The sequence below is a fragment of the Providencia sp. wls1943 genome (assembly GCF_009706275.1).
Classification (GTDB): domain Bacteria; phylum Pseudomonadota; class Gammaproteobacteria; order Enterobacterales; family Enterobacteriaceae; genus Providencia; species Providencia zhijiangensis.
The window spans coordinates 1-57,671 of the sequence record NZ_WLTU01000016.1 but is presented as its reverse complement, the minus strand read 5'-3'; the positions used below and the strand labels follow the sequence as shown (position 1 = coordinate 57,671).

Here is a 57,671-nt window from a genome sequence, read left to right as displayed (position 1 = left end):
GACCAAGTGAACATGATCCGTGGTTCCGCTTATGGTGGGGTATTGAATAACTTTCGAGGCTCATTACGGTATTATGGCTCAAGCTATACGTTCCCTTTGACTAACCCAACTCACCAGCAAGATTTTCCATCGGGCAATTACACAGCATGGAATACCCAATTATATTTAACTCCCATTTCTGCGGCGGGTGGTGTAGTGGTTAACCGAGGAACCCACTTTGCGACATTGGTAATGTACCAAGTTGGTTCTAACATCGTGGGGGGCGGTAATGTCAATACATCGACCTTTACATGGAATTTGTATGCTAACAATGATGTTGTGGTACCTATTGGTGGCTGTGATGTTTCTTCGCGTAATGTGGTCGTCAACTTACCGGAATATCCGGGAAGTGCTCAGCCGGTACCCTTATCTATCTATTGCGCTTCGAGCCAAAATATCTCCTATTATTTAACGGGAACAACGGATACGAGCAGCAATATTTTTGCTAATACCCTGTCTGGCGCTAATGCTGCAAAAGGGGTCGGGATCCAAATGGTTCGCAATGGTAATGCGATCCCTGCAAACCAAAACGTTCAGTTAGGTCGAGTAGGAACTTCGTCGACGAGTTTAGGGCTAAGCGCGCGATACTCAAGAACCCAAGGTCAGGTGACCGCAGGGAAAGTGCAGTCAGTGATTGGCGTGACGTTCATGTATGATTAGTGAATGAATTAGATAGATGAAAAGGCTCAAGAAGAAATATCTTGAGCCTTTTTGCGTTAAATAAAGATTCATATGCTTAGCAGAAATTTGGATGATCTGTATGTAGCGCTGGGTATTGTATCATTTTCCCATCACTGGGAACTCAACCTATTAATATTATTGTAGAATATGGTCATCATTATCGTTTTGGTAATATTGACTGTTATTTTACAAACCCTGAATACAGACCACAGACCACCCGCAAAAAATCCTTCAAAAAAGAATAAATACCAAATAATAAATTATAAATAAATTTTAATAGTCATTAATGCGTATTATTAACTGATGAAAATAATTTGCAAACGAGATTGGTTATCAATATACTTTTTTCGACCAGTTAAAAATACTCAATATACTAGTTTTAGCATCACTTCACCTTGGAGAAGATAGCAACATGTTGAAAAAATTGTATTTTTTACGTAATAAAACACGTTTAATTACGTTGGCCTCATCGCTTATTGTTACCTGCGCACTGCCTGCCATGGCAAAAGATTCCCTAACGTTATATACCACTCGTGAGCCGGGGCTGATCCAGCCACTGCTGGATGCCTTTACCAAAGAAACTGCCATTGACGTCAACACCGTCTATGTTAAAGACGGCATGTTAGAGCGCGTCAAAGCGGAAGGTAAAAATTCCCCTGCAGACTTATTAATGACGGTGGACGCGGGTAACCTCATCGATTTAGTAGAAGCAGGCGTTACCCAGCCTGTTGAATCGAAAACATTAACTGATGCAATCCCTGCTTCATTACGCGATAAAGATAACCAATGGTTTGGTTTATCGATGCGCGCTCGCGTGCTGTATGCGGAAAAAGATTTACCGTTAACTAGTATTACTTATGAAGATTTAGCCGACCCTAAATGGAAAGACAAAATTTGTATCCGTGCAGGTCAGCACCCGTATAACACAGCGTTAGTGGCAGCAATGATTGCTCACGACGGTGAAGCGAAAACGGAAGCGTGGTTACGCGGTGTGAAAGCTAACTTAGCCCGTAAAGCAACTGGCGGAGACCGTGATGTTGCGCGTGATATTCTTGGCGGTATCTGCGATGTTGGTTTAGCGAACTCTTATTATGTGGGTCACATGAAAAATGCCAAAGAGGGCACAGACGCACGTAAATGGGGGGATGCTATTAAAGTGGTTCAGCCAACCTTTACCAATGGTGGAACGCACGTCAACATCACTGGTGCAGCCGTTGCGCGCCATGCTCCTCATAAAGCAGAAGCGGTTAAGTTGATGGAATATCTGGTTTCTGTTCCTGCTCAGCAACTGTACGCGCAAGCAAACTATGAATACCCAATTCGCAAAGGCGTTCCACTGGATGCCACCATCAATAACGCGATTGGTGAAATCAATGTGGATACTCTTCCACTTACTGAAATTGTGAAATACCGTAAACAAGCGAGTCAGTTGGTAGATAAAGTTGGATTCGATCAATAAAACTGGCTTAACCTCAACGCGCGGCGCTTTCGGGCTGCCGCGCGTTGGTTTCTCGCCATTAACCCTTTCTGTGGTGGTCATTACGCTTGGCGTTCTGACCCCTTTGTTGTTTTTATTAGGTCTGGCTGCAAGCTCAGGATTCAGCCATTGGGAACATTTGATGCGTTATGTGCTTCCCGATGCCACCTTAAATACCTTAATTTTACTGCTGGGTGTTGGTGCAATGGTGATGACCATTGGGGCGGGGTGTGCATGGTTGGTGACCGCATTTGATTTCCCAGGTCGAAAGCTGTTTAGCTGGGCGCTGTTACTACCCCTAGCGATGCCAACCTACATTGTGGCGTTTGCATGGTTAGATTTATTGCATCCTATTGGACCGATTCAAGAATTTATTCGTAGCGTTTTAGGGTACGACTCACCGCGCCAATTCCGCCTGCCTGATCTCCGTTCGATGACGGGCGCCATTTTACTGCTTGGTCTGGTGCTTTACCCCTATGTTTACTTGACCATGCGAGCCATGTTTATGAGCCAGCCAGCCCACTTGCTGGAAGCGGCTCGAACCCTTGGGCTCAGCTCGACGGGGACATTTTTCCGAGTAGCGCTACCGATGGCGCGCCCTGCCTTAGTGGTGGGAACCAGCCTTGCACTGCTGGAAACGCTCAATGATATCGGCGCATCGGAATTTTTAGGTGTGAATACATTGACCGTGACGGTGTACACCACATGGGTGACTCGCTCTGATCTACCTGCTGCGGCGCAAATTGCCTGCTCGATGTTAACCGTGATTATCTTGCTATTAGCATTAGAATATTACGGTCGAAAAAATCAGCGTTACAGTACTGGGCGGCAAATGCGTGGGATTTTGCCATCGCGTTTGACGGGATGGCGAGCCGTATTAGCCACGTGTGTCACCGCGCTACCCGTCGTGTTAGGCTTTTTAGCGCCAGCGCTATTTTTGGGGTGGGAAAGTCTTAAACGCATCAGTGACAGCATGACAATCTCAAGCAGCCTGTTGCAGTCATTACAAAACTCATTATTGTTGGCGGCGGGGGTCACCATCGTTGTGACGTTGGTGAGCATTGTGGTGGCGTGGTATGCCAGAGCGAGTGCCATTTCTGGTTCATCTCAAGAATGGCGACGAACCTTGATGAAAATTGCGTCACTGGGCTATGCAGTGCCCGGAACGGTATTGGCGATTGGTTTGTTAACACCGGGTATGGCGCTGGATAATTTTCTTGCTGAGCTATTGGATTTTCGAGGATTACCGCTGTTATCAACGGGAATTTTATTGGTTATCTGCTGCTCAATTCGATTTATGGCGATCTCCATTGGGGCGATTGATGCTGGACTAACTCGCATTCCGCCGAGTATGGAACAAGCCTCAAGGCTGCTAGGGGAAAGCGAGTTGCGAACGTTCTTTCGTGTTCACCTTCCGCTATTACGTCCGGCGCTTGTCACCAGTGCGCTATTGGTATTTGCGGATGCAATGAAAGAGCTGCCGACCACATTACTTTTACGCCCGGTGAATTTTGAAACATTGGCAACTTCATTGTATGCGGAAGCGGCTCGTGGCACTTATGAGGAAGGGGCAATTGCGGCATTATTGATCGTATTGGCGGGAACATTACCTGTGATTTTATTGGCGCGTAGCCAACTCACATCGTCTCAGTCAAAGCAGTCTTCTTAATTAAAATCATTATGTTAAGGAACGTATTCGGTGTCAGATTCAACCTTAGTTCTTGACAATGTCCATGTTTCTTATGGCAACAAACATCAACGTAACCATGTGCTTAATGGCTTTTCTTTGCATATCGATGCTGGGGAAATTGGTTGTTTACTTGGGGCTTCAGGATGCGGAAAAACCACTGCATTGAGAGCGATTGCTGGGTTTGAACAGGTAGAGCAAGGAACCATCTACGTGGGGGGCCGCTGTGTTGCTGGTCCAAATCTTCACCTGCCACCTGAACAGCGTAATGTCGGCATGGTTTTCCAAGATTATGCCTTGTTTCCTCATTTAACGGCGGCACAGAACGTGGCATTTGGGCTCAGAAAACAGCCTAAAGAGCAGCAACAGGCTCGCGTTCAACAGTTATTAAAGTTGGTTGAATTGAGTGGCTTAGCGGAACGCTATCCTCACGAAATGTCGGGGGGGCAGCAGCAGCGTATTGCATTAGCGAGAGCATTAGCGCCACAACCTGCGGTGTTGTTGCTGGATGAACCGCTTTCGAGCCTTGATCCGGATAGCCGAAAACGTTTAGGGCAAGAAGTGCGGGATATTTTACGCGCAGCGGGGCAAACTGCGTTGTTGGTGACCCACAGTGAAGACGAAGCTCAATTAATGGCAAATAAAATCAGCTACTTAAAAGAGGGGTGTTTACTCGAGGAGTAGTTGAGGATCGTGAAAACCCAATGCCGTATGAACGGCATTGGGTACTCGATTATTTAAAGCAGGTTTGAGCCCAGCGGGCTAACCCAGCGGTAACTGAGCCAAAGTCATCGCCACGAACAATAGGGATGTTCGGAAGCTGTTCTTGAATCGCTTGATGTAATATAGGCGAGCGGGCGCTACCTCCCGTGACAAAAATAGCATTCGGTTGAACGCCGCCTTGTACAACGGCTTCTTTCACCAACTCAATCATTTTACTTTTTGGTGATTCAATCGCATCAATCAATTGTTCACGTCCAATATTCACTTCAAGCAGCTCTTTTGATAATGCAATTTTCGCTAAATAATTTTGCTCGTCAGAGAGCGCGATTTTCGCCTCTTCCGCTTTGCGTACAATGCTGTAGCCTAGCGTTTGGTGATAAACCTCGAGCAAACGTGCGAGCAAAGCTGGCTCTTGAGCATCTTGCTGTAAGCGGGTTAATGCATTGAGGTTAGCGCGAGAATAAAATTCTTTTTGCGCTTCCACATTGTTAATGGCAATCGGGTTCCAAAACTGCAACAGAGGCATTTTAATCCCTGATTGGTATTGGCTTTCCATACCAAATAGCTGCATTAACTGTTTTAAGGCAACGAAAATATCCAGATCGTTTCCGCCAACACGTTGACCGGTGTGTGCTAATAAAGAGCTTGTACGGTCTTGGCTGTCTTTGTAACTAGGCCCCATTTGGATCAGTGAGCAGTCGGTGGTTCCCCCTCCAATATCCACCACTAAAATGGTCTGGTCTTTCGTGAGGGTAGATTCATACTCTAACCCTGCGGCAACCGGCTCAAACTGGAACGCAATATTCTTAAATCCAGCACGTTTAGCGGCTTTTAATAAGATAGCTTCCGCTTGCTGGTTCGCCAGTTCACCACCACGTCCATGGAAGTTAATTGGGCGACCAATCACCGTATCAGTGATGGTTTGTTGAGTACTTGCTTCGGCTGTATGCTTGATATTTGCCATCATGGCGCACACTAAATCTTCGAAGAAACTGACTTGGGTTTCGTGTAAACCTGATGCACCTAAAAAAGACTTAGGTGATTTTACATAGTAGACATCACGCGGGTCGCTTAAATATAAGTCCAGCGCAGCTTGCCCGAAAACAATATCTTCTGGCTCGAGTTCAATGCCTTCATCCTGATTAAACGCAATAGAGCGTCGGAGGATTTGCTGACCTACTGAGTCTGTCGGAGAAATATTCAGATGGCGAAATAAGTGCTCTGAAACTGATTCTCTTGTTGGCGCACACAAGGTTGATGGAATATAAAAATTGCTGCCTTCAAGGGGTAACAATTGCGGTTTGCCATCTTTCATGATTGCGACGGAGCAGTTAGATGTTCCGTAGTCAAAACCAATAAACATTTCGCCTCCAAAATCTAGGGTGCTTTGAAAAAAGTGGAAAACTGTATATCAACCTTGCGGGAAATGCTATTGGAACCGTATTTTTATTTTGTGTGGGAAACCTAATTTGGCGCAAGGATAAGGGCGACATCATTTTGTAGGATAAACAGAACTATTTATTGTGAAATACCCTATCGAGGATCAAATGAGTCAAGCCAAAATTGAATTGATGTCTGAAATTACGTGCCCAGAATGTGGGTGTTCGAAAATGGAAGAGATGCCAACCAATGCTTGCCAGTGGTTTTATGAATGCACGTGTTGCGGTGTATTATTAAAGCCATTAGAAGGGGATTGCTGCGTTTTTTGTTCTTATGGCACGGTGAAATGCCCACCAATCCAAGAAGCAGAATTAACAGGCAAGCCTTCATGTTGCTGTAAATAAGACTCAGAGAAAAATCATTAATTTCGTAGGAAATAGATAATATTCAATTAAGTATAATTATCTATTCTGACAATTTTTGCGCCACAAGTAATTAAATTCTTCGAGCGGAAATTCCATTTCGTCTCTATCCAATAGCGGAATGGAAACCATATTCCTACCATCTTCATTCAGGTACGTTTTCACCATAAAACGTTTGTAGGTATAGCTATTTTTTGCATCAAATACCAGAACTTGACCACAAACATAACCTAACATACCGCGATCAGAGGTCTCTCTGATGACATGGTATTTCACATCTTTAAATTCGACGGTTTTAGGGAAACTCAACAAGTCTTCCACAGCCCGCTCGGATTTCTTGATAACATCTAAATCAGGTGTGTAGTTAGCCATTACTCCTGCAAGAAATGATCCTCCTGCGATAAGAATAATCACTAAGATAGAAAGCATCTTATTCGTCATGATATTTTTTCTAGATTATTATATTTAATAAATAAACTTATTATTATTTTTTATCAATTATGGATACCGCGAGGTAATAAAGGTTCAGGGGCCTTTATTATTTTTATTCACTGTTTCCCACTATTTTCCATTAATTTAGCCATATGAATGGCTTCAATAATTTGAGCGCGATTGACTCTAGGATTATTACTATCAAGTAGGTTTTGCCAGATATTAATCGCCGTTGTGTAATTGGCATTGATAAAGGCATCTGAGGCTAATAACATCAATGCGGTGACTTCATTCTTATCTAGACTTAATGCTTTGTCTATCATTTTCTGTGTGTCATTTGTAACCACTTGTCCGGCTTGGTAATACATCACCGTGGCGATTGCGGCATAAAGTTGGGCATTCTCTCCGCGATATTTGAGTGCGTAGCCATAGGCAATTAAAGCATTTTCATAGCTATTTTGATAAAGATAGTATTCACCTAAAACAGCCCAAAGTTCACTGTTTTCAGGGGATTGGCGGATATCTGCTTGTAAACGTTGTAGATCCTGCGTTTCACGCTCCAATGGTGTAAATGGCAAGGTAGGGTCATTTTGTCTTTGATATAAATCAAGTGTTGAGTGGAATCGTGGTAATAAAAAATATCCCGCTATCATAATGCAGATTATGATGATAATAAGGATGTTACTTATCTTATTCCAATGAGGATACTGAAGTATTTTTTCATTATTAATAGCCGGTAATAATTGAATGTCAGAGTGAGTCCGGTTGTATTTTTCTATTAACGGAATAGAGGGATCTAATAAAATAACGCGCTGATTAATTCTATTTTTTACTTTTAATATTTTCCATAAAATAAAGATAATACAAAGAACTGCAAATACGGGAAGTAGCCATAATAGTAGGGTGCTAAGCGTTAATGGGGGATTATATAAAACAAAGTCACCATAGCGCTCGGTCATATAGTGTTTAATTTGAGATTCACTTTTCCCTTCAGAGACCATTTTAAAAACTTGATGGCGCATACTGACAGCAGTCGGTGCGTTAGATTCCAATAAGTTTTGGTTTTGGCATTGTGGGCAACGTAGCTGAGAGGCAATCTGCAAAGATAATTCTTGCTCCTCATTGGAGTTAAATGCCCATGTATCCACAATTTGGGCGTGCGCATCCAAGGCGCACAGTAGCAGGAGCAACATAACGATTTTTTTAATCATGCTTCCGCCCCCTAAACCAGCTCATTAGCGCACCTAAGCACATTACAAATCCACCACTCCAGATCCATTGAATGCCTTCTTGTACATAAAAACGTATTGCATAGCGTTCAGTACCCGTTTTTTCTCCCAGCACCACATACCAAGAACGCAGCCACCCCCAGTGGATCCCCGGCTCTATCATGAGTTGCTGGCGAGCCAGATATAGGCGACGCTCAGTGACAAGAATAAAGCCATTTTGACCTGCGTTTTGGCTGACGTGGATCAGCGCTTTTTCAGTGGTGTAGTTGGATTCAGCTGCCAGTTGTAATTGCTGAAATTGGAATTGATATCCGCCAACTGAGATAGATTGCCCGACGGCGATATTTTGGCTGATTTCTGCTTTCTGTGTTGAGGAAAGGGCAATCCCCATGGCGAACAGAACAACCCCTGCGTGAGCAACAATAGCTGGAAGTTTTCGCTGCATAATCATCAACAGCCGTTGAAGTGGCGTGTGATTTTCGTTCTTTGTAATATCGCGATATTTGAATGTGGCAAGCGCCACTATCACCAGCATAAACAGGCCAAATGGTAATAACGTTTGATTGAAATAGGGGGCGCCCACTGAAATCTTACCTAACCCTAATAGCCCATAGAGCATCGGGTATAACGTACCAGTCAGTACGATACATAAAACCGCGGTAAACAAAATCAATGTTAGTAATAAATAGATTTCTTGTGATGTTTTGCGCCGAGGTTCTTGAGGGGGGAATTTGGCCTTCCAACCATAAATAAACAGCGCACCAAGGCTTAAAACGCTAAAGAGTAAAAATAGCGGGACGGCACGCACGTTATCTAAGGCAAATGCATGAACGGACACTAAGATCCCAGAGCGGACAATCAGTGTACCGAGCAGCGCTAAAATTAATGTGATAATCGCCAGCAACAGACTCCAGTGGCGATACAGCCCTGTTCGACGTGTGATAGATAAACTGTGCAGCAATGCCGTGGCTGAAAGCCAAGGAAGTAAAGAGGCGTTTTCAACCGGATCCCAAAACCACCATCCTCCCCAGCCCAATTCACTGTATGCCCACCAAGAACCGAGGATGATACCGCTTGTGAGTATGCACCAACTTGGAACCGCAAAGCGCCAACACAATTGAGCTATAGGTTGACTGGAATCTTCGGGAAGTAGAGTGGGCGTCGCCATTAATGACGCGAGCACTAACGCGGCGACTAGCATCAATCCGCTGTAACCAAGGTAAAGTAGTGGCGGATGTAAAATTAGCCCCCAATGTTGCAGCATCGGATTGAGATCACGACCTTCAATAGCAGGTGGAAACAGGCGTTCAAACGGGTTGGAATAGAACACAACAAACAGCAATAACGCTGTGCAAATAGCCGCCAGTACACATAATGTTAAAGGAAAAAATGGGCTATTTTGGCGGCGATAACGCCATGCAAATAAGGTACTCCAGCCGGAGAAAAATAGCACCCACAGAAGCAGTGAACCTTCGTGTCCTCCCCAGACTGCTGCAATTTTGATAACAAGAGGGGACAAACTGTGGCTATGTTGAGCCACATAACTAACGGAAAAATCACTGAAAACAAAGCTGGCGGTTAAACAGAGAAACGCAGTTAATAAAAAAGTGAATTGCAAAGACGTCCAGAGCACGCCCTGAGACATTTGCCTCGGGACGTGCCTGAAAACGCCGATAAACCCCAATAGGGTATGATAGCCGGTGATACACAGCGCCAGTAGCAAGCTGATAAACCCTATTTCGGGAAGGAAAATTTCCAAGTATCACCTTTAGTTTAAGTCGGTTATGCGACTGTCAGTTGTCCAGCGTACAGAACAAAGAAACGCAGGAAAAATACGCCAATTAAGCTTGCGCCACTGACCACGATAACCCGAAAAGCTTGGCTACCTTGTTGTTGCCATTTTTTCAATGCAAGAGGAATAACAAAACCAATCCCCACGACGCCAAGCCAGAACCACCACGTCCAGAAACCACCGCCTAATGCGGCAATTAACGAACGCAGTTTGCCATCATCCCCAAGCGCGAGTCCCACAAAGAAGGCGGCCAGCAAAAATATCTCTAACCAGACAACAAAGCTTTCTACACGGTGTAAAAAGGCCGTTTCAGGGTTATGAACATTTTTGCGATAGCGCAGGGCGATTGCCAGTAAACTCACCGCCAGTCCCGACGAGATCCCCGAAAAGAGGAATAAAGCCGGTAATATTGGGTTGTTTAAGAATGGATAGGATTTGAGTGCCGATAATAAGAACCCTGTATACGCCCCGAGCAATATAGCTAAGATTAGCATAGCAATATCTAATCCGCGCATGACGCGACTCAGCCAACCTAAAGCACGAGGGATTATCGTCAGTTTAGGTAGCCATTTTTGTTGCAGTTGGACGAGCTCCTGCTCATAAATTTTAGCTAGCCAAACCACTAATACCGCCATGTAAACTTGGAACAGCATCACCCCCATGGACATCACAGAAGTTGGGCTGTAGTGAAACATCAATTTCCAGAACGTCCATGGACGGGTTAAGTGGAAAATGAGGATCAGCAGACCGAGAATAATGGTGGTTGGCGCTAAAATTAGCGTGGTACGCATGATAGTGCTATTGCTGGTGGCAGCATTGGGGATATATTGGCGCATCAATACGGCCAGAACCACTAACCCCGCAGAGATACCAATCAAAAACAGGTAAACGGCGATAGGCCAGTCCCAGACTAACGACTCAAAATGAAAAGCTGAAGTGGTTGTCATTGGCTAACCTCCCCATATTTAAAGGGAACTCGGTACATTTTGGGTTTCGTTCCCAGTGCAATTTTGAATCGATAGGTCGGTTTTTCATGGAGCATTAGCGACACCGCACTGTTTGGATCATCTAAATTACCAAACACCAACGCTTTGGTTGGGCACGCTTCAACACAAGCGGGTTGCTTCCCTTTTTTGAGATTGGTTTTACGGCAAAAGTCGCATTTATCGGCGGTTTTGCTAATAGGATGAATAAATCTGACGCGGTAAGGGCAGGCGGCAATACAGTATTGACAGCCAACGCACAGATCAGGGTTTACATCCACAATCCCCGTGGTTTTATCGATGAATGAAGCTCCTGTTGGACACACATCGACACAAGGGGCATGTTCGCAATGTTGGCAAGAGTGGCGGAAGAATCGATATTTGACGTCAGGAAATTGACCAATGGGTTCACTACGAATAATCGTTAGGCGTGATACGCCTTCTGGAACTTGGTTGACTTCCCGACATGCATCCATACAGGCGGTACAGCCGATACACAGTGTTTCATCGTGGATCATGCCATATCGCACCCCGTCAACTTTCATGGTATTGGCGAGGGTATGCCCCGCCACACCGCCTACCGCCGCCAGTGCGCCTGAATAGATTATGAATTGACGACGAGAACAACTCATGGCTGCTCCTTAAGAACATTCACCACAGCAGGGTTAAAGTTCGGGTTATCTCGCTGATCTGAGTGGCAATCCACACAGATTTTGACCTTACCTTTATCGCTCAGCACTTTCATGGTGTCTTGCTTAGGGTGGAGGTCATGACAACTCGCACAAGCCACTTTGGTCACGTGAACATCGTGGGGCCAAAACGCTTTTTGCAGTTGTTCAGGTAAGTGGCAAGACAAACAGACGCTATTTTGTTGTTCCACACTGTACATCGGATCATTAAACCGCATGACGTCTTTGACGCCTTCACGGTGATTGGGGCCCGGTTTGCCGTGGCAATTGGTGCACGTCACCGGCAAATTATTATTCGGGTTAATGACCTCAGCATGAGTGCCATGCATCCCTTCTTTATCGGGTTTATGGCAATCAAGGCAAGCATTGTCTGGATTACGCTGCTGCGTAACTTGCCAACGACCGTCTTTGTTAGCTTCTTCAGCCATTTGTGGTGTTGCCGACGCGGATATCGCCCATAACAAGCCTGACGCCAGCACCCCAGCAGTTAATAACGAACGTAGTACGCTCATATTCACTCCATTGGTTATCGCACCCCAGCGAACTGGGGTGAGTGGTTATTTGGCTAACAGGTCGTTTTTACGAGCTTGTGCATCCCATTCAGGTACCACAGTCTTTAAAAACTCTTGTTTTTCGGCATTAATTTTCTGCATATCCAAGCCGATGGCTTGCTGCGCCTTATCTTTGGTGGAGATATCTGGGATAGCAATTTCATGAGTAATGCCTTTGGAGCCCAGTAAGCGCGCCAGTTTTGCACGGGCATCAGCGGCTTTATCCATTGCACCACCCAGCATACGTAACCCTTCATCTGGGGCATGCATATGGATACCGTGTGACGCGATAGCTAAATCCCAACGCCACTGCGCATGACGGATATCGGCAAGGATATCTTTCATTTCAGCATCGGTTGCACCCGCATCCCAAGCTGCTTTAGCTTCAAAGTGAGCGCGTACTAGCTGATCTTCCACTTTGATTTTCATCTCTTGGATAGCTTTTTTACGCTCAGCAACAATGCCTTGAAGTTGCTCTTTGCTTTGGGTATGACAGCTACTACAGGTTTGTTCAAAGTTATCGAATGGATTACCGATTTTATGGCTGGTATACAGTTCCCCTTTTTCGTTTTGCAGTTTTGGCATGTGGCAGTCAATACAAGTCACATTGTTTTTGCCATGGATACCTGCGCTCCAAGTTTCATACTCAGGGTGTTGGGCTTTGAGCATTGGGGCTTTAGATAGAGAGTTTGTCCAGTCAGAGAAGGCAATGTTGTCGTAGTACACTTCCATGTCTTCGACTTTGGTGCCGTTATCCCAAGGGAATTTCACGGCTTTAGTTTCGCCAGAGAAATAGTATTCAACGTGGCATTGACCGCACACCATAGATTGTTGGTCGAAGCGGCTCGCTTTATCGAATGGTTTACCGATAGCTTCCATGGCACGTTCTGCGTATGGGCGAGAAAGAGTGAGTTCAGCCTTGCCTTTGGCAAACTCAGGAGAGTCTGTTTTGTGGCAATCTGCACAGCCCAATACGTTGACAACTTCAGGGCCGCCTTTTGCCCATTTGCCTTTGAAGTAGCCATCTTCACCATGTTCCTGAATTAATCGAGCAACGTCAGGGCTTTTACAGCTCCAACATGCCATAGGAAGAGGACCATCTTCAGCATTTTTTGGTGCACCTGTTCGCAGTGTTTCACGAACATCGATAATCGCGTAGGCGTGACCACGAGGTTTGTTGTAGTCACGGGAGAATGGATACCCAGCCCATAAGATGACGAGGCGAGGATCTTCAGCCAGTGCATCTTCTCGTTGTGATTGTTCTGAAGTCGCGCGCCATGAATGGTATTGATCAGGGTGCGCCGCTTCAAAGGTTTCGTTTCGAGCGTTAATAGTTGATGTGGAATCTTTTGTTGGAGTTTGTGCCTGTACAGAGGTAAACAGAAATATCCCTGCAAGCACACTCAGTAGGTACAGTGCATTATTTCTTATCTTTGCCATAAGGGCCTCGAGTGTTTTTAAGCCAGCCATCCCATTAGCTGTATTTATTTTTATATTTGATAACAATCGCACTATTGCTATCAGACAATTGCCAACTTATATAATTAGCAAAAAACCACACAAAAAATATTGTCTTTGATCAATAATTAAAATGAGTTTACTTTTTAATCGATGAAAAATAATAAAAATGGGGGAAATTGAATAAATAAAAAAATATTAAATTTTATTTTTTAAGGAATATATTGATTTAACTCTCAAATAATAATGATTATTATTTACCAGTCATTATTTTTTATTATCTTAATGATATTTATAGTGAATTATTCTTTTACCAATATGATGGATAAATAAGTTGGTTAATTTTTGAATTAAAACGTGCGTAAAATCAAAAAAAGTAAATATAGTTTTTTGTAAAAGTGCTCATCATATACTACTTTAGTGGTATATATTTTCATTAATTATAAATTTGGCTATTAAAAATAAGGTTTAAATTCGCAAATCATATTTATGAAATGTTAATGAATAATTATAAAACGACCTTAAACCCGCATTTCTCGATATTTGAACTTTGTCTTCGATGTGAAACGTCAAAGAATGACTATTTTCTTCATAATAACGCCAAAAATGAGTTTACCTACTAGGTAGTATGTATTTTTGATGGTTAGCTAATTAATATTCACAATAAATAATCATATAAAAAGTGCGGTTTATCAGTCTCTTTTAGCAGTTTTTGGTTGGGCAATGTAAAGGAAATAAACATGGTTGATATCACCCGTCGGGGAGTTTTAACGGGGGCTTGGCGTAATGCTGCACCCGTAATTCGACCACCATGGAGTGGTAGCGAAGCACGTTTTATTGAACAGTGCACTCGTTGTAACCAGTGTATCACGAGTTGTGAAACGGCAATTTTGCAACCGGGTCCTGGTGGCTATCCCATGGTCGATTTTCAGCGTGGTGAATGCACATTCTGTTATGCATGTGCAGAGGCCTGTCCTGAGCCTATATTCCTTCCTCAAAATACCCAGCCTTGGAATATCAAGATTGCCATTGGGCAACACTGTCTGGCGTACAAATCGATTGAATGTCGTCGTTGTGAAGACAGTTGTGAGCCTCAAGTGATCGCCTTTCGTCCATCACTGGCCGGTATTTACCAGCCAAACATTGATATGCAGGGTTGTACAGGTTGTGGCGCATGTGTCGCGGGATGTCCTGTATCAGCCATTACCATGGAGCATGAAGATGCACAATAACTGGCAAGTTTGCAGTTTGATTGTTCAAGTCAAAAGTGAACGCATTCCAGCTGTGACAGATGAATTACACCAAGAACCCAACTGCGAAGTGGCTATTTCCTCCCCTGAAAATGGCAAGTTGATTGTGGTTGTGGAAGGGGAAGACAGCAAAACGCTTTTAGATACTATCGATTTCATCCGTGATATCGACGGTGTATTGGATGTTTCACTGGTTTATCACCAGCAGGATGAGCAATGTGAGGAAAATGTATGAAACTCAGTCGTCGTAGCTTTATGAAAGCCAATGCGATAGCGGCCGCTGCTGCGGCGGCAGGCGTTGGCGTACCAAGTATTGCGAAAGCAGTGGTTGGTCAGCAAGAAAGCATTAAATGGGATAAGGCACCGTGCCGTTTCTGCGGTACAGGTTGTGGAGTCTTAGTCGGAACACAAAATGGCCGCATTGTTGCGAGCCAAGGTGACCCTGAAGCCCCTGTAAACCGTGGTCTGAACTGCATTAAAGGCTATTTCCTACCAAAAATCATGTACGGAAAAGACCGTTTAACTCAACCACTTCTGCGTATGAAAGACGGTGAGTACGATAAAAACGGTGAATTTACCCCAATTACATGGGAAAAAGCCTTTGATGTGATGGAAGAGAAAGTCAAAACCACCCTCAAAGAGAAAGGCCCTGAAGCTATCGGAATGTTTGGTTCCGGTCAGTGGACGGTGTGGGAAGGTTATGCTGCATCCAAATTATTTAAAGGTGGCTTCCGTTCAAATAACTTAGACCCGAATGCGCGTCACTGTATGGCATCAGCGGTTGTGGGCTTTATGCGTACCTTTGGTATGGATGAACCGATGGGTTGTTACGATGATATCGAACATGCCGATGCTTTCGTGCTGTGGGGTTCGAACATGGCGGAAATGCACCCAATTTTATGGTCGCGTATCACCAACCGTCGTCTCTCTAACCCTGATGTTCGTGTAGCGGTGCTATCTACATTTAAACACCGTAGCTTCGAATTAGCGGATAACGGCATTGTTTTTACGCCGCAATCAGACTTAGTGATCCTTAACTACATCGCGAACTACATTATTCAAAACAATGCGGTGAATCAGGACTTCCTCGATAAACACGTTAACTTACGTCGTGGGGCTACTGATATTGGTTATGGTTTACGTCCAACGCATCCTTTAGAGCAGAAGGCCAAAAACCCAGGTTCAGATGCGTCTGAGCCAATGACATTCGATGATTACAAAGCGTTTGTTGCGGAATATACCCTCGACAAAACTGCTGAAATGACGGGTGTTCCGAAAGATCAGTTAGAGGCATTAGCTAAGCTGTATGCAGATCCTAATGTAAAAGTCGTTTCCTACTGGACAATGGGCTTCAATCAGCACACTCGTGGCGTCTGGGCGAATAACTTGGCGTATAACCTGCACTTATTGACCGGTAAAATTTCTCAACCAGGTTGTGGACCGTTTTCCTTAACGGGTCAACCATCAGCTTGTGGTACTGCGCGTGAAGTGGGAACGTTTTCTCATCGTTTACCGGCAGATATGGTGGTTACCAACGAAAAACACCGTGAAAAAGTGGAGAATGTTTGGAAATTACCTGCGGGAACTATCCCAGAAAAAGTGGGATTACACGCTGTTGCTCAAGACCGTGCATTAAAAGATGGCAAGCTCAATTTTTATTGGGTGATGTGCAATAACAATATGCAAGCGGGCCCAAATATTAATGAAGAGCGTATGCCGGGCTGGCGTGATCCACGTAACTTTATCGTGGTTTCAGACCCATACCCAACCGTCAGCGCACTGTCTGCCGACCTGATTTTACCGACAGCAATGTGGGTAGAAAAAGAAGGGGCGTACGGTAATGCAGAGCGTCGTACACAATTCTGGCGTCAACAAGTACCAGCACCGGGCGAAGCAAAATCTGACTTAATGCAGATGGTGCTGTTCTCTCGTCGCTTCAAGGCAGAAGACGTTTGGCCGGAAGAATTATTAGCGAAAAAACCAGAATATCGCGGAAAAACGTTATACGACATTCTGTTTGCTAACGAGGCTGTGACCAAATTCCCACTGACAGAACTGGCCGATGGCCAGCTGAATGATGAATCCCGTGAACTCGGCTTCTACCTGCAAAAAGGGTTATTTGAAGAGTATGCAGGCTTCGGTCGTGGTCATGGTCATGACTTAGCGGATTTTGATGCTTACCACAAAGCTCGCGGTATCCGTTGGCCAGTCGTGGATGGTAAAGAGACCCAATGGCGTTACAGCGAAGGTAATGACCCTTATGTTAAAGCTGGACAGGGTTATCAATTCTACGGTAAGCCAGATGGTAAAGCGGTGATTTTTGCTCTGCCATTTGAACCAGCCGCAGAAGCGCCAGATGCAGAATACGATTTGTGGTTATCCACAGGACGTGTCCTTGAGCATTGGCATACCGGCAGTATGACTCGCCGTGTCCCTGAGTTGCACCGTGCATTCCCTGAGTCCGTGGTGTTTATGAACCCGCTGGATGCAAAAGCCAAAGACTTACGTCGTGGAGACAAAGTAAAAGTGCTTTCTCGCCGTGGTGAAGTGCTCTCAACTGTGGAGACTCGCGGTCGTAACCGTCCACCAAAAGGTTTGATTTATATGGCATTCTTTGATGCGTCTCAGTTAGTGAATAACCTCACTCTGGATGCAACGGATCCGCTATCGAAAGAGACGGATTACAAGAAATGTGCAGTTAAATTGGAAAAGGTGTAATTGCGTATGTCCCAGAAACCGAGTTCCCAGAATAGTCGCCGCCGTTTTTTGCGTGATGTTGCTCGCGCAGCGGGTGGACTGGCGGCTGTTGGTGTGGTACTGGGGCTTCAGCAACAAACCTCCCGAGCGAGCGGAGTGCATCTTCGCCCGCCGGGTGCCTTAGACGAAAGTGCTTTTGCAAGTGCCTGTGTGCGCTGTGGTCAATGTGTGCAAGCGTGTCCTTACGACATGTTGAAACTCGCTACATTGGCGTCTGGCATGGCAGCCGGTACACCGTATTTTATTGCTCGTGAAAATCCGTGCGAAATGTGTGAAGACATTCCTTGTGCCAAAGTGTGCCCAAGTGGTGCGTTGGATAAGGATATTGCTTCAATCAATGATGCTCGTATGGGGCTAGCAGTGTTACTCGACCAAGAGAACTGCTTGAATTTTCAAGGGTTACGATGCGATGTGTGCTACCGAGTTTGCCCTGTGATTGACGAAGCTATCACTCTGGAACTTGAACAAAACCATCGAACCGGTAAACACGCACGGTTTTTACCTACCGTAAACAGTAACTATTGCACTGGATGCGGTAAGTGCGAACAAGCGTGCGTACTCGAAGAGTCAGCTATCAAGGTATTACCACGCTCGCTGGCGAAAGGGGAATTAGGTCACCATTACCGTTTTGGTTGGCTGGAGGGAAACAATGGCAAATCGTAAGCACGATGCCGGACGTGAGGCTCTGGCGAAAAAAGGGTGGTGGGGAAGCCATAAATGGTTGGTATTAAGACGTACCAGTCAGCTGTTAGTGTTAGCGATGTTTTTAAGTGGTCCATGGTTTGGCGTGTGGATCTTACATGGCAATTACAGTAGCAGCTTATTGTTAGATACCATCCCATTGACGGATCCGCTGATTACTCTTGAAAGCTTAGCAAGTGGTTACTTACCGGGGATCTCCGCGTTAATCGGTGCAGGAATTGTTTTCGGGGTGTATGCCCTGTTAGGAAAACGGGTTTTCTGTAGTTGGGTGTGCCCTGTGAATCCGGTCACGGATGCGGCGGCATGGCTACGTCGAAAATTCGAATTCAATCAATCCGCCACGATCCCACGTTACATCCGCTATGTTTTGCTGGGGGTGATTTTGTTGGGCTCGGCATTAACGGGAACGTTGCTCTGGGAATGGATTAACCCTGTTTCTCTGATGGGACGTAGTTTGATTTTTGGTTTTGGTAGCGGCGCTTTAGTTTTAATTGCACTGTTTTTATTCGATTTATTGGTCGTGGAACATGGTTGGTGTGGTCACTTATGCCCACTCGGCGCACTGTATGGTGTTGCGGGGTGTAAAGGGGCTTTAGTCGTGACCGCCCATAAAAAAGAGCAGTGTAACCGCTGTATGGATTGTTTCCACGTTTGTCCTGAGCAGCAAGTTTTGCGCGTTCCGGTTCTTGATAAACAAGCCCCAGCACAGGTCACGGCGAAAGATTGCACGACATGTGGTCGCTGTATTGATGTCTGTTCTGAGGACGTTTTTAAAATAACACTAAAATGGAGTTCGGGAGCTAAATCATGAAAAACCCTGTCCTGAAAAGAACGTTAAGCCGTTGGATAGCGGGTATGGCCGTTGTCGTGAGCAGTTTTGCATGGTCGGCGAATGGCGTCGATCTGGCTCAATCACCAGAAGTGTCAGGTACACCAGAAAGTGGCATTCATATTCCTAAAGAGCAGGAAAAAATGGCACTGAACTACGTTAACCAGCCACCGATGATCCCTCACAGTGTTGAAGGGTATCAAATTACCACGAATACAAACCGTTGTTTGCAGTGCCATGGTGTGGAAAATTATCGTACCACTGGCGCACCACGTATTAGCCCAACACACTTTATGGATGCGACCGGTAAAGTATTAGGTGAAGTGGCACCAAATCGTTATTTCTGCCTACAGTGTCATGTTCCTCAATCTGATACTGCGCCGATTATCGATAATACCTTTACCCCATCTAAAGGCTTCGGGAAATAAGGGGCGGATATGACTAATAAAAGTGATAAACCGGGGATTATTCGCCGAGTTTGGCAGTGGTGGTGGCGCCCAAGCCGTTTAGCGTTGGGTACGTTGTTGATTATCGGTTTTGTCGGCGGTGTTATTTTCTGGGGCGGTTTTAATACCGGAATGGAAAAAGCCAACACAGAAGAGTTCTGTATTAGCTGCCATGAAATGCGTGAAAACGTCTACGAAGAGTATATGGATACCATTCACTATACTAACCGTAGTGGGGTGAGAGCGACATGCCCTGATTGCCACGTACCTCATGAGTTTGTGCCAAAAATGGTGAGAAAAATCAAAGCCAGTAAAGAGCTCTACGGTAAGATTTTTGGCGTGATTGATACACCACAGAAATTTGAAGCACATCGTCTCGAAATGGCGCAGAACGAGTGGCGACGGATGAAGGATAATAATTCCCAAGAGTGCCGTAACTGCCACAACTTCGACTATATGGATTTTACCGCTCAAAAAAGTGTCGCTGCAAAAATGCATGACCAAGCGTTAAAAGACGGAAAAACCTGTATTGATTGCCATAAAGGTATTGCGCATAAGTTACCAGATATGCGAGAAGTGGAACCTGGCTTCTAAGAAATAGGCTAGTTGGTCATTTGGCTAACTAGCCTAAGTTGTATTTGTGATAAATCAATAAAATTACGTGGTTTTTGTGTATTGTAGCTAATATTAGAGCACAGCATTTTTGCGAGACAAATCGGGGCTATTAAACTATGTGGAAAAAGCTTCACCAATTAGCGATTCCAATGAACCTATATCGATTATGTGGGCGGCTTGCTCCATGGTTTATTGTGTTAAGTGTGATCTTTCTGGCTGTCGGCTGGGTTTGGGGCTTTGGTTTTGCACCAACCGACAAAACACAGAGTGATAGCTACCGGATCATGTATATTCACGTCCCCGCGGCCATGTGGTCGATGGGGATTTATGCCACTATGGCTATCACGGCGTTCATCGGTCTTGTGTGGCAGATGAAAATTTCTGAGTTAGCCATTGCCGCAATGGCACCCGTCGGCGCTGTATTCACCTTTATCGCGCTTGTCACCGGCGCCACATGGGGTAAACCGATGTGGGGAGCTTGGTGGGTATGGGATGCGCGCCTGACATCTGAATTGATCCTGTTATTCTTATATGTTGGGGTCATTGCCCTGTGGCACGCTTTTGATGACCGCCGTACAGCAGGAAAAGCGGCTGCCATTTTAGTGTTAATTGGGGTAATCAATTTGCCGATTATTCACTACTCCGTTGAGTGGTGGCAAACCTTGCATCAACCCTCAACACGTATGCAAGAAAGCATTAACCCAGCGATGCGTACACCATTACGTTTAGCTATTCTGGGGTATTTATTCCTGTTTATTTCGTTGACACTAATTCGTCTACGTAACCAATTGTTAATGTTAGAGCGTAACCGACCTTGGGTACTGGAACTGATGACTAAGCGAGGAAATCGTCATGAGAGGAAATCATAATGAGAGGAAATCATAATGAATAGTGCATTTGCCTCTTGGAGTGACTTCATCGCCATGGGTGGATATGGATTTTATGTTTGGTTAGCGGTTGCGCTAACCCTTTTGCCATTAGCGGCACTGTGCATCCATACCTATATTCAACGAAAAATGATTTTTAGCGCGATTGTTCAGCAGCAAGCGCGAGAAGCAAGACAAAAAGCCGCTAGAGCGCGCAGGGAGGGGATGTGAATATTCGTCGCCGTAACCGACTGTGGTTGGTTTCATCCATTATTTTAGGTGTTGGACTGACTTTTTCATTGGTGTTATACGCCTTAAGTTCCAGTATCGACCTGTTTTATACCCCCGGTGAAGTGATTTACGGGAAGCGAGAAACGCAAAAAGTGCCTGAAGTTGGGCAGCGTTTACGCGTGGGTGGCATGGTAATGCCGGGCTCTGTTGTGCGCGACCCAGACTCGCTGAAAGTGACTTTTACCGTTTACGATGCGGAAGCTGAGATTGACGTAAGCTATGACGGTATCTTGCCTGACTTATTCAAAGAGGGGCAAGGCGTGGTGGTGCAAGGGGAATTAGAACCGAATAACCATGTGATGGCGAAAGAAGTGTTAGCCAAACATGATGAAAACTACACACCGCCAGAAATTGAGCAAGCGATGCAAGAAAACCATAAACGTCCTGCTGCAATGTATAAGGACAATGCATCATGATCCCTGAGATTGGTAATATCCTGCTGTGTTTAGCATTAGGGGTTTCGGTATTACTCTCTTTTTATCCACTCTGGGGTGTGGCGCGTAATGATGCCCGCCTGATGGCGGCTTCTAGACCATTAGCTTGGTTGCTTTTCCTGTTTATCGCAGGGGCATTTTTAGTCTTAATTAATGCCTTTGTGGTGAATGATTTCTCCGTCACTTACGTGGCCAATAACTCCAACACGCAATTACCGATTTGGTACCGTGTGGCGGCAACATGGGGCGCTCATGAAGGGTCTCTGTTGCTGTGGGTGCTGTTAATGAGTGGCTGGACATTTGCGGTGGCATTATTCAGTTACCGTATGCCGCTGGATATTGTGGCGCGCGTGCTGGCGGTAATGGGCATGGTGAGCGTCGGCTTTTTGCTGTTTATCATTTTTACCTCAAACCCATTCTCTCGCACCTTGCCCGCTTTCCCGATTGAAGGCCGTGACTTAAACCCACTGCTGCAAGATCCGGGGCTGATTTTCCACCCGCCATTACTGTACATGGGTTATGTGGGCTTCTCGGTGGCCTTCGCCTTCGCGATTGCCGCATTACTCAGTGGTCGCTTAGATAGCTCCTTTACCCGTTTTGCACGTCCTTGGACGTTGGCAGCATGGTTCTTCTTAACGCTGGGAATTATGTTAGGGTCGGCGTGGGCATATTACGAATTAGGCTGGGGTGGCTGGTGGTTCTGGGATCCGGTCGAAAACGCCTCGTTTATGCCGTGGTTAGTGGGAACTGCGTTGATTCACTCATTATCGGTCACTGAGCAGCGCGCCACCTTCAAAGCATGGTCGCTATTATTGTCGATATTTGCCTTCTCGTTGTGCTTATTGGGCACCTTCTTAGTCCGTTCAGGCGTCTTGGTTTCGGTGCACGCTTTTGCTTCTGACCCAGCTCGTGGGCTATTCATTCTTGCCTTTATGGTGTTGGTTATCGGTGGCTCGCTATTGGTGTTTGCGATACGCGGTCATAAAGTACGTTCTAAGGTGAACAACGCATTATGGTCTCGGGAATCCCTGCTATTAGGGAATAACGTAATTCTGACAGCCGCCATGTTGGTGGTGTTGTTAGGTACATTGCTGCCACTTATTCATAAACAAATTGGTTTGGGAACGATTTCAATTGGTGAACCGTTCTTCAACACCATGTTTATTGCCTTGATGGTGCCGTTTGCGCTGTTACTGGGTATTGGACCGCTAGTGCGTTGGGGACGTGATCGTCCTGCGGCTATCCGCAAATTGCTGCTAATAGCGTTAGTACTGACATTGATTCTCTCTTTCTTGCTGCCTTGGCTAATGCAAGACAGAGTCGAAGCACTGACGGTACTGGGCTTAATGATGGCGTGCTGGATTGTTATTTTGGCCTTCGCTGAAATGAAGGTACGCATCAGCAAAAAAATCAAACTGACTTCAAGCTATTGGGGAATGGTGCTGGCACATATTGGTTTAGCGGTGACTATCGTGGGGATCGCCTTTAGCCAGAATTACAGTATTGAACGTGATGTGAAAATGAAGCCGGATGATAGCATTGCTATTCGTGGATATACCTTTGTATTTAATGGGGTGCATGAAGCGGATGGGCCAAATTATCAAGGGGTGATTGGTACTATCACCGTGAAAGAGAATGACAAGGTGATCACCACGCTGCATCCAGAAAAACGTTTTTATAGCACTAGCCGTGCAGTGATGACGGAAGCGGCTATTGATGGCGGTGTTACTCGTGATTTATACGCGGCGTTAGGGGAGGAGATCTCTACGAATGTCTGGACACTGCGTTTGTACTATAAACCGTTTGTCCGCTGGATTTGGGCGGGTGGGTTATTTATGGCAGTAGGCGCGTTATGTTGCCTGTTTGATTCGCGTTATCGTCGTCGCAAGCTACAAGGGGAAGCTGTATGAATCGCAAAGTCTTTTTAATTCCTTTTGTTATCTTTGCGGCGATTGCTGCCGTGCTGTTATGGCAATTGGTACGTAATGCGGAAGGGGATGACCCCCGCTTGCTAGAGTCCGCCTTGGTTGGCAAGCCAGTGCCGGTTTTCCGTTTGGAATCCTTGGAAAACCCGGGGCAGGAATATGACACCAAAGTATTGATTCAAGGGCAGCCTATTTTATTGAATGTCTGGGCGACATGGTGCCCGACTTGCCGTGCTGAGCACCAATATTTGAATCAGTTAGCGTCTCAAGGGATCCGCGTTGTGGGGATGAACTATAAAGATGATCGCCAAAAAGCGATCGGCTGGCTGCGCGAATTGGGTAATCCATACGCATTAAGTTTATTTGACGGGCAGGGGATGCTGGGGCTTGATCTCGGTGTGTATGGCGCGCCTGAAACCTTTTTAATTGATGGGCAAGGGATTATTCGTTATCGCCATGCCGGTGCGGTTGATGAACGCGTTTGGCAAAACGAGCTGAAGCCGTTGTGGGATCGTTATAGCAAGGAGGCAAATCAATGAAATATGTGATTGCCTTGATGATGTGGGCGCTCAGCGCAGGTGTAAGCTTGGCTTCCACGGAAGTTTTCACATTTGAAAATGAGCAGCAAGAGCAGCAATTTCGTAAATTGACGGAAGAGCTACGTTGCCCAAAATGCCAAAATAACAGTATTGCTGATTCCAACTCCATGATAGCCCTCGACTTGCGCCAGAAAGTGTATGAGCTGATGCAAGAGGGGAAAAGCCGCGATGAAATCGTCGATTATATGGTGGCGAGATATGGTTATTTCGTGACGTATAACCCGCCATTAACGCCGCTAACCGTGGTGTTATGGGGAATGCCATTTGTGGCTATCGCGGTTGGGGGATGGTTGATTTACGCCCGTTCTAAAAAACGTGTCAGAGCCAGCCAAGTCGCTCAAGAGGATGATGACGAGCTGCTGCCAGAAGCGAGTCGTGTGAGTGCTTGGGTGTATGTCCCCGGCATCGTGATTGCGTTGGGTGTGGCAGGGGCTGCGTATTATGAAGTGGGTAGCTACAGCAAAGTGAAAGATTGGAATGTGGCTTACCAGCAAGCGCCAGCATTGTTAGATAGAGCGCTGAATGCCAATGAGCTTCCTCTGAATAATGAAGAGATGGAGAACTTGGCTTTAGGCTTACGTACTCGCCTTCAAGACGATCCGCAAAATATTGATGGCTGGGTGATGCTCGGTCGCATTGGGATGGTATTAGGGAACGCCACCATGGCAACCGATGCTTATGGGCGTGCTTACCGCTTATCCCCTGACGATGATGCGGTCGCATTAGGCTATGCGGAGGTATTAACCCGTTCATCAGACCCAAGTGATAACCAAGAAGGTAATGAGCTACTCAAAAAGCTGATTGCTAAGAACCGAACTAACGTTAAAGCGCTCAGCATATTTGCCTTTAATGCGTTCGAACAGGGGCGTTATCCTGAAGCCATTTCGGCTTGGCAGATGATGTTAAAGCTACTGCCTGAGAATGATCAGCGCCGAGAGATTATTGAGCGCAGTGTCGAGCAATCGCTGATGATGCTGCATGAGAAGAAAGAGGCACCAGAAGGTAAATAACGGTTTTCGGGGCATCTGGCATTAATGTGATTGAATAAAGGGAGCTTAGGCTCCCTTTATTTTTGATATAAGGATGCAATGTAGTATTGGCGTTCTTTTAAAACTAAATGGTTTTTTAAAATTATATTATTTAGATGTTCTATTATAAAAAAGCGTCTGTATTTTATTGATTTATTATGATTGTTATTTAAATCTATTTATTATCAAAGCATTAAGTAATTTACTAGAGTGACTGATATAAATGATTCTATATATAAATAGATGTTTATATATCTATGTTTTTCATTTCTTAAATAAATGTTGACAGCATGCTATTTTGTTAATTAATTTTAATGCGTAGTTTGTTGAAACTTTATCTTAAATAACACATGAGGTGATCTTTATGGAATTTGTCATTCTTAATGAACGTGTTTCTGCTATTAATGAAGAAAATGCGATGTACAACGAAGATGAATCTATCGAATTAGAATAATAAGTTATATTGAATAGCCGCTAATTGCGGCTTTTCTTAATAGAGGCTAAATATGGATTTTTCGCTACTAAAACCATTAATTAAATGCTCACATCATATTTTAATATCTGATGATGGCGATATTTGCATAGGGGAAATACCTCAAAAGGGTTGTATTATTAAAAGTCCGGAAGGGTGGGTACTATCGTTATTACCCAAACTTGATGGAGAGCATACTATTCCCAGAATAGTAAAGGAATTGAAATCTTTAGGATTTAACGTTGATAAAGAATGTATTGTTGAGTTTATTAATAAGCTTAATCAGTTAGGCGTCATTGAAATTTCAGATACTTATTCGGATATTCTTAGTCAACAAGAAATAAATTTATATGATAGGCAGTTATTACAATTTTCGTTAATTGATAGTCAAAAAGTAGGTGGTTTAAAGTATCAAGAAAAACTCAAAAATAGCCGAGTTTTGATTCTAGGTATGGGAGGATGGGGTACGTGGTGCGCAATGCAGTTAGCTATGTTAGGTATAGGCACATTGAGGTTGGTAGACGGTGATGTGGTTGAGCTTTCTAACTTAAATAGACAAGTTCTTTATACTTTTGATGATATTGGAAGCGCAAAAGTTGAAGCTGCTGAAATAGGTATTAAACGGCATAATAGATATACCAAGGTTGAGAAGTACAATGAGTTTGCAACGATAGATAGAGATCGGTTGATGGAAGTTTTAGATGGCGTAGATGTCATTTTAATTGCATGGGCTAGTTTAGGTTATTTTAGAAAAAATACAGTTGAAGGTGTTATTCATGATATCGCCTATGAAAAAGAAATACCGGTAATTGAATTGGGGGGAGATCCTTTAGACATTTCAGTTGGACCTATTTATTTAAATGATGGGTACAATTCAGGCTATCATGCGGTAAAAAATAATATTAGAAATAAATTCTATAGCCAGAATCATGAAGTTGAAAAATTTCAATTAGCAAGAATGAAACACCAGTTTTTAAATGGCAAGAGAAAAGTAAACGCTTGGCAAAGTACGCCATCTCTTGCGGTCATGTCAGGATTAGTAACAGACCAAATTGTTAAGTTAATTACTGGCTATGATGATGTGGTATTGAAAAATAGGAAAATATTCTTTTCGCTAAGAGACTTTAAAATGACTGAGGAGCTTTTGTGAGGGAAATTCATAAGTTAACTAATAGTTTTAATAACAAAGGATATGTTCAGTTTCCTATGGAACAATACTTTTCAGAGTTAGATAAATTTTATGATGATTTTCTTGATATTAATGATGCTGAATGGTCATTTATTATAAAAAATAAATTTGCTCCAGTGGATTACTATAAAAATAAGCACTCTAAGCTTGAGATAGAACAAGAAAGAGAAAAAGCACGACAAGAATATCACCAAGGGAATTTTTGCTATTCATTTAGGCGAATAACTGATAACCAACAAAGAAAGTCAGTGTCATCTTTTTTAGCGATCAAGACCTTTTTAGATAGCACAGAATTCAAATCCTTTCTGTCTGAAATAACGAAAAAAAGTATCAATACATTATCGCTATGTTATTTAAGCTGGTTTGATTTAGGGGATTTCCTAACCACACACTGCGACTCAGGTTCCTGCATTAATATTGTCATTAACTTTACGAAAGGTTGGGAACATAACCATGGTGGCTTGACTTTTATTTTGGATAAACAAAAAGAAAACATCATAGAAGCATTAGTACCAACGTATTTGAGTACATTAATTATTGATACGGGAGAAAAAAGCATTCCCCATTTTGTCTCAATGGTGAGTTCGGTAGGTGTTAGAGGCTCTAAAAGAATGGCGGTGGTTGCTCGATATGACGCATAAAAATACGGTCATTATATTTGCAGCGATAATATCTATACTGTGGGGGATGGGGTTTCCGATCTCGAAAATCGGTATTGGAATTGTTGGGGCATGGGTATTCCGATTCTATTCCGCATTGATAGCTTTGCTGGTGCTGTTATTTGTATTTTTCTTTATATACAAAAAGAAATTTATAGTGAGTCATTTTATTCGTTGCATTCCTCTTGGCATTTTAAATATGTTCCTCGTGCCAATATTAAACAACATTGCGCTCCAATTTACGGACTCCGTTAAGGCATCGGTATTGGTCTATACCATGCCAGCGATAACGTCTTGCTTTGTGATGATAAGCCAGCGGAAGATAATCTTGAACTCGTTGGTTGTCTCGGTACTTTGTGGGCTTGGAATTCTGTTTTTTACCTCATTTGATGCGATGAGCTATGGTGAAGTGATTATATTGTTGAGTGCATTTGCATGGGCGCTAGGAACCTTTCTATCAGGACACATTGCCGTCAGCGTTGATGTTTTTTCAAAGGTGCTTTATCAAAATATCACTTCATTTTTGATTATATTGATTTTTACGATGTTTCTATCTGTCAATTTAGATCTGACAAGCTATGGATTGAGTTACCATAGATTGATGACGGAATTGCTGATTCCCGTGATTTTTATCGGTGTAGCAAATGGGGTATTAGTTTACATTTTATGGTTTTACATGATTGATAATGGCGGGGCTGAACTATCGTCTTATTCGATTCTTATTTCACCGATGATGAGTGTGCTTATTTCGTATTACTACTTAGGTGAAGCAATAAACGTGAATATGTTGATTGGAATGGTTTTGATTTTTACTAGTGTCGCTTTAGTCTTTTTGAAGAAGAAAAACTAACGGGTACATTTTACCAATATTAATTAACTCTGTATTGCTTAACCCAAGTTAGTTAGTTTTTTTGTCAGGCTTGCGAGCTGCATTTTGCCTTAACAATAATGCCAAAAAACAATAACAATAAGCCTCTTATTAAGATACAATCTGCGCTCATCTATAGGCTATGAAACACCGGAAAACCGTTGCATTTACGTCACGCGATTCGACAATTTGCCGCTTACCTTGCCTTACTCGCTGTAGCGATGCTGTTCGTTGCGCCATTGATTTCAAAATCAATGTCACATATGAACGACTGCTCAATGGGGCATGGGGAAATGGCGGAGCATTCGATGCTGCAGCATCACGAAATGCCATTGTCTGAACATTGCGAAGATGGCGGTGCGATGAATCATATGCTGATGACGGGAGTCGGGCAATCACCGATGGAAGACATCGCGTGTGGTTACTGCCAACTACTTGTTCACTTCCCATTTTTGATTTTATTTGTTGCTGCGGTGCTCCGCCAATTAGCAACCCTCGCTATCTTTGTTCCTTTCGAACGTTGTATTCAATTACGAATTTTCCGTCCTTGGTCATTACAGCTAGCTCGCGCACCACCCACAACCTATTGATTCTTATTTCTTTATTTAACGTAATTTAAAACTGTATTTTGTCTTCAATGGGCAAAACCGCTTCGCTTATCCTGAAATTGAGCTTCATTTTCAGGAGGCTAGGCTATTTTTCAAAAGAAGCTGAGTGGTCATTAACTCCTTGAGCCAATCGCAGTAAGAAACAGATAAAAATAGGCTAAAAATGAACTCAATTAATTTTAAATTTGCACCTGTGACTGCGCTGGTGATTTCAGCTATCGCGTCAACATCCACTTTCGCTAAAGAAGAAAATCAAAGTTTAATTACCGATAGTTCGGTCATGATTGTCACGGCTCCTGTGGACTCACCGTTAACGATTTCGACATCGCCGAAAACCCCAAGACAGCCAGTACCCGCGAGTGATGGCTCTGATTACTTGAAAACGATACCCGGTTTCTCCCAAATCCGTAACGGTGGTACGAATGGTGACCCTGTTTTTCGCGGCATGTTTGGTTCCCGTCTTAAGATCATGACGAATGACAGTGAAATGTTGGGAGCGTGTCCTTCCCGTATGGATGCGCCGACGTCTTATATTTCTCCGGAAAACTTTGATTTGCTCACCATGGTGAAAGGGCCACAAACCGTATTATGGGGGCCTGGAAATTCAGCGGGTACTGTGCGTTTTGAGCGTGAAAAACCTGTCTTTACGGAGGGCGGTATTCAAGGGAATGCGAGTGCATTGACAGCATCAAATCGGCGTTGGGATGCGAATGCGGATGTGAGTTTAGGAAATGAGAAAGGTTATGTACGCCTGACGGGCAATAAATCTCGTTCTAATGACTATAAAGATGGTAACGGAGACAAAGTACCGTCTAAATGGGATAAATGGAATGCGGACGTTGCAGTAGGCTGGACGCCAGATGAATATACATTACTCGAGCTCTCCGCAGGGAAAGGTGATGGTGAAGCGCGATATGCAGGACGAGGAATGGATGGCTCTCAATTCAAGCGTGAAAGCTTAGGATTACGTTTCGAGAAAAGCAATATCGGTGAGGTATTCGATAAAATCGAAGGGAATGTTTATTACAACTACGCCGACCATATTATGGATAACTACTCATTACGTAGCCCAACGAGTGGAATGGGATCTGCTGGCGGACATATGGGCGGCGGTCATGGCGGACACGGCATGATGATGAATATGCCAATGAAAATGCGTGTTGACCGCGAGACGATGGGCGGCCGGGTCATGGGAACGTGGTTATGGAGTGATTATGAACTGCGCGCTGGGGCAGACATGCAGATCAATAAACACCGTAAAAACAGCAATAATAGCTGGAAAAAAGATGCCGAATTCCAAGATTATGGGGTATTCAGTGAGGTGACTTGGACGGCGAGTGAGCAAGGTAAAGTGATTGGCGGCGGGCGTTTAGACCGCGTATTAGTCGATAACTACACTGATGTAGGCTCTTCAGGCCGAAATACAGTTATGCCAGCTGGTTTCGTTCGTTATGAACATGCATTACCTGAAACGCCAGTGATGCTGTACGCCGGGGTGGGGTATACAGAAAGATTCCCAGATTATTGGGAGTTATTCTCGCCAAAAATGGGGCCGAACGGCAATAAGAATGTTTTTGATAACGTGAAAACCGAGAAAACAACACAGTTAGATATTGGGGCGAAATACAGTGATGATAAGGCTAATGCATGGGTTTCTGCTTATATAGGGCGCGTCGATGATTTTATTCTATTCCGCTATAGCCCAACTAACGCCAGAATGAGCCAAGTTGAAAACGTCAATGCGATGATTATGGGCGGTGAAATGGGCGTCGCTTATCAGTTGAGTGATGAATGGAAAGCGGATGCAAGCCTTGCATATTCGTGGGGGAAAAATAGAACTGATGGACGTGCACTGCCTCAAATGCCACCGTTGGAAAGCCGTTTAGGCTTAACGTGGGAGAAAGGTGATTGGACAACGACGGGGCTGGTACGCATGGTGAGTCGCCAAGATCGCGTAGCAATCAACGAAGGTAACGTTGTCGGAAAAGACTTCAGTGAGAGTGCGGGCTTTACGGTATTTTCGATGAATGCGGCATATCGCATCAATGAAAGCGTGAAACTGAGTGCGGGTGTCGATAACCTGTTTGATAAAACGTACAGCGAGCACTTGAACTTAGCAGGTAATAGCGGATTTGGTTATTCGTCCAATAGCCCTGTTAATGAGCCGGGTAGAACATTCTGGGGTAAATTGAACGTCACGTTCTAATCTATTTAGCACTGAATGAAGCTAACAACCCGTGTAAAAGCGGGTTGTTAGTTTTTAGGCAATCACAGGAATATAGTAATTCAGTTCTTGGATGTAGGTATGAGGGTGGTTAGTAAAATCCTCATAAGTTGGCGTTGATTTTAAAACATAATGTTCAATATCAGCCCCTAAACCGCGAGCAATATCCATCTCGGCCAGGACTTTTCCATAAGCGGTATAAATGATGTCGTTATAGTCAGTGCCTTGTAAATTACCGATAAATTTAATTTGCAAATAATTGCCAGCGGGAACCATTAGTTTTTTAGTAAATTGTGGCATGACGTTAAGATCGTTTTCATCAAATGCAGTGGAATAGAGGAAGCGTCCTTCTTCATCTGAGCTTTTATCGACTCCGTGAATAGCATACAAGTTTTTGGCAACAATCTTGTTTTTATCTAAAAAGTTTTTCCAATACTGGCGTCGTAACTCTTCAGTTTTTAAGTTCCACTCGTTAATGCCTTGTGTGTAGCGATGAGTCATTCCCTCTAAGTGGATCTCTTTTAATTCGACTAATTCCACATGAGCTTCGAGTTCTTTACTTTCACGAAGAGGAAGACAGAATCCTTCAATATGCCAGCCTGAGCGTTTACGATATTCTGAAGGCGTTACACCAAACTGTTTCTTGAATGCACGACAAAAAGTTTGTTGTGAATCAAAACGATAGCGTAGTGAAATGTCCATGATACTATCGCTTGTTAAGCGTAAAGCAACGGCAGAACAGGATAAACGACGGGCACGAATATAAGCACCTAACGCGAGACCTGTTTGGGTTTTAAATAATCGTTGAAAGTGCCATTTAGTGTATCCAGATTTATCAGCAACGGTATCAAGGGAGAGCCGCGACTCTAAATTTTGTTCTATCCAGAGAATGATTTCTCTGATAACACTTTCTTGTAGCATGGTTACCTTTCCAGTCACTTTTGCAACAGGCGTTATTTTAAGCGCCAAATCTGAGTATTAAAGTTAGATAAAAATCATCGTAATTGAACATAGGATAGCATGTCTACTCACAATTTTTTTATAAGCAATGTGAAGTTAGGTAAGTTTTAATCGGTTTTTTACACATTAAATGATGGTTAGTTAGCTTATTAAATAGAGATAACGTATTAGGAATACGCTGAATTTTTGATAGCCTACAACGCATTTTTTGTTAAATCAGTTGTTGTGCAAAGAAAATACTATTCATAAAAATAGAATAAAATCGATTAACGAATGAATAGATTTAAAGCAAACATTCAATAGGTTACTCGATTCAGTTTGTGTGAGTATAATTCAATCATCATCCATTAGTATTCATATTTTGTATGACAAAATGGATTATTTGGGAAAAGTTAAATAAATGATAAAAAATTATTCTGATAGTGATAGATGATTTAGTCAGTTATTATTATGATATAGCTTGTTGTTAAGTGAATAAATCATTAGTAGATGATTTAAAATATAAGAATAAATTTAAGTATATAAACGTAAGCTATCATTATTTGAAAAAAATTAAGATAATCCTTGAACATTGTTTTTGTGATTTTGTAATATAGCTCATGCCGTAGGTCATCATTAAATGAGTAATTAAATTTTACGTCATTATTTGATAGGTATAATAAGTAAATATACACAGGCATTAATCTTAATTTTATGTGATTGCTATCACTCTTTTATTTTTATATTACATGGATTATTGGTTTTATTTGTAATTTAAATCAACCAATTACAGTTTTAAATGAAAAATATCTATTTATGAATGTCACTAAATGATGTGATGTATGTCGCGTTTTGTTAACGTAAGTCAATTAATTAAACTTGGTGTGATGATAGTTTAGCTGCCCTCATAATTGGTATTCAATCTAATAGTAAAAGGAGTATTTATGAATGAAAATGAAATTGCGAAAAAGCTAGGGATTAAGATCCGTATGCAAAGAGAGAGTCATAAAATGAGTCTTCAGCAAGCGGCCGATTTAATTGGTGTTTCTGAGGATGAAATGAATCGTTTCGAGAGTGGAGAAAGCTGTATCGATGTTGATTCTCTTTTTCAATTTGCGTATTTATTTAACTTGGAACCCGCATCATTTTTATATGGTGTTGTGAACATAAATAGCGGTACTTGTAGTACACTTCATTAATAATATCAGCATGTTATGTTATTATTCATTTATTTTTTAAACGTTAATTATCACTAGGAAAGTAAAAGATTTTCCATTATCGACACTGTTTTGATAAAAGAGATTCCATGAATTTAATCGTCTGACCGGAAGAGATTATCTGTTTTACTATTATAGGGTGTTTCTTCCGGCTTAATACGCTGGTTTTAGGTTATGCCTGTATGCAATTTTTACACATAACAATTATCTATTATGAATAATCTTATAAAGTTCATCAAAATTATCGAATCTAAGAATTAAATAAAACTCCAGTCTCAATTTGAATTAATATTGTACAAAGTTGAATTATATTGATAGATAAATTTAAATTTATTTAAATAATGATAAACTTAGTTTAAATATTTATAAGTTAATGGACATATTTTTATACGAGAATATACGAATATTTATTAAACGTTAATGATTGTATTACTTTTTATGTTAAACAAATAAATGGATACATTTAGTCATGATTTACTCGTAATACATTTATTAGTATTAATAAGCAGCTGTAAACTGCTGACGAATAAATTGTGGCCGCTCTACCTCATCTAATATTGCCACCGCTAAATCCTGAACAGATATTTTTGCGGGGGTATTGCCGTTCATTAATAGCTGTTTTCCGCCAAGTCGAAATGTTTCTGTCCGTGCGCCATCTTCAAGCATTGCAGCAGGAGAAACAAACGTCCAATCTAAGCTATCGATTGACTCCAACGTCGTTTTAAATTCTTTGACAGCTTGAGCTCCGGGCCAGATATTGGCTGGAAAATCCGGGGAGTCGAGCAATAAAACACCTGGAGCGATTTCTAAGCTTCCAGCACCACCAACCACGATAAATCGTTTTATGCCTGCTTTTTTCACGGCCTCTAAGATTGCTTGGTTACCTGCAACTGTATCACGGTACAGATTAGGGTTACTCCATCCACCATTAAATGCGCTAAGCACCACATCTTGACCTTTAAGCCGAGATGTTAGCCAAGCCACATCCGTAATATCTCCGGATTCAGTAATTAAATGGGCATGTTGAGGAAGCTGATTGCTGTGACGAGAAATCGCAGTGACTTGATGATGACGCATTAAGGCTTCAGAAACCAATGCTTTACCGACAAAACCAGTCGCTCCTAGGATCGATATTTTCATGTTTAGCTCCAGCTGCCTTTTCATTTGTCAGGCTTAATGAATGTTAATGAAAGTATAGAACATGAAAATTTATTTGGTTGTTTTTTATCTAAACTCTAGAGCGACAAAAATCAATCACATGGACGATCCTTTGCTGAAATTCGGGTGTCAGGCCAGCTGGGGAAAGCCCTAATGAAATTTGCCGTAATGGTTCAGCTATTGTCATAGAGAGGATCAAATCGCTGATAACGGCAAAATCATGCTGTTGGATAATTTCGTCTTGTGCATGGCGGGTTAGCCATTGATTGAGTAATTGGCGACTGCGCTCAATACCGTTTTGTTGGTATTTTTTTAAGAGCAATTCTTTGTGTGCAAAATCTGTTTGTAATAAGCGATACAGCCCAACGGCTTCTTGGGAAAGAACAGTTTTTGCGACAATTTCTAAATTATTTTGCAATAGGCTAAATAGCTCATCGCGGGTCGTCGCTTTTTGTTCGAACAATGGCACAAAGCTATCTGTCCAATTGAGTACCACTCTTTCAACAAGCTTTTCACGATTTTCCATAAAACGATAAATGGTTTTTTTAGCTACACCAGCACGTTTTGCCACATTATCGATACTAGTGAGTTGGTATCCATCTTCAAGTAGTGAATTCAGCGCTGCATTCATGATTTTTTCTTTGAGCAGCGCCTCAGGAATACTTGGGCGGCCTCGAGTTGGTTTCTTCTCGCTGCTGTTTGACATAAATGGCTTACCTCATTTTGCTATCTTGACTTTTTTTCATTTTAGCTCAAAACTAATTAGGAAACAAGATAAGTTTCCTAATTAATCGAGATAGGTAGGTCATCATGAAAACAAATCAAACATGGGCAGTTAACGACATAAATCAGTTGCTGCTTCCACATCCGTTACGCATGGAAATGGGTATTGAGCGTGATGAGAATGGGTTGTTAACCGTCGCGGTTCGGACGGATTTGTATGGCTGTAAAGGCCGAATGCTCGCGTGGTGGTTTACCTTTTTCGAGACCACACAACATATTCGCTGGTGGCACCCCCATGACCACGTTGCTCATCACGGTTGGGATGATAAATGGCAAAAAGGAGAGCGTTTTATTGGCGCTTCCATCCATGCCGTTGAGTCTCTCGGTGCGATCCCGCCCGTTGCTGCGAAATTAAAATTTAGAGATCCAACGGATTTCTTTGAGGCTTCAGCTTATGAAAAAGCCATCAAAGAGGGGCATATTTCCGGTGCAGTTTGCTCTTCGATTGGCTTTGGTGAGCATATTGAAATGGATGCCAAAGGGTATCCTATTGATGGGAAAATGATGCATCTAGCCCGTGATACTGAGTTTGGTTGTATATTACGTAGCCGTTTCTTGCTAGGCGCATCTCTTGAAGATCCACGCACACAGCTGTCAGATGAAATTGGATTAGAGTTAATGCGCCACTGCTATAACGAATTTACCTATTTGTCTCGTTTCTTGCCGTCGTTGTATTACGGCGAGCACGCGAATGGGGAAAGTGCGCCATTACCATGGTGAAGTCGGGTAGAACTCCAGCGAGATATCAAGCTAATTAAACTATAAACAAAGTCTGGATGGTTAGCGCTATACCTCCGAATAGTGTTAGCTTTCTGGGCTTTTTTCTCTAAATAGTTTCAAGATAATACTGGTTATGATAGCGATAGCCCCACCTAAGGCAGTTTCAAGAACGCGATCAAACAATAATGTATAAACAGGGTGACGCCAATAAACCACTTGTTCAAGAACCGAGAGGATTAGGCTGGTGACGACAAAAGTCATAAAGGTATAGCCATGATGAAAACTCATTGGCAGCAAAAAGGCGAAAACTAAAATTGCCACTAACCCAATATAGGGCATCAACGGGGTATTAAATAATAAGAATAGGAATAACACGGAAATTAAGCTACCCGCCACCCGTTGAAGCGTAATGCGCACAATACTTTCAGATTTTGGGTGCAATACAAACACGAAAGTCAGTAGTGTCCAATAAAAATGCCCTAGGTCTACCATCCGAGGGATAGCCAAAGTTAATAGTAATCCAATGGTATAGGTCATTGACCGCGGGATAATATTTTTACGTAGGGTAAATAGATTTTTTTCCACAGTAAGTGGCGTAATAATGGAATGGCGAGTCATTTTGTGGCTGAGAAAATAATAGGTGAGCAAGGTGACGCCACTGCCAATTAAAAAACCTAAGGTCAGACTTTTCGATACTTCAGGCAAGATTGTGCCAATAGTGGACATGATAATCATGAATTTCATGGTTAAGTCCATGATCGGATCTGTGCCATAGAGCTGATAATAGATAAATGAGAATATAGCCAGATAAATATAAAACCCAGTCCCCAAGCGTAGCGTATCGCCAATATAGATAGCGACTAAAATCATGGATAGCCAAAAAGCGGTATAGAGGTAATTTTTATATTCTTTAGCGGCGTTAAATAGGTTAAATGAGTAGAGCGTCGAAAATGCTGCCCACATAGCGGCCTGAACGTCGATCAGTGCGAGTGCGGTGAGGGCACTTAAAACTAAGCAGCTGCTGAACAGTATTCCGTCATGGATAGCCGGGATTTTCTTCATATTATGATGCTCAAGATTCGTTATCTAACTCTTTCATTATTAATGAGTATTCTATGATAACATATTGCTATTTGAAGACAAATTTCCTTCATCAATAACCTATGAATCTTTGTTTTTGATGGGATAAATAAAGATGTTGATTATGCGTGAATGTATTCATCTATCTGAAAAAATGCATAATAGCGCAGAACGAGAGCAATTTGTCGTCATGATAAGGAAGAATAAATGCAAATAATTAATCCCCATGATTTTGTTTGGGTTGGTAGTAACAACGATGTCCCTCTTGATACTCTGCCGGAATGGGTTCAAACGCAGTGGAACAGTAAACTACCCCTTATTGTGCACCGAGAAAAAGCCGGTGAAAGCCAATTAACCGTGGCTATTCGTGGTATTAAGCCTCATCAGCGTGTGACGACCCAAATTTCAAAATCGGCCATTACGCACATTATGAATGTGGAATCTTTAGTGTCGAATTCCATTGAGCTGCAACGTTCGATGTTTATTGCGTTACCGCCTATCCAAGTTTTGTTACTCATTTCTCAGCATAATTGGCCTTGGAAATGGGGCGTAACGGGTAGCTGCGCTTATACATTGGCGACGGATATTCAAAGTATGCTGACAGATTGCGACCTTGATGTTGTGATCCGCTGCCCAACTCGACAGCAAAAAGAAGATTTTGCGCAATTTGCGATTAAAGCGAATACGCCATATTGCCCAATTGATATTCATGTGGAAACACCGAAAGGCGGATTTTCTTTAGCGGAATGGTTTAAAAATGATCAAGTGACGCTGCACACCCCAACGGGGGATGTGATGACTGCCGATCCTTGGGATGAAAGCCTCTAGGTGATTTGTGAGTGAAATAAGCAGTTTGGGTCTATTTCTTGCTCAAACTGCTCAAAAATTAATTTTGATGTTCGTGCAGGTGTTTTTTTAGTGTTCGATAGACGGCTCGATTTCTGCAGCACGTTTCCACTCTTGCATCGCCGGTAATGCAATAATGCGTTCAATCCATCGTTGAGCGTGTTCATTGACTTTTAATTGGTAGCTTTGAATGCGAAATGCTACTGGTGCAAAAAATGCATCGACGGCAGTAAATTGTTTTCCTGCTAACCAAGGCCCTTCAAACTTATCAAATCCTTCCTGCCATAATTGCTGAATGCGATTTAAGTTTCCTTGTAGCTCATGGGATATTTCAGTGAGAGCTTCATTTCTTGTCACATTCATCGGGCACTGTTGGCGTAGTGCAGTAAAACCTGCGTGCATTTCAGCGCTCGCGCAGCGAGCCCAGGCTCTCGCTGATTTTTCAGTTGGCCAAACTTGAGGGAAATCTTCGGCAACATATTCACAAATTGCCAAAGAGTCCCAGATGGTCTTATCGCCATCAATCAGGCATGGCACTAAGCCAGATGGTGAAAAACGGCTAAATTTTTCGTGGCTACTTTTGCCATTTTCGAAGAAGCAAATATTCTCTTCAAAAGGGATTTGCAATGTTTTTAACAGGACCCAAGGTCTTAGAGACCATGAGGAGTAATTTTTGTTGGCAATCCATAATGTATACATACGCTAGCCTCTAAGAATAAAGAAAAAACAACCCATAGGTAGGGCATCAATTTAGCAGGAATAGAGGAAATTAGGTTAATTTATCCTTAAAATAAAAATCTCGCCTACTTATTTTAGAGAAGCTGAACTATATTTATAATAAATTAATCTATCATATTATGATGGGTAATAAGAAAATCAGCAGATTAAACATTCATAGGCGTTATTAGGTATAATCTATTTACATAAATAGAAGATTCTTTATTAAAGGTTTACGCTTGTAATAAGAAAAATAGAATTCACCTATTTTTCATCATGATGATGATACTATTTGAATATCTTCGACAAAATATTTGTTTAACTTTGGGATAGGAATAAAGCCAGATTAACCTTATGATTATTCCTACTTGGTAAAACAAGTAATTACCTTTAAAACTATATGGTTTTTAAATTATGCAATGGAAAAATAACGCCACTCGTTATGGGCATCTTTCGCTGCTCATTCATTGGTTGGTCGCAATTGTCGTATATGGAATGTTTGCATTAGGCTTATGGATGGTGTCATTAGGCTACTATGACACCTGGTATCATCAAGCTCCTGAAATACATAAAAGCATAGGAATGTTGCTATTCTTTATCATGCTTTTTCGTGTGGTTTGGCGATTTATTTCTCCACCACCTAAGCCGTTATCGAGCTATAGCAAATTAACGAAATTTGCTTCAATGACGGTTCAGCTTTTAATTTATATTATTTTATTCTCTATTTTGATCAGCGGTTATTTAATTTCGACTGCGGATGGACAAGCAATAAGTGTATTTGGTTGGTTTGAAGTGCCTGCATTATTTACAGGTGCAGCAGAACAAGCGGATACAGCAGGTGAAATTCACCTTTATTTAGCTTGGGCTGTTGTTTTGTTATCTGTTCTGCATGCATTTGCAGCTTTAAAACACCATTTCTTTGATGGTGATATTACTTTAAAAAGAATGTTGGGTTTTAATCCCGATAAATAACGTGGAGAGAGTTATGTTGAAGAAATCTATTTTAGGTCTTGCTGCGGGTACTTTATTATTATCAGCAGGATCTGCACTGGCAGAAAATTATCAATTTGATAAACAAGGTCAACACGGTTTTATTGAGTTTCGTATCCAGCATTTAGGCTACAGCTGGTTATACGGTAGCTTTAAAGATTTTGATGGTAACTTTACTTACGACGCAAAAGATCCAGCGAAAGATAAAGTTGAAGTGACGATTAAAACTGGCAGTATCGACACTAACCACGCTGAGCGTGATAAGCATTTACGTAGCCCAGATTTCTTAAATGCGGCAAAATTCCCAGAAGCGAAATTTGTTTCTACAGAAGTGAAAAAAGAGGGTGACAAATACCTCGTAACAGGTGACTTCACCTTAAACGGCGTGACGAAACCAATCACTTTAGATGCGAAATTAACGGGTGAAGGTAAAGATCCTTGGGGTGGCTACCGCGCAGGCTTTGAAGCGAAAGGGAACATTAAACTGAAAGAGTTTAATATCAAGTCTGATTTAGGCCCTAAATCTCAAGAAGTTGAATTAATGCTGTCTGTTGAAGGTGTTCAAGTTAAGTAATTCGTATTTTTGAAATACTTTCCTTCGATTTTTCAAAACCGCAGAGACTGAAATATGTGTCTGCGGTTTTTTTATTCTAAATACTCATTAGAACTGTTAATTTTCTACTTTTTTCTTTGCATTTACTCTTATTCCTATAGCGATATATGCGCATTCACGACTAGAATAATGATAAGAGTTTATTATTGAGTATTGGTTTTTTGGCTTTTGTTGTTAACAACAAATTGTTAAAAGACAGATTGTTAAAAGGCAGATTCACTTTGAATACAAACAGTTCACGCAAAATCGCAGTAGTCGTTAGCATCATTTTTATTATCTTTGCGCTGGGTTTTTACTGGTTAAGTAAAGACAACAACGTACTATCGACAGAAAGTAATAGCGAAATTCATTCAGAGGCCATTGCTCAAGTTGAAAAAGAACTGCCGATTTTAGTCACTATCAAAAAATTAAGCCCTGTCACTTACCAGAGCTTTGAGCCTTTAATGTCTCAATATGATCCTGCTAACGAAGACTTACGCCGTCAATTATTGGATCAGGTTGTGAGCCAATCAATGAAGCTGGTCGTTGAGCGTATGCCTTATGCCTCCGATGAAACAGTGATTAATTTTGTCGCTAAAGTGAACGACAATATCAAATCATTGTTAGAGCAAGATCCATCAGGAAAAATGTGTTACGACGCGCTATTCCCTCAGTTAAGGGATCCTGCTGATGTCATTCCGCCACAAAAAAGCCAAGATGTCTTATTAAAACAAGTGAGTGCGATCGATGCTTTGTTGATTTCCAGCGAAGCTAGCGAGAAGCGTACCTCGTTATCTGAAGAAGAGTATCAGGCATTAATGGACTCTCTGAGAATCAAATTAACGGAAAAATACGGGAATGACGTCACCATGCTGGTTGATGTGAAGGCAGGGAAAAAATCACCTGCAACAGTTTGCCAAATTTCGATTAGCTTGTATGACTCCGCACTGAATATTCCTGACAATCAGAAAAAAGCGGCATTATTACGCTCATGGTTTTCTGCAAAGAAAAAATAATAGCGGGCTACTAATCCATTTCTTTAATAGGATTAACTCACTGAAAAACGTTAACAGTTTGATTCGGTGAGTTAATCCTTGTTGCATTTTGTTTCAATATCTTTGCTCAAATAAAACGCTGAAAACGATATACTGCCAAATAACGATATACTATTTATTATAAATATTGGTCGTTCATTCGCGCGGCTTATCTGCGCTACTTATTCAATACCCCTTTGGAGGCAAGATGCGATTTGTGAAGAAAAGCATTGTTACGCTCTTAACCATCGCTGCAATTTATGTTCCTGCCATGGTTTCTCAGGCTTGTACCCGCGTTGTTTATCTCGGGGAAGACCAACAAATCATGACAGGTAGAACCATGGATTGGAAATATGATGTGGGTACCAATTTATGGATTTTCCCGCGAGGCATGGAACGAAATGGCGCGGCAGGGCCACAATCACTCAAATGGAAATCCAAATACGGTAGCGTGATAGCGTCAGGTTACGATATTTCTACGACGGATGGCGTTAATGAAAAAGGGTTAGTGGCAAACTTACTCTGGCTCGCTGAATCGAAATATCCTGAGTTAGATAATAAAAAGCCCGCACTGTCTATTTCTCTATGGGCGCAATATATGCTGGACAACTATGCCACGGTTGAAGAAGCCGTTGCCGCATTAGAAAAAACGCCATTGATAGTCGCGACTGACAAGGTTCCGGGACAAAATCGCTTAGCGACTCTGCATTTATCCCTGTCTGATGCGAGCGGTGATAGCGCGATTATCGAATATATCGATGGCAAACAAGTCATTCATCATAGCCGTAAATACCAAGTCATGACTAACTCACCAGCTTATGAAAAGCAGTTAGCGATGCAAGAGTATTGGCAAGGTATTGGTGGCACGGTAATGCTACCGGGAACCAACCGCTCAGCGGATCGTTTCGCTCGAGCGCAGTTCTACATCAATGCTATCCCACAAAAAACGACGCCAAATAAAGCGGTTGCCAGTGTGTTTGGGGTGATCCGAAATGTGTCCGTTCCCTACGGTTTAACATCGGAAACGTCTCCTGAAATTTCTTCTACCCGTTGGCGCACACTGGTTGACAGCAAGCGTCAACTCTATTTCTTTGAGTCTGCTTTAACGCCAAACATTTTTTGGACGGATCTAAAGAAAATTGATTTTTCCAATGAAACCGGAAAAGTGAAAAAATTAGATCTCGGTGAAGAGCAAAGCCATATCTATTCGGGTGATGCGACTGCGCAATATGTGGATACCAAACCGTTTGAATTTTTAGGGCTGAGTGCAGAGCAACTGGGTTACTAAGTTTTTAAAACCAAATTTCTAAGTCCAAGATTCCGAATTTAACCTCCTGTGCGCAGGAGGTTGATGCACATCAACTCATTCATTTTCTATCTATGAAAACGTTGCACTATCAAGATGAACGTCATAAGATGTATTTAATATGCAACTTAAAGGTGACCCCATGACTGAATTAGTGTGCTACAAAACCATGCCTGTTTGGGATAAGGCTTCGGTTCCGTTAATGTTTCAAGACCGCCATAACACCAAAGAAGACACATTCGCCCAATTGAAGGTGTTACAAGGCTCCCTCGATTTTATTATTTTTAATGAAGATGGCAGCGAGCAAAAATTTACGTTTGATACGCAAAATCAACCGCCAGTGATCCAGCCACAAGTCTGGCATCGTATTGCCGATTGCAGCGATGATATGCGTTGCCAACTCTCTTTTTTATGTCGTCCTGAAATTGAGTTTTATAAACAGTATGATCTCAGTGTGCCTCACTCTGAAGTACGCTACCTTTGCGAGAATAACTTAGCAAAACCTTGCAAAGTATTGGATTTAGGTTCCGGCCGCGGGCGTAATAGTTTCTATCTGGCTCAGCAAGGGTATGATGTGACAGCCGTGGATATTAACCAAAACCATATTCAAGCCATTGAAACTGTTAAGCAGCAATCGGGTATAGAAAATATCCATACCGCGCTATATGACATTAATAGCCACCAAATCCAAGGTGACTATGATTTGATTGTTTCTACAGTCGTGTTGATGTTCCTACAACGGGATAAAATTGCTGACATTATCGCGGATATGCAATCGCATACTCGAGCGGGTGGGATTAATATTGTGGTATGCGCGGTAGAAACGCCGGATGCGCCACTGGATAGGGTGCCATTTAAGTGCTTCTTAAAACCGGGTGAATTACAGCAGTATTATCAAGACTGGGAAATCCTCAAATACAATGAAAACCCAGGACACTTGCATAGAACGGATGCGCAAGGTAACCGAATTAAATTGAACTTTGCAACGTTGATTGCTAAGAAAAAATAACCTGCGATAGCGAAGATAATAGGTTGTAAAATTAACGAGGAAAATCAATTTATTGATTTTCGCCTGATAACACAAAGAGGGAAAATTACGCTTTTATCCCTCTTTGTCATCAACATAATGGGTTGCCTAGGCAACCCATTTTGCGTTCTATGGTGAGATATAAATAAATTTTAGGGATTAGACGTTGCCGCTTGTTTTTCGCTGCGTTCTAAGGTTTTTTCGAGCAGCACAGAATAAAGTGGTCGACCTCCTAAGAATTGCGCCACCATCGTTGCGCCAATGCAGGTAATAATCATTGGTAAAATCAATTGATAGTTATTGGTCATTTCCAACACTAAGACAATGCCCGTTAATGGCGCACGCACTGTGGCGGCAAACAGCGCTCCCATGCCGGCTATAGCAAAGGTACCGACTTCAATCGAATAATGGGGGAATAGCTCCAGTGCCGCATAACCATAAATGCCCCCAAACAGTGTGCCAAGTGCTAATAACGGCGAGAAAATCCCCCCTGGCGCACCGGAACTAAAGCTGATGGTTGAGGTTAAAAAGCGCAGGGCAAAAAATACCATCAGCATGGTGATAGTAAAGCTATTGGCCACCATTTGATGGATCACGCTATAGCCACCCCCTACGACTTCAGGAGCAAATACACTGATAGCGCCGCAGCTACCCCCGATCAAACCGCCCATCAAAACAAACCGTGACACTTTATTTTGGTAGAAAGCTAAAAATAGGCTTTGCAGATAGAGCAAGAAGCGGTTAAAGCCAATTCCCACGATCCCAAATAACATGCCTAAAATCAGATATAACCACAGGGTTTCCATGGGGGCAGAGGAGAATTGCCCAATATTTAGCACCGCGGCTTCACCATTAATGAGGCGAAAAACAATGGTGGCACTGACGGCGCCAATAAACACGGCTTTGATGGAAATCAGGCTGTATTTAAATTGTGGTCGCATCTCTTCGATGATAAACAGGATCCCCGCTAATGGGGCATTAAAGGCGGTAGATAGACCCGCAGCGGCACCCGCAGCTAATAATGTATGGCGAGATTCATTATCTTTGAGGCGAAATAGGTCATAAAACATTTGGCTAATGTTCGCCCCCAATTGTACGGTAGGTCCTTCACGACCGAGCACCATACCGGAACCTAACGTACCTAGCCCACCGATAAATTTTACTGGGATCACGCGCCACCAACGGACAGGGCGCAAATCTTGCAGTGCCCCTTCGATTTCCGGGATCCCAGATCCCCCCGCTTCAGGTGAAAAGCGTTTAACCAAATAGTAGCCGAGCATGGCCAATAGGGCTGAAGCCACAAACATAGCGGGGATCACCAACCATTTGTTGGTGACATATTGGTTAACAGACGCGATACGCATATTGCTGACCCACTCAGTCCCTAGCATAAACAGGGAGCCTATCAGCCCAACGACGGCACCAATAATAGCCGCTAAAACAAGCACTTTGAGCGGCGTTTTATCGGATTCTTTCACGTGACGTAAAAAACTAAAATGGGTTTTGTTGTCTGATTTTGGAGTCGAATTGGCCTGAATCATCGCTTTTTGATTCTCTTAAAATGATTTAACAACAATAACTTATGAAGTATGAATGATAAACATAGTATAGCAATACTGCTTTGAAACCCCAGCGAAAAATCAAATGCGCTTAGTGAAACTGCCTATTTTACAACATTGAATAATTCTTATTTATAGTGAAAGTTAATGTAGATCAACAAACCTGCAAATAGAATTTTAAGGTGCTTTTCTATTTATTTAAAAGGGGTAATCTTAATGTTGTATATGAAATGCAACTTAAAGAGGTTTCCTCCATGTATTGTGTGCAATGTGAACAAACAATTAGAACTCCAGCAACCAATGGCTGCGCTTATTCGCAAGGTATGTGCGGTAAAACTGCTGAAACTTCAGACCTGCAAGATTTATTAGTTGCTGTCCTGCAAAGCTTATCTGCCAGTGCGGTGGTAGCTCGTGAACTGGGCATTATTGATCATGATGTGGACAGTTTCGCACCGCGCGCTTTCTTCTCTACATTGACCAACGTTAACTTCGATTCTGAACGTATTATTGGTTATGCCCGTGAAGCTATTTATCTGCGTGATAAATTAATCAAACACTGCCTGTCAGTGAATAGCGCAGTGGCATTTAACCACCCATTGATCAATCTGCAATTAGCAGGGCAGGATATTGCGACCCTGCAACAGCAAGCGGCACAATTTGCGTTAGATATCGATAAAGCGCAAATTGGCGAGGATATTCATGGTTTACGTATGCTGTGTCTGTATGGTTTGAAAGGCGCGGCGGCATATATGGAGCACGCTCACGTTTTAGGCCAGTTTGATAACCAGATTTACGCTCAATACCATGAAATTATGGCGTGGTTAGGCACATTGCCAGCGGATATGAATGAGCTGCTCGATAATGCGATGGCTATCGGCATGATGAACTTCAAAATCATGGAAATCCTGGATGCTGGCGAAACGGGGGAATTTGGTCATCCAGTTCCAACGGAAGTTAACGTGCGCCCAGTTGCTGGTAAATGCATTCTGATTTCAGGTCATGACCTGAAAGATTTAAAAATGTTGTTAGAACAGACCGAAGGCACAGGTATTAATATTTACACCCATGGTGAAATGCTGCCTGCTCATGGTTACCCTGAACTGAAAAAATACGCTCACTTAGTGGGTAACTACGGCAGTGGTTGGCAGAATCAGCAGGTGGAATTTGCTAAGTTCCCAGGCCCTGTTTTAATGACCTCTAACTGCATTATCGACCCTGATGTAGGTGAATATAAAGCGCGTATCTGGACTCGCAGCATTGTGGGCTGGCCGGGCGTGAAACACATTACGGGCGACAGTTTTGCTGAAATGATAGCGCAAGCGCAGGAAATGGCAGGCTTCCCATACACTGAAATCGAACACAAAATTACGGTCGGTTTTGGTCGTCAAACCCTGCTGGGTGCTGCGGATGCGGTGATTGATCTCGTTGCTCAGAAAAAATTACGCCACGTATTCTTAGTCGGTGGTTGTGATGGTAGCCGTGGTGAACGCAGTTACTACACAGATTTCGCTCGCAGCGTACCGAAAGACTGCCTGATTTTAACGCTGGCTTGCGGTAAATACCGTTTCAACAAACTGGACTTCGGTACCTTAGAAGGCTTACCGCGTTTACTGGATGTGGGGCAATGTAACGATGCCTATTCTGCCATTATGTTAGCGGTGAACTTAGCAGAGAAATTAGGGTGTGGCGTGAATGACTTACCGCTGAGCCTGATCCTCTCTTGGTTCGAGCAAAAAGCCATTGTGATCTTGTTAACCCTGCTTGCTCTGGGTGTGAAAAACATTTACACCGGTCCAACAGCTCCGGGCTTCTTAACCGAAAATCTGCTGAATATTCTGAATGAAAAATTCGGTATGCGCAGCATTACCACGGTTGAACAAGATTTGGCGGAAATCCTGCCTGCGTAATTTGATGGAAACCAAGGGGGAAGCGGCTTTCCCCCTTGCAAGGAGTAACCCATGACCATGCCAACAAGCCTATGTCCGAACAGAATGCAAATTCACTCGATTGTGCAGGAAACCTCAGATGTTTGGACAATTAACCTGATTAATCATGATTTTTACCAATATGAACCGGGACAGTATGCGCTGGTGAGTATCAAAAACAGTGATGACGTGATGCGTGCTTATACCTTGTCTTCATCGCCGGGGCAAAGCCGTTTTATCTCCATTACGGTGAGACGATTAGACGAGGGGGCAGGCTCTTGTTGGCTAACTGGAGCGGTCAAACCAGGGGATTATCTTTGGTTATCTGAGGCGCAAGGGGAGTTTACTTGTGCCCATGTTCAAAGCCACCAATACTTAATGTTAGCGGCAGGCTGCGGTGTCACGCCGATCATGTCGATGACTCGCTGGTTGATGGCGAATCGCCCAGAAACGGATGTCAAAGTACTGTTTAATGTGCGAGATGAAAAGCAGGTCATTTTTGCCAATGAGTGGCAAAGACTGGTGCTGCAATATCCGCAGCGTTTGCAATTGTGCATCATGCCGGAAACACCCGATAACGGCGGTGTTGCACAAGGTCGTTTAAGCCAAGAAAAATTGCTGGAATTAGTACCGGATATTCATGCCCGTGTCGTGATGACCTGTGGGCCGGTTCCGTATATGAAAAATGTGCAGGAATTTTCTAAGGCATTGGGCGTTCCTACTGAGCACTTCTTTATGGAGCGCTTTACCACTGGCGGCGATGAGGCCGTGAGTGAAGAGGTATTGAACTTAAAAATTCGTCACCGTTTAGTGAATTTCAATGTCCCAGTGGGAACATCGCTGTTGTCTGCGTTAGAACAGAATAAACAACCGGTAATTGCGGCGTGTCGTGCGGGTGTGTGTGGTAGCTGTAAAACCAAAGTGCTCTCGGGAAATTATACAACCAGCAGTACCATGACATTAACCGCAGACGAAATTGCTAGCGGCTATGTTTTAGCGTGCAGTTGCCAATTACAAGGTGACACAGAAATCGCTTAATCGATTTTCGATAATATAAAATTTAAATGCCTCATTCATTGCCATCTTATTATGAGTATAAATAAGGTGGCTTTTTTGTTTATTAATCGATTTGTTTGCGTTTCGAAATATCATCAAAAATAAGCCGATAATTCATTATGTTATTATCACTTTATATATTATGAATAATATAATTTCCCATTAAAGTTACAAATGGTTACACGTTGAATTCTCGATACACATTAACTTAAACGAAACTTAAACACGGGGAGGCTATTAAAAAAAGAGCCCAGTAAAAGGGTGGAAATTGAACACTCAGTGGGTATAATTCGCGCCGCATCCAAAGTGCAGTATCTCGTTAGGCGAGGCTCCTATACAAACATAGGTTACTGATCTGACGACGTCGAGAGACGCCCAAGATTAGGACAGGATATATCGACCGAAGGTATATCCCCATGTAACTTCCTGATTGATTCAGGATACGTTGTATAGTGCTAAAACCGAGACGAAGAGATAGCAATCGCATTCTCTCATCTGGTTTCGCCCCTATGTGAGTACTGTTTGAGTAAACAACAGTAATAGGGACTAAAAAAATGTCATTTTCTACCCAGAACAAAGCGGGTGCAGTAGCTATTGCACAATCCGCGATGAAAGACGCTCGTCAAAAGTCTAATCAAACACAACCACCTAAAATTGATGATTCAACTGTTCACGCTTATATGAGCCAATCATATTTGCCTGTATCGGTTGCCGACTCTGTGGCATGTGTGAAGAAAAGTCTTATTGAACATCTCGAAGGCGAACAAATTCCAACGTATTTATTTGTCGTAGATAGTGAAAACTATTTAAATGGAATTCTGTCCGTTAAATCATTACTTGCCTCAGCAGAGGATTTATTAGTGTCGGATATTATGCGCCACAATTATTTCTCTGTTTCCCCTGAACAATCACGCCATGATGTTTATGATTTAATTAATCATAGCGGTTTGGATATGATCCCTGTTGTTCAGTTCGGTAAGTTAATGGGTGTATTACGTCCTCAAGATATTGCCGAGCTTATTGAAGACGAAAACACCCTCGATGCACAATTGCAGGGGGCGACTACGCCACTCGAAGAGCCATATTTAACCACCAGTCCAGTCACTTTATGGCGTAAGCGTGTTGTGTGGTTATTAATGCTGTTTGTGGCGGAAGCCTATACTGGAACCGTGCTGAAAGCGTTCGAAGAGCAACTTGAAGCCGCCATTTCACTGGCGTTCTTTATTCCATTATTGATTGGTACCGGCGGAAACAGCGGAACTCAGATCACATCGACCCTCGTGAGAGCGATGGCGTTGGGAGAAGTGAGTTTACGTAACCTCGGTGCGGTATTGAAAAAAGAAGTTTCAACCTCGTTCTTAGTGGCTGTCACCATTGGTGGCGCGGCGTTAATTCGAGCTTGGATCTTAGGTGTAGGTCATGAAGTGACTATCGTGGTGAGCTTAACGATTGTGGCTATTACCGTGTGGAGCGCGATTGTTTCTTCTATTATCCCAATGGTTCTGAAGAAGCTGAAGGTTGACCCAGCGGTAGTTTCTGCGCCATTCATCGCGACATTTATTGATGGTACAGGCTTGATTATTTACTTTGAAATCGCGAAATTAGTGATGACGGAGTTCGCTTAAGTTCAGTCCTACCTCTTGATGCGGCAGGGAATTAACACTCTGCCGCTGACTCAATTTCTCGCTTGAGAATTTCCCCGCATTTTCGACATAAATACTGGTTTTCCCCTCGCTCGACTTTGTTATGCCTTCTGATAGTGAGCTCATGAATTGTGTCGCAACCACACAGATAACGAAAAGTTTGGCTTTTGACGCTGGTCACGGCAAAGTTGTGAGTCCGTTTTGCCGTTACCCCTAAAACAGTCTGCATCATCCATTTCCACTCATTGCCATGAGGGGCGACCCCTTTACGTCCAAATACACGGTAAACCAGCAAGTGGGCGAGTTCATGGGGGATCACTTCGTCCACAAAACTGTCTGGATTTTCAATTAACAACGTCGGATTAACGCGAATTTCCCACTCTTTTAAATAGGCGCTGCCCGCGGTGGTACCGCGCTGTTTATAGTTGATGGTTGGTTCTGGAAATTTCTGTTCCAGTTTTTCTTCAGCTAATGCGAGTTTTTCACGCAGGGTTTTCATCACTCGCTGTTGAAGCAGGATAGGCACTCGGATTGTTTTCATGTTCTCAAGAATACGTGAAGTCATAGAGTTCTAACAAGTGATAATTGACATTCAATATATCAAAACATATATTATTTTTAGGTATAATAATATGTATAAGTAACTAGAGATTGAATGATGCCAAAGAATGAACAACCAAATTCAGAACAGCTGCTTTTAGCAATGACCCAAGCAGCAACGCAAACTGCGTCATTATTAAAAACACTGGGGAACCCAGACAGATTGTTATTGCTGTGCCAATTAACGCAGGGCGAAGCGTGCGTGAGCGATTTAGAAGCTTCGCTAGGTATTGTGCAGCCGACGTTATCGCAGCAGTTAACCGTACTAAGAAATGAAGGATTAGTCGCAACGCGTCGGGAAGGTAAGCGTATCTATTATTCTATTGCAGATGAGAAATTATTTACCTTACTCAATACGTTGTATCAACTCTATTGTCCTGTGAAGGGGAATTAAAATGACGATTGATTGGGCGCATTTTACGCCAGGCTCTGCGGCAGTTGGCGGTGTTTTGATTGGTTTAGCAGTGGCAATATTATTGATTTTTAATGGGCGAATTGCAGGGATCAGCGGGATTTTAGCGGGAGTCCTGAAACCCACTAAAGGGGATACAGCTTGGAAGCTTGCTTTTATTGTCGGCATCTTGGTTGCGCCGCTACTGTTTACTGCCTTTGTGTATGCGCCTGAAGTGGCAATTACAACTAGCACGCCGTTACTTATTGTCGCAGGACTATTAGTGGGATTTGGTACTCGACTCGGTGGGGGATGTACTAGCGGTCACGGTATTTGCGGTATGGCGAGGTTTTCCCGCCGTTCCATCATTGCGGTTGTTATTTTCATGCTGGTGGCATTTATCACGGTTGCCGTCATTAATCATTTTGGTTTAAGAGGGTAATTCAATGCCAATCATCGTTGCGTTAGTCTCTGGAATTTTATTTGGATTGGGGTTGCTACTGGCTGGTATGGGGAACCCTGCTAAGATTCTGGCTTTCTTGGATATCACTGGCAATTGGGATCCATCGCTATTAGTGACGATGGTCGTTGCCATGGTCATCAGTGCTATTGGGTACCAGTTCGTGAAAAAGCGCAAATCCAGTGTATTAAATTGTCCATTGCAGATCCCAACCAGCAAGCTTATTGATAAGAAGTTACTTATTGGTAGTGCATTGTTTGGCTTAGGTTGGGGACTTGGGGGGATTTGCCCAGGACCTGCCATTTTATTAACGGGTATGGGACTGACTCAAGGTATTTTGTTTACGCTGGCGATGATAGCGGGAATGGCCATTTTCCAACTATTTCAGCGTACTGAAAAATAATCATGGCTCTGGGGCAACTAACCTGTTTATCCAACACAAAATATGAAGCAAGTGGAAAGGTTATTTGATTCATCGAGGTGGTTATACATTACAGATATAAAAAAACCCATCATAATGATGGGTTTTTTGCTAATCGTCAGAGACGTTAGCGGAGATTACAGGCCAGCAGCTTCGCGCAGTTGTGCCGCTTTGTCGGTTTTTTCCCATGGGAATTGTGGGCGACCAAAGTGACCGTAAGACGCAGTTTGCTGGTACATTGGGTGTAATAAATCCAGCATTTGAATTAGACCGTAAGGACGTAAGTCAAAGAATTCGCGGACTAATTTTACAAGCAATGCTTCGTCAACTTTACCCGTACCGAACGTTTCTACCATGATAGAGGTAGGCTCTGCGACACCGATAGCGTAAGAAACTTGGATTTCACAACGGTCAGCTAAACCTGCAGCAACGATATTTTTTGCAACATAACGCGCCGCATAAGCAGCAGAACGGTCAACTTTTGATGGATCCTTACCAGAGAATGCCCCACCACCGTGACGTGCCATACCGCCGTATGTATCGACGATAATTTTACGACCAGTTAAACCACAGTCACCCATTGGCCCGCCGATAACGAAACGGCCTGTTGGGTTGATGAAGTATTTAGTTGCTGGAGATAACCATTCAGCAGGTAGAACTGGTTTGATGATCTCTTCCATAACCGCTTCGTGTAAAGCTTTTTGGTCAATATCTTCTGAGTGCTGTGTGGACAGAACTACCGCGTCAATACCGACAATTTTGTTGTCATCGTATTGGAAGGTGACTTGGCTTTTCGCATCTGGGCGTAACCATGGCAGTGTGCCATTTTTACGAACTTCAGCTTGGCGCTGCACTAAACGATGTGCATAAGTCACCGGTGCAGGCATTAATACGTCAGTTTCGTTAGTTGCATAACCAAACATTAGACCTTGGTCGCCAGCGCCTTGTTCTAAAGGATCTGCACGGTCAACACCTTGGTTGATGTCTGGTGATTGTTTACCAATTGCGCTTAATACTGCGCAAGAGTTGGCATCAAAGCCCATGTCTGAACTGGTATAACCGATTTCACGAACGGTTTTACGCGTAATTTCTTCAATATCGACCCATGCACTGGTAGTGATTTCACCACCAACCATGACCATGCCGGTTTTGACATAGGTTTCGCAAGCTACGCGCGCTTTTGGGTCTTGTTCAAGAATAGCATCAAGGACCGCATCAGAAATTTGGTCAGCAATTTTATCAGGATGCCCTTCTGATACGGACTCAGAAGTAAAGAGGTGTGTAGACATGAGATTAATACCTTAAGAATTCAAAGAACATTATAGTTGGATGTTTTAACATCTAGACGGCTATTCTAGACTTTTCAATGAATAATTTCTACCTGTTTTTCAGCCTAAAATGATAAGCGCATAAATGGCTAATTCAGTTAGTTTTATCGTGAATGTGAAATTTTAGATAATTTGCTTTTGCATTTTGGGGCTATTCAAGGTATAAACTGCGACCGTAGCGGATGGTTGTCATTTCCCGCTATATACCAGCAGGTCAGCCATGAGTCTGCTTTCTATCAGGAATGTTTATAACCGGTTGAATTTCAATAATAATCATTGAAGTTTTTAAGGGGAAAACAGTTATATTGGGGGTTAATGGGCGATGATCCATAATCTGCTGAATAACAGTATCCAACCGTCTTACGCGGATCGCCGTGTGACATTGGCTTTTACTTTCCTGTCTATGTTGACTTCATCGCGAAGTTACCGTCATACCTATCATAGATCCATAATACTTAGCCAGTAATCTATAATGTAGTCGTCTGCTAAGCCTGTGGATATATATTGTCACCGTTTAGAAGTTCTAAGCACTTTAATTACAATCTGAGTATCGCTGTTTCCCTGACATTACTGCCTAGTTGCATCATGCGCTTGGTCGCTGCTTGTCTGGAAGGAGAACGCATCACTCACCCCTCCATACTAGGAGTTTATTATGAATGATAATATCGCTCGCAAGATGCGCCAAACTTACAATATTGCGTATTGGGGCGGTGGTTACTATCAGGTGAATGAGCGCGGAAATGTCTGTGTTTGCCCGAATCCTGAAAACCCGGACACCTTTGTTGATTTAGCTGATTTAGTCTACCAAGTTAAAGAAGAGCAGGAACATTTACGTTTACCTGCGCTGTTCTGTTTCCCTCAAATTCTGCAACACCGTTTGCGTTCAATTAACGCGGCGTTTAAACGTGCGCGGGAATCTTACGGTTATAAAGGAGACTATTTTTTAGTCTACCCAATTAAAGTTAACCAACAACGCCGTGTGATTGAATCGCTGGTCAATTCTGGTGAACCTTTAGGGTTAGAGGCAGGTTCAAAAGCGGAATTAATGGCAGTATTAGCCAACGCAGGTCGCACCCGCACTGTGATTGTGTGCAACGGCTATAAAGATCGCGAATATATTCGTCTGGCTTTAATTGGCGAAAAACTGGGTCACAAAGTGTACCTGGTTATCGAAAAAATGTCTGAAATCGAGATGGTGCTGGAAGAAGCGCAAAAACTGGAAGTAACGCCTCGTTTAGGTGTTCGTGCCCGTTTAGCATCCCAAGGTTCAGGTAAATGGCAAGCGAGTGGCGGTGAAAAATCTAAATTTGGATTGGCTGCAACACAAGTTCTGCAATTAGTCGAAATTTTACGCAATGCGAACCGCTTGGATAGCCTGCAATTATTGCACTTCCATTTAGGTTCTCAAATGGCGAATATTCGCGATATCGCGACAGGGGTTCGTGAGTCAGCCCGTTTCTACGTCGAGTTGCATCAATTAGGTGTCAACATTCAGTGTTTTGACGTGGGCGGTGGCTTAGGCGTTGATTATGAAGGTACGCGTTCTCAGTCAGATTGTTCGGTTAACTATGGCTTGAACGAATACGCGAACAACGTGATTTGGGCGATTGGTGATGCGTGTGAAGAGTTTAACTTGCCACACCCAACGGTGATCACCGAGTCTGGGCGTGCATTGACCGCTCACCATACCGTGTTAGTCTCTAACGTGATTGGGGTTGAGCGTAACGAATTCACCAAAACCACTCCGCCGAGCGAAGATGCGCCACGTTCGCTGGTTTCGCTATGGGAAACGTGGGAATCCATGCAGCATCAAGGCAATAGCCGCTCGCTGCGTGAATGGCTACACGATAGCCAATTTGATTTGCAAGAAGCGCACACTCAGTATGCGCATGGTGTGTTGGACTTAACACAACGGGCATGGGCAGAAGAGCTATACTTAAATATCTGTCGCCGTATTCAGCAAGATTTAGACCCAAGCAACCGCGCCCATCGCCCAATTATTGATGAGCTGCAAGAGCGTATGGCGGATAAATTCTATGTGAATTTCTCGCTGTTCCAATCGCTCCCTGATGCTTGGGGAATTGACCAAGTGTTCCCAGTCTTGCCAATCGAAGGCTTAGATAAGCCGTTAGACCGACGTGCGGTGTTACTGGATATTACTTGCGACTCAGATGGTATTATTGATCACTATGTTGATGGTGATGGGGTGGAAACCACCATGCCAATGCCAGCGTATGATCCAGAAAATCCACCAATGATTGGCTTCTTTATGATCGGGGCATACCAAGAAATTTTAGGCAACATGCACAACTTGTTCGGTGATACTGCCGCCATCGATGTGTGGGTTGATAGCCAAGGCAGTATTCGTTACCTGCAAAGTGAAGAGGGCGATTCAGTCGCCGATATGCTGCAATACGTGAAGCTGGTTCCTGAAGTGCTGTTAGAAAGCTTTATTGAGCAAGTGAAAGGCACTGGGCTGAGTGACGAACTGCAAAAAGATTTTGTGAACGAGTTTGAAAGTGGGTTGTACGGTTACACTTACTTAGAAGACGAGTAATCCAGTACTGAAGGGTTGGGTACTAAAATAGTATCCAACCTTTATTTTCAATGTGTTATATGATTATTTGCGTGTTGATAGTAAATCAAGGATTTTCTATGGCACTGTATTTTTCATGTAATAATCGTGGTTACTATGTTTGGCAAAAATCTCATTATGGTCGTTTAATCCGACTAGACTTAAGAACTAGGGATTTTCAGATAGCATCAAATAGAGCAAAGATTTTATTGAGCTCTTATATTAGATTAAAAAATAAAAAGTATGAATTTCATCAGATTAGAGAATGTTTATTATTAGATAGGGATACCTATATTGAGAGTGAGATACACCTAGAAGCAGGGTTTATTCACTGGATGAATACTAACGGTAAGGTTAATCGCGAGCTAGATACTCAACAGGAGATAAAAAAGCAGGGGCATAAGTTAAGTTTAGTAGCAGAGGAATGGTACAATGAAATGGAAGGTGACTGGAGACCTTTAACTTATAAATCAAATAAAGGTGCAGTAGATCTTTTCATCAGTTGGTATGGAGACTGTGATATAGAATCATTTGATAAACTCTCAATATCTAAGTTTAAAAACACCTTAAAAAACAGATATAAATCCGATACGTCCCGCCAATCTATGTTTAAGAAAATTTCAGCTCTTTTTAACTTTGCAACAGTTAAACGAGATTACTTATCTAAAAACCCTTTTCTTGGTATGGGATTTAAAAAAGTAAAGAATTTGAGAGCAAAAACATTAATTCCTCTTGAATTGCATAATAGAGTACTGGATTCAGTAGAATATAAATCGAATGTTTGGTGGTTATTACAAATATTATATTACACAGGGATGCGTATAACTGAAACTATACAGTTAACTATTGATGATTATGTTTATATAACCGATCGAAATCAGAAAGTAGCTTGTATCAGTGTTAATAGTAAAGATGGAAAAAGAGTTAAAAGTATCAGTAGTGTTAGAAACATCCCAATCCATAAGGATCTCATTAGCCTTGGGATTATGGAGCTACTGCCGACTTTTCCTTGGAATGTTCATAATCCAGCCTCAAGGATCGTATCGAAAGTATTTAAAAACTTAAATGAACAACATACAGCACATGATTATCGGTATAGCCTTAGCGATAGGTTAAGAGACGTTCCAGAGCTTCCAGACCATGTTAGATTTAGTATTTTAGGGCATAGTAGTAATACGATGACAGATGCAGTATATCGAAGTAAGGAGCCAATTCTGTTAATGAAACAAGCAATTGATGTTACCTAATCATTTTACGAATAATAAAATCCTTGATTTACTATCAACACGCAAATAATCATATAACACATTGAAAATAAAGGTTGGATACTATTTTAGTACCCAACCCTTCAGTACTGGATTACTCGTCTTCTAATACTAAACAGTACTGAATACTGTTCATAGAAAGGTAAATTAACTAGTACTTACAATAGGTTATAAAGCTTATAGGCGTATATTCTAGCTTTGTTGTACATGAGTTTTACGCGATTATATCAGGGTCTAGTACTGGAACATAGCTACCATCTTATAGAGAACAATATGAACTCTCAGCAAAGTTACTGCCTTTTAGTACTTGAAGTTTTTTGAGGCAGGGTAAGCAGGTGGTTTTTATGAAAAAGTGTCCAATGGGTCAACAGAGGTATTAAGAGATACATTATTACCATTGGACATTTTATACTGATTAATGATCACCTATCGGGATTATTGATCATTAAATCAATATTACTATTGAGTTTATCAATTAGCTCTATTAGTACTGAACCCTAACCCGATAAAACCTATCATTATTGTTAATTAGATTTTGTACTCATATCATAATGAATTATGTTATACATGAAAGATATCAGTACTGATCGAGTAGTGTTTTGACTCGCCTAAAATGAATTTTGATGTGAACTCGCGGCAAAGTTACCAGTCTTTAGTACTCGAATTATTATGAATCAGGGGTAATATACTGTTTTTATGAATACTTAAAGTAATCCCTTACTGAAGTAAAAAAT

The 57,671-nt window shown here is 42.7% G+C and carries 56 protein-coding genes and 1 riboswitch (1 of these 57 running past the window's edge); of the genes, 40 read left to right on the top strand and 16 right to left on the bottom strand.

What is annotated here, in order from left to right; genetic code table 11:
- The 4 genes from GKR48_RS06415 to GKR48_RS06400 all read left to right on the top strand — a co-directional run.
- On the top strand, window positions 1-699 hold the 3' portion of the coding sequence (locus GKR48_RS06415; RefSeq protein WP_154627462.1) for a fimbrial protein. The gene continues 243 nt to the left of window position 1, outside the view; 699 of the gene's 942 nt are visible here — the last part of the coding sequence; its start codon lies beyond the left edge, outside the window; it ends in the stop codon at window positions 697-699.
- A gap of 433 nt (window positions 700-1,132) precedes the next feature.
- Window positions 1,133-2,179, top strand: a complete 1,047-nt coding sequence (locus GKR48_RS06410; protein WP_154627461.1) for a Fe(3+) ABC transporter substrate-binding protein — start codon at window positions 1,133-1,135, stop codon at window positions 2,177-2,179.
- Window positions 2,163-3,866 carry an ABC transporter permease gene (locus GKR48_RS06405; protein WP_154627460.1) on the top strand — a complete coding sequence of 568 codons (1,704 nt, stop codon included), beginning with the start codon at window positions 2,163-2,165 and terminating at the stop codon, window positions 3,864-3,866. The genes GKR48_RS06410 and GKR48_RS06405 overlap by 17 nt, the downstream gene beginning before the upstream one ends.
- A gap of 30 nt (window positions 3,867-3,896) precedes the next feature.
- Complete coding sequence (locus tag GKR48_RS06400) at window positions 3,897-4,568, top strand: ABC transporter ATP-binding protein (RefSeq protein ID WP_336431129.1); 672 nt, start codon at window positions 3,897-3,899, stop codon at window positions 4,566-4,568.
- A gap of 49 nt (window positions 4,569-4,617) precedes the next feature.
- On the opposite strand, the gene yegD is transcribed toward GKR48_RS06400, so the two are convergent.
- Window positions 4,618-5,970, bottom strand: a complete 1,353-nt coding sequence (gene yegD / locus GKR48_RS06395; RefSeq protein ID WP_154627459.1) for a molecular chaperone — start codon at window positions 5,968-5,970, stop codon at window positions 4,618-4,620.
- Between the two features lie 184 nt (window positions 5,971-6,154).
- On the opposite strand from yegD, the gene GKR48_RS06390 reads away from it, so the two are divergent.
- Window positions 6,155-6,391 carry a GDCCVxC domain-containing (seleno)protein gene (locus GKR48_RS06390; protein WP_154627458.1) on the top strand — a complete coding sequence of 79 codons (237 nt, stop codon included), beginning with the start codon at window positions 6,155-6,157 and terminating at the stop codon, window positions 6,389-6,391.
- Window positions 6,392-6,448: 57 nt separating this feature from the next.
- Here the strand turns inward: GKR48_RS06390 and GKR48_RS06385 are convergent, their stop codons facing one another.
- The 7 genes from GKR48_RS06385 to nrfA form a co-directional block, all read right to left on the bottom strand.
- The gene (locus tag GKR48_RS06385; RefSeq protein WP_230088615.1) at window positions 6,449-6,781 is read right to left on the bottom strand and encodes a hypothetical protein; all 333 of its coding nucleotides are present in this window, start codon (window positions 6,779-6,781) and stop codon (window positions 6,449-6,451) included.
- A gap of 176 nt (window positions 6,782-6,957) precedes the next feature.
- A complete protein-coding gene (gene nrfF, locus GKR48_RS06380; protein WP_154627456.1) occupies window positions 6,958-8,052 on the bottom strand; it encodes a heme lyase NrfEFG subunit NrfF in 1,095 nt (364 codons plus the stop codon).
- Window positions 8,045-9,829 carry a heme lyase CcmF/NrfE family subunit gene (locus GKR48_RS06375; RefSeq protein WP_154627455.1) on the bottom strand — a complete coding sequence of 595 codons (1,785 nt, stop codon included), beginning with the start codon at window positions 9,827-9,829 and terminating at the stop codon, window positions 8,045-8,047. Before GKR48_RS06375 ends, nrfF begins: the two co-directional genes overlap by 8 nt.
- Before the next feature lie 23 nt (window positions 9,830-9,852).
- Window positions 9,853-10,809: a cytochrome c nitrite reductase subunit NrfD gene (gene nrfD, locus GKR48_RS06370; protein WP_154627454.1), complete on the bottom strand. Its 957-nt coding sequence runs from the start codon at window positions 10,807-10,809 to the stop codon at window positions 9,853-9,855.
- Window positions 10,806-11,477: a cytochrome c nitrite reductase Fe-S protein gene (gene nrfC, locus GKR48_RS06365; RefSeq protein ID WP_154627453.1), complete on the bottom strand. Its 672-nt coding sequence runs from the start codon at window positions 11,475-11,477 to the stop codon at window positions 10,806-10,808. Before nrfC ends, nrfD begins: the two co-directional genes overlap by 4 nt.
- Complete coding sequence (gene nrfB, locus GKR48_RS06360; RefSeq protein ID WP_154627452.1) at window positions 11,474-12,046, bottom strand: cytochrome c nitrite reductase pentaheme subunit; 573 nt, start codon at window positions 12,044-12,046, stop codon at window positions 11,474-11,476. Before nrfB ends, nrfC begins: the two co-directional genes overlap by 4 nt.
- A 45-nt stretch (window positions 12,047-12,091) precedes the next feature.
- Entirely contained in the window at window positions 12,092-13,525 is a 1,434-nt protein-coding gene (gene nrfA, locus GKR48_RS06355) for an ammonia-forming nitrite reductase cytochrome c552 subunit (RefSeq protein WP_154627451.1), read from the bottom strand.
- Window positions 13,526-14,283: 758 nt separating this feature from the next.
- On the opposite strand from nrfA, the gene napF reads away from it, so the two are divergent.
- The 19 genes from napF to GKR48_RS06260 all read left to right on the top strand — a co-directional run bounded on the left by napF (window position 14,284) and on the right by GKR48_RS06260 (window position 31,287).
- Complete coding sequence (gene napF / locus GKR48_RS06350) at window positions 14,284-14,775, top strand: ferredoxin-type protein NapF (RefSeq protein ID WP_154627450.1); 492 nt, start codon at window positions 14,284-14,286, stop codon at window positions 14,773-14,775.
- Window positions 14,759-15,028: a chaperone NapD gene (gene napD / locus GKR48_RS06345; protein WP_154627631.1), complete on the top strand. Its 270-nt coding sequence runs from the start codon at window positions 14,759-14,761 to the stop codon at window positions 15,026-15,028. The genes napF and napD overlap by 17 nt, the downstream gene beginning before the upstream one ends.
- The gene (gene napA / locus GKR48_RS06340) at window positions 15,025-17,511 is read left to right on the top strand and encodes a nitrate reductase catalytic subunit NapA (RefSeq protein ID WP_154627449.1); all 2,487 of its coding nucleotides are present in this window, start codon (window positions 15,025-15,027) and stop codon (window positions 17,509-17,511) included. The genes napD and napA overlap by 4 nt, the downstream gene beginning before the upstream one ends.
- 6 nt (window positions 17,512-17,517) lie before the next feature.
- Window positions 17,518-18,213 carry a ferredoxin-type protein NapG gene (gene napG, locus GKR48_RS06335; protein WP_036952102.1) on the top strand — a complete coding sequence of 232 codons (696 nt, stop codon included), beginning with the start codon at window positions 17,518-17,520 and terminating at the stop codon, window positions 18,211-18,213.
- On the top strand, window positions 18,200-19,063 hold the full coding sequence (napH, locus tag GKR48_RS06330; RefSeq protein WP_154627448.1) for a quinol dehydrogenase ferredoxin subunit NapH: 864 nt from the start codon (window positions 18,200-18,202) through the stop codon (window positions 19,061-19,063). The genes napG and napH overlap by 14 nt, the downstream gene beginning before the upstream one ends.
- The gene (gene napB / locus GKR48_RS06325; protein WP_036952098.1) at window positions 19,060-19,509 is read left to right on the top strand and encodes a nitrate reductase cytochrome c-type subunit; all 450 of its coding nucleotides are present in this window, start codon (window positions 19,060-19,062) and stop codon (window positions 19,507-19,509) included. The genes napH and napB overlap by 4 nt, the downstream gene beginning before the upstream one ends.
- A gap of 9 nt (window positions 19,510-19,518) precedes the next feature.
- Window positions 19,519-20,121 carry a cytochrome c-type protein NapC gene (gene napC / locus GKR48_RS06320; RefSeq protein WP_036952097.1) on the top strand — a complete coding sequence of 201 codons (603 nt, stop codon included), beginning with the start codon at window positions 19,519-19,521 and terminating at the stop codon, window positions 20,119-20,121.
- A gap of 137 nt (window positions 20,122-20,258) precedes the next feature.
- The gene (locus tag GKR48_RS06315) at window positions 20,259-21,011 is read left to right on the top strand and encodes a heme ABC transporter permease (RefSeq protein WP_154627447.1); all 753 of its coding nucleotides are present in this window, start codon (window positions 20,259-20,261) and stop codon (window positions 21,009-21,011) included.
- A gap of 15 nt (window positions 21,012-21,026) precedes the next feature.
- The gene (gene ccmD / locus GKR48_RS06310; RefSeq protein WP_036952095.1) at window positions 21,027-21,239 is read left to right on the top strand and encodes a heme exporter protein CcmD; all 213 of its coding nucleotides are present in this window, start codon (window positions 21,027-21,029) and stop codon (window positions 21,237-21,239) included.
- Window positions 21,236-21,715: a cytochrome c maturation protein CcmE gene (gene ccmE, locus GKR48_RS06305; protein ID WP_036952093.1), complete on the top strand. Its 480-nt coding sequence runs from the start codon at window positions 21,236-21,238 to the stop codon at window positions 21,713-21,715. The genes ccmD and ccmE overlap by 4 nt, the downstream gene beginning before the upstream one ends.
- Window positions 21,712-23,643 (top strand): heme lyase CcmF/NrfE family subunit, encoded by a 1,932-nt coding sequence (locus tag GKR48_RS06300; protein WP_154627446.1) that lies wholly within the window; start codon window positions 21,712-21,714, stop codon window positions 23,641-23,643. Before ccmE ends, GKR48_RS06300 begins: the two co-directional genes overlap by 4 nt.
- Window positions 23,640-24,197 carry a thiol:disulfide interchange protein DsbE gene (gene dsbE / locus GKR48_RS06295; protein ID WP_154627445.1) on the top strand — a complete coding sequence of 186 codons (558 nt, stop codon included), beginning with the start codon at window positions 23,640-23,642 and terminating at the stop codon, window positions 24,195-24,197. Before GKR48_RS06300 ends, dsbE begins: the two co-directional genes overlap by 4 nt.
- Window positions 24,194-25,267: a cytochrome c-type biogenesis protein CcmH gene (locus GKR48_RS06290; protein ID WP_154627444.1), complete on the top strand. Its 1,074-nt coding sequence runs from the start codon at window positions 24,194-24,196 to the stop codon at window positions 25,265-25,267. The genes dsbE and GKR48_RS06290 overlap by 4 nt, the downstream gene beginning before the upstream one ends.
- A gap of 382 nt (window positions 25,268-25,649) precedes the next feature.
- Entirely contained in the window at window positions 25,650-25,739 is a 90-nt protein-coding gene (locus GKR48_RS06285) for a pantocin A family RiPP (RefSeq protein ID WP_071992151.1), read from the top strand.
- Between the two features lie 52 nt (window positions 25,740-25,791).
- A complete protein-coding gene (locus tag GKR48_RS06280; RefSeq protein WP_154627443.1) occupies window positions 25,792-26,907 on the top strand; it encodes a HesA/MoeB/ThiF family protein in 1,116 nt (371 codons plus the stop codon).
- On the top strand, window positions 26,904-27,587 hold the full coding sequence (locus GKR48_RS06275) for a hypothetical protein (protein ID WP_336431128.1): 684 nt from the start codon (window positions 26,904-26,906) through the stop codon (window positions 27,585-27,587). The genes GKR48_RS06280 and GKR48_RS06275 overlap by 4 nt, the downstream gene beginning before the upstream one ends.
- Window positions 27,577-28,455 (top strand): DMT family transporter, encoded by an 879-nt coding sequence (locus GKR48_RS06270; RefSeq protein ID WP_154627442.1) that lies wholly within the window; start codon window positions 27,577-27,579, stop codon window positions 28,453-28,455. The genes GKR48_RS06275 and GKR48_RS06270 overlap by 11 nt, the downstream gene beginning before the upstream one ends.
- Window positions 28,456-28,634: 179 nt before the next feature.
- Window positions 28,635-29,063, top strand: coding sequence for a DUF2946 domain-containing protein (locus tag GKR48_RS06265; RefSeq protein WP_154627441.1), 429 nt, complete (start codon window positions 28,635-28,637; stop codon window positions 29,061-29,063).
- Between the two features lie 181 nt (window positions 29,064-29,244).
- Window positions 29,245-31,287, top strand: coding sequence for a TonB-dependent copper receptor (locus tag GKR48_RS06260; RefSeq protein ID WP_154627440.1), 2,043 nt, complete (start codon window positions 29,245-29,247; stop codon window positions 31,285-31,287).
- A gap of 54 nt (window positions 31,288-31,341) precedes the next feature.
- Here the strand turns inward: GKR48_RS06260 and GKR48_RS06255 are convergent, their stop codons facing one another.
- Window positions 31,342-32,226: a helix-turn-helix domain-containing protein gene (locus GKR48_RS06255; RefSeq protein WP_154627439.1), complete on the bottom strand. Its 885-nt coding sequence runs from the start codon at window positions 32,224-32,226 to the stop codon at window positions 31,342-31,344.
- Between the two features lie 962 nt (window positions 32,227-33,188).
- Between GKR48_RS06255 and GKR48_RS06250 the strand changes: the two genes are divergently transcribed.
- On the top strand, window positions 33,189-33,443 hold the full coding sequence (locus GKR48_RS06250; RefSeq protein ID WP_154627438.1) for a helix-turn-helix domain-containing protein: 255 nt from the start codon (window positions 33,189-33,191) through the stop codon (window positions 33,441-33,443).
- A gap of 516 nt (window positions 33,444-33,959) precedes the next feature.
- Here GKR48_RS06250 and GKR48_RS06245 read toward each other — a convergent pair.
- Window positions 33,960-34,601: an NAD(P)-dependent oxidoreductase gene (locus GKR48_RS06245; protein ID WP_154602493.1), complete on the bottom strand. Its 642-nt coding sequence runs from the start codon at window positions 34,599-34,601 to the stop codon at window positions 33,960-33,962.
- Between the two features lie 88 nt (window positions 34,602-34,689).
- Window positions 34,690-35,325: a TetR/AcrR family transcriptional regulator gene (locus GKR48_RS06240; protein WP_154627437.1), complete on the bottom strand. Its 636-nt coding sequence runs from the start codon at window positions 35,323-35,325 to the stop codon at window positions 34,690-34,692.
- Window positions 35,326-35,429: 104 nt separating this feature from the next.
- Here GKR48_RS06240 and GKR48_RS06235 point away from each other — a divergent pair, with 104 nt between their 5' ends.
- Entirely contained in the window at window positions 35,430-36,122 is a 693-nt protein-coding gene (locus GKR48_RS06235) for a DAPG hydrolase family protein (protein WP_154627436.1), read from the top strand.
- 84 nt (window positions 36,123-36,206) lie between these two features.
- Here GKR48_RS06235 and GKR48_RS06230 read toward each other — a convergent pair whose 3' ends face one another.
- The gene (locus GKR48_RS06230; RefSeq protein ID WP_154627435.1) at window positions 36,207-37,184 is read right to left on the bottom strand and encodes an FUSC family protein; all 978 of its coding nucleotides are present in this window, start codon (window positions 37,182-37,184) and stop codon (window positions 36,207-36,209) included.
- 225 nt (window positions 37,185-37,409) lie between these two features.
- On the opposite strand from GKR48_RS06230, the gene GKR48_RS06225 reads away from it, so the two are divergent.
- The gene (locus GKR48_RS06225; protein WP_154602497.1) at window positions 37,410-38,030 is read left to right on the top strand and encodes a malonate decarboxylase holo-ACP synthase; all 621 of its coding nucleotides are present in this window, start codon (window positions 37,410-37,412) and stop codon (window positions 38,028-38,030) included.
- A gap of 87 nt (window positions 38,031-38,117) precedes the next feature.
- Here GKR48_RS06225 and GKR48_RS06220 read toward each other — a convergent pair whose 3' ends face one another.
- Window positions 38,118-38,747: a glutathione S-transferase family protein gene (locus GKR48_RS06220; protein ID WP_154627434.1), complete on the bottom strand. Its 630-nt coding sequence runs from the start codon at window positions 38,745-38,747 to the stop codon at window positions 38,118-38,120.
- A gap of 432 nt (window positions 38,748-39,179) precedes the next feature.
- On the opposite strand from GKR48_RS06220, the gene GKR48_RS06215 reads away from it, so the two are divergent.
- The 5 genes from GKR48_RS06215 (at window position 39,180) to tehB (ending at window position 43,696) form a co-directional block, all read left to right on the top strand.
- Window positions 39,180-39,737, top strand: a complete 558-nt coding sequence (locus tag GKR48_RS06215) for a cytochrome b (RefSeq protein ID WP_154627433.1) — start codon at window positions 39,180-39,182, stop codon at window positions 39,735-39,737.
- A gap of 13 nt (window positions 39,738-39,750) precedes the next feature.
- The gene (locus GKR48_RS06210) at window positions 39,751-40,329 is read left to right on the top strand and encodes a YceI family protein (protein ID WP_036952050.1); all 579 of its coding nucleotides are present in this window, start codon (window positions 39,751-39,753) and stop codon (window positions 40,327-40,329) included.
- A gap of 260 nt (window positions 40,330-40,589) precedes the next feature.
- Entirely contained in the window at window positions 40,590-41,363 is a 774-nt protein-coding gene (locus GKR48_RS06205; RefSeq protein ID WP_154627432.1) for a topoisomerase IV, read from the top strand.
- A gap of 226 nt (window positions 41,364-41,589) precedes the next feature.
- Complete coding sequence (locus tag GKR48_RS06200; protein ID WP_154602500.1) at window positions 41,590-42,669, top strand: linear amide C-N hydrolase; 1,080 nt, start codon at window positions 41,590-41,592, stop codon at window positions 42,667-42,669.
- Between the two features lie 139 nt (window positions 42,670-42,808).
- Window positions 42,809-43,696 carry an SAM-dependent methyltransferase TehB gene (gene tehB / locus GKR48_RS06195; RefSeq protein ID WP_154627431.1) on the top strand — a complete coding sequence of 296 codons (888 nt, stop codon included), beginning with the start codon at window positions 42,809-42,811 and terminating at the stop codon, window positions 43,694-43,696.
- A 170-nt stretch (window positions 43,697-43,866) separates the two neighbouring features.
- Here the strand turns inward: tehB and clcA are convergent, their stop codons facing one another.
- Window positions 43,867-45,255 (bottom strand): H(+)/Cl(-) exchange transporter ClcA, encoded by a 1,389-nt coding sequence (gene clcA, locus GKR48_RS06190; RefSeq protein WP_154627430.1) that lies wholly within the window; start codon window positions 45,253-45,255, stop codon window positions 43,867-43,869.
- Window positions 45,256-45,527: 272 nt separating this feature from the next.
- On the opposite strand from clcA, the gene hcp reads away from it, so the two are divergent.
- The 3 genes from hcp to GKR48_RS06175 all read left to right on the top strand — a co-directional run bounded on the left by hcp (window position 45,528) and on the right by GKR48_RS06175 (window position 49,879).
- Window positions 45,528-47,180 carry a hydroxylamine reductase gene (gene hcp, locus GKR48_RS06185; protein ID WP_154627429.1) on the top strand — a complete coding sequence of 551 codons (1,653 nt, stop codon included), beginning with the start codon at window positions 45,528-45,530 and terminating at the stop codon, window positions 47,178-47,180.
- Window positions 47,181-47,231: 51 nt separating this feature from the next.
- Entirely contained in the window at window positions 47,232-48,236 is a 1,005-nt protein-coding gene (gene hcr / locus GKR48_RS06180; protein WP_154627428.1) for an NADH oxidoreductase, read from the top strand.
- A 326-nt stretch (window positions 48,237-48,562) separates the two neighbouring features.
- Window positions 48,563-48,735, top strand: a riboswitch (M-box (ykoK) riboswitch).
- Between the two features lie 73 nt (window positions 48,736-48,808).
- Complete coding sequence (locus GKR48_RS06175; RefSeq protein ID WP_036975177.1) at window positions 48,809-49,879, top strand: magnesium transporter; 1,071 nt, start codon at window positions 48,809-48,811, stop codon at window positions 49,877-49,879.
- A gap of 31 nt (window positions 49,880-49,910) precedes the next feature.
- Here the strand turns inward: GKR48_RS06175 and GKR48_RS06170 are convergent, their stop codons facing one another.
- Window positions 49,911-50,438: a SprT family zinc-dependent metalloprotease gene (locus GKR48_RS06170; protein WP_154627629.1), complete on the bottom strand. Its 528-nt coding sequence runs from the start codon at window positions 50,436-50,438 to the stop codon at window positions 49,911-49,913.
- A gap of 117 nt (window positions 50,439-50,555) precedes the next feature.
- Here GKR48_RS06170 and GKR48_RS06165 point away from each other — a divergent pair, with 117 nt between their 5' ends.
- From GKR48_RS06165 to GKR48_RS06155, 3 genes are read left to right on the top strand one after another with little or no spacing between them, the layout of a single operon-like run.
- Window positions 50,556-50,891, top strand: a complete 336-nt coding sequence (locus GKR48_RS06165; protein WP_036975329.1) for an ArsR/SmtB family transcription factor — start codon at window positions 50,556-50,558, stop codon at window positions 50,889-50,891.
- 1 nt (window position 50,892) lies between these two features.
- The gene (locus tag GKR48_RS06160; protein WP_154627427.1) at window positions 50,893-51,330 is read left to right on the top strand and encodes a YeeE/YedE family protein; all 438 of its coding nucleotides are present in this window, start codon (window positions 50,893-50,895) and stop codon (window positions 51,328-51,330) included.
- A gap of 4 nt (window positions 51,331-51,334) precedes the next feature.
- A complete protein-coding gene (locus tag GKR48_RS06155) occupies window positions 51,335-51,751 on the top strand; it encodes a DUF6691 family protein (RefSeq protein ID WP_006661135.1) in 417 nt (138 codons plus the stop codon).
- A gap of 155 nt (window positions 51,752-51,906) precedes the next feature.
- Here GKR48_RS06155 and metK read toward each other — a convergent pair whose 3' ends face one another.
- A complete protein-coding gene (gene metK / locus GKR48_RS06150; RefSeq protein WP_006661136.1) occupies window positions 51,907-53,058 on the bottom strand; it encodes a methionine adenosyltransferase in 1,152 nt (383 codons plus the stop codon).
- 691 nt (window positions 53,059-53,749) lie between these two features.
- Here metK and speA point away from each other — a divergent pair.
- Window positions 53,750-55,654 (top strand): biosynthetic arginine decarboxylase, encoded by a 1,905-nt coding sequence (gene speA, locus GKR48_RS06145; protein ID WP_154602510.1) that lies wholly within the window; start codon window positions 53,750-53,752, stop codon window positions 55,652-55,654.
- A 98-nt stretch (window positions 55,655-55,752) separates the two neighbouring features.
- Window positions 55,753-56,919, top strand: a complete 1,167-nt coding sequence (locus tag GKR48_RS06140; protein WP_195848225.1) for a phage integrase SAM-like domain-containing protein — start codon at window positions 55,753-55,755, stop codon at window positions 56,917-56,919.
- Window positions 56,920-57,671 lie beyond the last annotated feature (752 nt).

Bases quoted from the DNA above. Each gene is read 5' to 3' on its own strand.
- GKR48_RS06170 (WP_154627629.1), bottom strand. From the start codon at position 50,438: ATGAAAACAATCCGAGTGCCTATCCTGCTTCAACAGCGAGTGATGAAA.
- GKR48_RS06175 (WP_036975177.1), top strand. From the start codon at position 48,809: ATGTCATTTTCTACCCAGAACAAAGCGGGTGCAGTAGCTATTGCACAA.
- hcp (WP_154627429.1), top strand. From the start codon at position 45,528: ATGTATTGTGTGCAATGTGAACAAACAATTAGAACTCCAGCAACCAAT.
- GKR48_RS06220 (WP_154627434.1), bottom strand. From the start codon at position 38,747: ATGTATACATTATGGATTGCCAACAAAAATTACTCCTCATGGTCTCTA.
- GKR48_RS06270 (WP_154627442.1), top strand. From the start codon at position 27,577: ATGACGCATAAAAATACGGTCATTATATTTGCAGCGATAATATCTATA.
- GKR48_RS06245 (WP_154602493.1), bottom strand. From the start codon at position 34,601: ATGAAAATATCGATCCTAGGAGCGACTGGTTTTGTCGGTAAAGCATTG.
- napG (WP_036952102.1), top strand. From the start codon at position 17,518: ATGTCCCAGAAACCGAGTTCCCAGAATAGTCGCCGCCGTTTTTTGCGT.
- GKR48_RS06140 (WP_195848225.1), top strand. From the start codon at position 55,753: ATGGCACTGTATTTTTCATGTAATAATCGTGGTTACTATGTTTGGCAA.
- napA (WP_154627449.1), top strand. From the start codon at position 15,025: ATGAAACTCAGTCGTCGTAGCTTTATGAAAGCCAATGCGATAGCGGCC.
- GKR48_RS06255 (WP_154627439.1), bottom strand. From the start codon at position 32,226: ATGCTACAAGAAAGTGTTATCAGAGAAATCATTCTCTGGATAGAACAA.
- GKR48_RS06210 (WP_036952050.1), top strand. From the start codon at position 39,751: ATGTTGAAGAAATCTATTTTAGGTCTTGCTGCGGGTACTTTATTATTA.
- napC (WP_036952097.1), top strand. From the start codon at position 19,519: ATGACTAATAAAAGTGATAAACCGGGGATTATTCGCCGAGTTTGGCAG.
- napB (WP_036952098.1), top strand. From the start codon at position 19,060: ATGAAAAACCCTGTCCTGAAAAGAACGTTAAGCCGTTGGATAGCGGGT.
- GKR48_RS06155 (WP_006661135.1), top strand. From the start codon at position 51,335: ATGCCAATCATCGTTGCGTTAGTCTCTGGAATTTTATTTGGATTGGGG.
- nrfA (WP_154627451.1), bottom strand. From the start codon at position 13,525: ATGGCAAAGATAAGAAATAATGCACTGTACCTACTGAGTGTGCTTGCA.
- GKR48_RS06215 (WP_154627433.1), top strand. From the start codon at position 39,180: ATGCAATGGAAAAATAACGCCACTCGTTATGGGCATCTTTCGCTGCTC.
- GKR48_RS06300 (WP_154627446.1), top strand. From the start codon at position 21,712: ATGATCCCTGAGATTGGTAATATCCTGCTGTGTTTAGCATTAGGGGTT.
- GKR48_RS06285 (WP_071992151.1), top strand. From the start codon at position 25,650: ATGGAATTTGTCATTCTTAATGAACGTGTTTCTGCTATTAATGAAGAA.
- GKR48_RS06315 (WP_154627447.1), top strand. From the start codon at position 20,259: ATGTGGAAAAAGCTTCACCAATTAGCGATTCCAATGAACCTATATCGA.
- GKR48_RS06230 (WP_154627435.1), bottom strand. From the start codon at position 37,184: ATGAAGAAAATCCCGGCTATCCATGACGGAATACTGTTCAGCAGCTGC.
- clcA (WP_154627430.1), bottom strand. From the start codon at position 45,255: ATGATTCAGGCCAATTCGACTCCAAAATCAGACAACAAAACCCATTTT.
- GKR48_RS06160 (WP_154627427.1), top strand. From the start codon at position 50,893: ATGACGATTGATTGGGCGCATTTTACGCCAGGCTCTGCGGCAGTTGGC.
- GKR48_RS06225 (WP_154602497.1), top strand. From the start codon at position 37,410: ATGCAAATAATTAATCCCCATGATTTTGTTTGGGTTGGTAGTAACAAC.
- GKR48_RS06250 (WP_154627438.1), top strand. From the start codon at position 33,189: ATGAATGAAAATGAAATTGCGAAAAAGCTAGGGATTAAGATCCGTATG.
- nrfB (WP_154627452.1), bottom strand. From the start codon at position 12,046: ATGAGCGTACTACGTTCGTTATTAACTGCTGGGGTGCTGGCGTCAGGC.
- GKR48_RS06260 (WP_154627440.1), top strand. From the start codon at position 29,245: ATGAACTCAATTAATTTTAAATTTGCACCTGTGACTGCGCTGGTGATT.
- speA (WP_154602510.1), top strand. From the start codon at position 53,750: ATGAATGATAATATCGCTCGCAAGATGCGCCAAACTTACAATATTGCG.
- nrfC (WP_154627453.1), bottom strand. From the start codon at position 11,477: ATGAGTTGTTCTCGTCGTCAATTCATAATCTATTCAGGCGCACTGGCG.
- yegD (WP_154627459.1), bottom strand. From the start codon at position 5,970: ATGTTTATTGGTTTTGACTACGGAACATCTAACTGCTCCGTCGCAATC.
- tehB (WP_154627431.1), top strand. From the start codon at position 42,809: ATGCAACTTAAAGGTGACCCCATGACTGAATTAGTGTGCTACAAAACC.
- nrfD (WP_154627454.1), bottom strand. From the start codon at position 10,809: ATGACAACCACTTCAGCTTTTCATTTTGAGTCGTTAGTCTGGGACTGG.
- GKR48_RS06280 (WP_154627443.1), top strand. From the start codon at position 25,792: ATGGATTTTTCGCTACTAAAACCATTAATTAAATGCTCACATCATATT.
- GKR48_RS06390 (WP_154627458.1), top strand. From the start codon at position 6,155: ATGAGTCAAGCCAAAATTGAATTGATGTCTGAAATTACGTGCCCAGAA.
- hcr (WP_154627428.1), top strand. From the start codon at position 47,232: ATGACCATGCCAACAAGCCTATGTCCGAACAGAATGCAAATTCACTCG.
- GKR48_RS06235 (WP_154627436.1), top strand. From the start codon at position 35,430: ATGAAAACAAATCAAACATGGGCAGTTAACGACATAAATCAGTTGCTG.
- GKR48_RS06385 (WP_230088615.1), bottom strand. From the start codon at position 6,781: ATGGCTAACTACACACCTGATTTAGATGTTATCAAGAAATCCGAGCGG.
- GKR48_RS06290 (WP_154627444.1), top strand. From the start codon at position 24,194: ATGAAATATGTGATTGCCTTGATGATGTGGGCGCTCAGCGCAGGTGTA.
- napH (WP_154627448.1), top strand. From the start codon at position 18,200: ATGGCAAATCGTAAGCACGATGCCGGACGTGAGGCTCTGGCGAAAAAA.
- ccmD (WP_036952095.1), top strand. From the start codon at position 21,027: ATGAATAGTGCATTTGCCTCTTGGAGTGACTTCATCGCCATGGGTGGA.
- napF (WP_154627450.1), top strand. From the start codon at position 14,284: ATGGTTGATATCACCCGTCGGGGAGTTTTAACGGGGGCTTGGCGTAAT.
- GKR48_RS06410 (WP_154627461.1), top strand. From the start codon at position 1,133: ATGTTGAAAAAATTGTATTTTTTACGTAATAAAACACGTTTAATTACG.
- GKR48_RS06240 (WP_154627437.1), bottom strand. From the start codon at position 35,325: ATGTCAAACAGCAGCGAGAAGAAACCAACTCGAGGCCGCCCAAGTATT.
- napD (WP_154627631.1), top strand. From the start codon at position 14,759: ATGAAGATGCACAATAACTGGCAAGTTTGCAGTTTGATTGTTCAAGTC.
- GKR48_RS06165 (WP_036975329.1), top strand. From the start codon at position 50,556: ATGCCAAAGAATGAACAACCAAATTCAGAACAGCTGCTTTTAGCAATG.
- dsbE (WP_154627445.1), top strand. From the start codon at position 23,640: ATGAATCGCAAAGTCTTTTTAATTCCTTTTGTTATCTTTGCGGCGATT.
- nrfF (WP_154627456.1), bottom strand. From the start codon at position 8,052: ATGATTAAAAAAATCGTTATGTTGCTCCTGCTACTGTGCGCCTTGGAT.
- metK (WP_006661136.1), bottom strand. From the start codon at position 53,058: ATGTCTACACACCTCTTTACTTCTGAGTCCGTATCAGAAGGGCATCCT.
- GKR48_RS06200 (WP_154602500.1), top strand. From the start codon at position 41,590: ATGCGATTTGTGAAGAAAAGCATTGTTACGCTCTTAACCATCGCTGCA.